Raw genomic sequence first — 57,671 nt, 5'->3', positions numbered from 1 at the left:
TCACCGCCCAGCCCGTGACCGTCACCACGTTCCTCCCGCAGATCGCCCTCGCCCACGCCTCCGTCCTGCGCATGATCGGCGTTGAACCCGGCGACCCCGCCGAGTCGCGCATCACCAACGCCCGCTCGCTGCGCCTCCTCGAATCCCTCATCGCGCTCGGGCTGGTCTACGACGCCGCCGCCGCGTCGACCGGCCCCCAGTCCCCGGCCGCGTTCCGCGCCGAGGCCTACCGCCTCCGCGCGGTGCACGAGCGCACCCGCGCCGTCGCCCGCCTCGACCTCGATGGCGACGGCCTCCCCGATCACTCCCGCTCCCTCAGCGCCGGCCGCTGGACCAGGGCCTGACTCGCGCCGCCTCCTCTTCTCCATCACGCAACGACACGAGAGCCGCATGATCATCCTCAATCCATCCAGCGTCACCTTCGCCGGCCGCACCCTCGCCGACACCGACGCGGTCCTGCTCGACCGCACCGCCACGCGCCTCGCCGAGGAATGGTCCGATTCCGGCCCCTACTGCGTCCTCGCCGATGTGCCCGAGCAGCGCGTCCAGATCCGCATCGTCCGCCGCATCCTGCGCGACGACCTCGCCCCGCCCATCCCCGGTGAGCAGGGCGCCCTCTCGCTCGTCACCTCTCCCAACGCCTCCGACGCCTCACGCCGCCGCCTCGCCGCAACCGCCGTCGTCACCGCTGTCAGCCACCAGGTCTCCGCCAAGGCCGCGACCCAGACCATCACCCTCCTCGTCCTCTCCGCCACCGGCGCGGCGGACCCCGTCTCCATCTCCGCAGCCCCCGCGCTCCCGTAGCCCGCACCTCCAGCCTCCCAAGGAACCGCCCCATGAGCAGCAGTTTCAAGGGCAAGGACCTCTTCGGATCCGGCCCCCATCGCTTCGCCACCGAGCCCATCGGCTCTCAGCTCCTCCCCACCATCCGCCTCGGCGCCGGCCCCATCCCCGGCACCACGTGGATCGGCCCCCTCGAAGAGGCCGTCGTCGTCCGCGGCCGGCTCGTCGCCCCCACCGACGCCGCCCTCCAGGAACTCATCGCCGCCATCGCCGAGGAACTCGCCGATCCCTCCAGCACCGGCAGCCTCGCCGACCACGCCGGGCACGAGTGGAAGAACATGTCCTTCGTCCTCTTCACCCCCGCCGACCGCACCGACCGCGCCCGTCTGGTCAGCCTCGCCTACACCGCCCGCTTCCTCAAGTTCCTCCTCCCTCCACCCGGCGGCAGCTAAGCCGCCCACCCGATACAGGAGCACGCCCCATGGAAGCAGAAGTCGCCTCCGCAGTTGCTCAGTTCGGCGTCGCCGGCCTCGTCGGCTGGATGTGGCTCTCCGAGCGCCGCAGCGCCGCCGCCCGCGAGCAGCAGCTCGGCGAGGCCCACCAGCGCCTCATGGAGAACCGCCAGCAACTCAGCGTCCTTATCGCCGCCCTCGACCAGAACACCCGCGCCATGACCGCCGTCGAACTCGGCCAGCGCCGCGCCGTCGAGCTGCTCGACCGCCTCCACCAGCCCCCTCCCCCGACGCCGGCCCCGCCCGCCCGCCGCGCCGCCGATGCGTGAAGTAGACTCTGCCCGTGAACGTACCCACCACCACCACCGCCTCAACCCTCGCCGCCGCCCTCGTCGCCGCCGCGGCGCTCCTCTCCGCGTGCGCCTCGGAGGGCGACGCCGCCAAGCCCGACCCCTCGGGCGCCACGGCTCCGGGCTCGTTCGCCGCCGAGCGCATGCGCCTCCTCCCGCTCACCCGCTTCTCGCGCGAGCGCGACAGCGCCGGCCAGTGGACCGACCAGCTCGTCTGCCACATCGAGTTCAAGGACCGCTTCGGCCAGGTCACCAAGGCCCTGGGCGATCTCCGGATCGAGCTGTACCGCCCCACCGGCAGCGCCACCGATCCCGACATGACCGAGACGCAGGCGCTGATCTGGAACGTCGACCTCTCCAACCCCGCCGAGAACGCGCTGATGTACGACGACCTCGTCACCCGCTCCTACATCGTCCACCTGGGCGGCCTCCCCGCGTGGCTCATCGCCTGGACCCAGGGCGAGGGACGGGAGCCCTGGATGACCATCAAGGCCACCTTCTCCATGAAGAGCGAGCACGACCAGGAGAAGCGCCTCGAAGCCGTCTACCGCGTCACGCGCTAGACGTCCCCTTCAGCGACTCCGCGATCGCGATCTCGTGCAGCCGCACGCTGGCGCGGTCCACCGCCTCCTTCGCCGCGTGGAACGCGTTGGCGTCCACCCCCCGCCAATCCCGCTCCGCCGCCTCGACCAGCCCCCGCAGCGCCGCCAGCCGCGCCTCCAGTTCCGCCCGTGCCCCCGGCTCCAGGCGCGCCCCGTGCCGCGCCAGTTGCGGCGCGATCCAGTGCAGGTCCAGCCGCGCGTTCGCGATCAGGTCCACCACGCGGTGCCGCGCCATGTCCTCCCGCGCGTTCGCCAGCGACTCCGCCTCCATCCGCTCCACCTCGTCCCGCGTCAGCCCGTGCCGCGGCACCACCTGCAGCGCCGCCCGCTTCCCCGACCGCCGCTCCACCGCCGACACGTTCAGGATCCCGTTGGCGTCCACCAGGAACTCCACCTGCACCTGCGGAATCCCCGCCGGCATCGGCGGGATCCCCGTCAGGTGGAACACCCCGAGCGACCGGCAGTCCGCCGCCATCTCCCGCTCACCCTGCAGCACGTGCAGCTTGATCGACGTCTGCCCGTCCACCGAGGTCGAGAACATCTCCGTCGCCCGCGCCGGCACCGTCGAGTTGCGCACCACCAGCTTCGCCACCGCGCCCCCCACCGTCTCGATCCCCAGCGACAGCGGCACCACGTCCAGCAGCAGCGCCGACCGGGTCGCCCCCGACAGCACCGACCCCTGCACCGCCGCTCCCAGCGCCACCACCAGGTCGGGGTCCAGCGCCGTGTACGGCTCGAGGCCGAAGAACTCCCGTACCCGCGCCCGCACCAGCGGTGTCCGCGTCGCCCCGCCCACCAGCACCACGCACGCCACCTTATCGCCCCCCGCGTCGTCGATCGCCCGGCGCGCATCCTTCATCGCCCGCCGACACGCCGAGATCGTCCGGTCCACCAGCGGCGCCACCAGCGCCTCGAACTCGGCCCGCGCGATCGTCCGCTCGTACACCCTCGCCGCGCCGTCCGCGCCCGGCCCCAGGTCGATCCGCACCGAGGCGGATTCCGCCTCCGACAGCCGGATCTTGGTCCGCTCCGCGAACTCCCGCACCGCGCGCCGCGTCGACGGATCAAGCCGCGGCATCCCCGCCGGTCCCGGGAAGAACGCCGCGGCGATCTCGCCCGTGAACAGGTCCATCAGCGCGTGGTCAAAGTCATCTCCCCCCAGGTGCGTGTCCCCCGCCGTCGCCAGCACCTGGAACGCATCCGCACCCGCCGCGTGTCCCTCCTCCTCCTTCTCCGCCGGCGTCAGCCGCAGGATCGACACATCGAATGTCCCGCCGCCCAGGTCGTACACCGCGATCGTCTGCGGCCCCGCGCCGGCGCCGACCCCGACGCCGTACGCCAGCGCCGCGGCGGTCGGCTCGTTCACGATCCGCACCACCTCCAGCCCCGCCAGGCGCCCCGCATCGCGCGTCGCCTGCCGCTGCGCATCGTCGAAGTACGCCGGCACCGTCACCACCGCCCGGCCGACCTCCACCCCCAGCGCCCGCGACACCTGCTCCCGCAGCCTCCGCAGGATCAGGGCCGACACCTCCTGCGGCGACACCACGCGGGGGGCCTCCCCGTCCGCCGCCGCGGGGATCTCGACCCTCGCCGTCTCGTGCGGCCCCTCCACCACGCGGAACGAGAGGTACTTCAGGTCCTCGCCGGCATCGGCGATCGACCGCCCCATGAGCCGTTTGACGCTCAGCACCGTCGAGAGCGGGAACTCCACCGCTCCGTCCCGCGCCTCGTGCCCGATCGTCGTCGTCCCATCGGCGTTGAACCGCACCGCGCTGGGGCATAGCGCCCGCCCCTGCTCATCCGGGATCACCCGCGGCGGCGCGCCGGCCGCGTCCGCCGCCGGCCACGCGGCGACCGCGACCAGGCTGTTGGTCGTTCCCAGGTCGATCCCGACGATCGGGGGCGTCGAAGCGGCGTCGCTCATCGACGACACGATAGTCGCCGGGGCCTCAGTCGCCCTCCTTCGGGGGGACGTAGATGAACTCGTCCTGGAACCGCTGCAGCACCGCGTTCTGGAGCATCTGGTTCAACTGGACCAGGAACGGCGTCGGGCCGCTGTGGAACTTGGTGGCAAAGACCTGGGTGGCCGACTTCGCCGTGAAGTCGTACTCACGCCCGTCGGGGCCGGGGTTGGTGATCGTGGGGGTCCGCTGCGGGTCCGGGTTGGCGTCCAGCAGGTCCGCGACGTCAACGAGTTCCTGCGACGAGATCTGGCCCGACCAGCGGGGCGTCTGGTCCGACCCCGCCCAGTAGGTCAGGACGCCGGGCTCGACGAGCTTGTAGCGGATATAGAGGTTGCTGGCGGGGTTGGTCACCTTGAGTTCCAGCACCCAGCCCCTGAGCGGCGAGTTCGCCGCGGCCGAGCCGCCGGCAGAGCCCGGCGAACTGCACCCGGCGGGGAGGCCGGCCAGGAGAGACAGTGCGACCGCCGCGCCCAGAACCATCGAGTGAGTCTTCATCGCCGTCCTTCCAGATCAGGGGGTGTCCAGCCACGCCAGCGCGCTCAGGCGGAGCGCCAGGCGTTTGAGCACAGCGCGATCCTCGGCCGAGAGCGCGGCCGGATCGAGCACGTAGGTCCTCCGCACGCCCGCGGCGGTGTACGACACGAGCACCATGGGCTTGATCGTTCCGTCCTCGGCGGGCACCGGCACGTAGGCGCCCACGCGCCCCGGATGGTCCGGCTCCAGCAGCACCGAATCCCGCACGTCCCACCAGACCCGCTCGGCCTGGGCGTGCGTGAGCTGGCGGGTCAGGGCCGGGTAGGTCGTCTCGGCCACCGCGGCGCCGGGGGTCACGCGGAGCACCCAGTCGGGCTGCAGGATGTAGCGGCCGGGCTTCACGTTCGGGTCGGGGACCGTGGGGATCGTCAGGGCGATGCTGAAATCCGGCGGGGGCTCGTCGGCCTCCCTGGCCGCGGCCAGCCGCGCCTCGGGCGTGGCGGCGCAGGCACCGACCAGCGCGGCGATCGCCGGCGCCAGCAGTCGGGCCATCGTGGTGGTGCGCGTATGGCGGGGCATCGGGCCGAGTGTACCCGATCGCGCCGGCCCGGATGGCACGCCCGCGGCGCCGGCGCGACCGATCGCCGGACCACGCGGGTATGCTTTGTCCCCATGCTGATCAGCGTCCGATGGCTCAACGAGTACCTCGACCCGGCGAACCTCACCGCCGAGGGCGCCGAGGCCGCGCTGACCAACGTCGGCTTCCCCATCGAATCCCACACCGAGCGCCCCGACGGCGACGTGGTGCTCGATGTCGAGGTGACCAGCAACCGCGGCGACTGCCTGTCGCACCTGGGGATCGCGCGGGAGATCGCCGCCGCGACGGGGCGCCGCTTCCGCAGCCCGTCGCTGGACATGCCCGCGACCGGGCCGGGGACCGCCCAGGAGTCGATCGAGATCGACAACCAGGTCCCGGACCTGTGCCGGCTGTTCACCGGGCGGGTGATCCGCGGCGTGAAGGTCGGGCCGAGCCCGGACTGGATGGTCCGGTCGCTCGAGTCCGTGGGGCTGCGGTCGATCAACAACGTCGTCGACGTGACGAACTACGTCGCGTTCGAGTTCGGGCAGCCCAGCCACGTCTTCGATCTCGGCACGCTGCGCCCCGCCGCCGCGGGCGGCCGGGCCCGCATCGTGGTCCGCGGGGCGGTGAAGGGGGAGAAACTCGCGCTGCTGGACGGGCGCACGGTCGAGCTGCGTGAGGGCGAACTGGTCGTGGCCGACGGCGCCCGCGTGGTGTCCCTGGCGGGGATCATGGGCGGGGCCGAGACGCAGGTGACACCCGCGACCACCGACGTGCTGCTCGAGGCGGCGACGTGGGACCCGGGCACGGTCCGGCGCGCCGCCCGGCGCCTGGGCCTGAGGACCGACGCCTCGCACCGCTTCGAGCGTCTTGTGGACTCGCGCACGATCGACACGCCCGCGCGGCGCGCGGCGGCGATGATCGTCCGCCTCGCCGGGGGGCGGCTGATGGGCGGGTCGGTGGAATCCGGGGCCGAACCCAGGCCGCTGCGCGAGCTTCGGCTGAGGCCCGCGCGCTGCCGCGCGATCCTGGGCATGGACATCCAGGCGGGGGAGATCGAGAAGATCCTGCGGTCGCACGAGATCGGCGTCTCCGCGGGGTGGGTCGCCGATGCGCCCGGCGTGGGCGACGAGGGGGTGATGGCGTGCATCATCCCGGCGCACCGGCCGGACCTGGAGCGCGAGATCGACCTGATCGAAGAGGTCGCCCGCACCGCGGGGCTCGACCGCATCCCGGTCAAGGAGACCGTGAGCGTCCGCGTCTCGCCGCCGCAGCGCGACGAAGCCGCGGCGCGGGAGATCGCCCGCACGCTCACGGGCCTGGGGTTCTTCGAGACGGTGACGTTCACGTTCGTGTCGCCGAAGGCGGCCGCGCCGTTCCTGCCGGCGGGGATGGAGCGGGTGGACGTGTGCGACGAGCGCCGCAAGGCCGAGCCGACGCTGCGGCCGAGCATGATCCCGAGCCTGCTCGCCTGCCGGCGCGCCAACCGCGACCACGGCGTCGATGCACCGGCGGGGGTGCGGCTGTTCGAGTTCTCGCCCGTCTTCGCTGCCGCCAAGGACATCGCCGTGGAGCGGCGGAACATCGGGCTGATCGCCGACGTGGCGCCGATCGCCGGCCAATCCGCCCACGATGCGGCGCAGCACGCGCTGCGGCTGGTGCGGGGCGCGATCGAGGCGGTGGTGCGGGCGGTGGCCGGCGATGCCGCGCCGGTGCAGATCGAGCCGGTGGCCGAGGCGCCGATGAGCGCGTACCGGCCGGGGCCGTTCGCGGGCGTCCGGCTCGGCGGGGAGATCATCGGGTGCTTCGGCCTGGTCTCGCCGGCGGTGCAGCGCGAGTACGACCTTGACCGCCCGGTGGTCGCGGCGGAACTGGGGCTCGATCCCCTGATCGCCGCGTACCCGCCGGCTTCGCGGGTGCGGGCGCTGCCGAGTTTCCCGGCGATCGAGCGGGACGTGTCGCTGATCGTCGCCGAGGAGACGACCTGGGCGCGGATCGAGTCGCTCGTGCGCAGCGCGAACCTGCCGATGATGGACGAGGACTCGGGCGGCCCGACGGGCCGGGCGGTTCAGTTCGTCGGAACCTACCGCGGGGCGCAGACCGGCCCGGGGAAGAAGTCGGTGACGCTCCGCCTTCGGTTCCGCGACCCGGCGCGGACGCTGCGGCGCGAAGAGGTCGACCCGCAGATCGCGACACTCGTGGACCTGAGCGGCCGAGAACTCGGGGCCGTGGTGCGCACGTAACGCTGTGGCGCCGGGCGCGAGCAGGGCCCGAACTGCGTTGTCACCGATTTCAGGCGGGACCGGCTCGCACCGTCGCCGGTTGGTGGACGTTCACGGGCAAAAAACTTACTGACACGGGGCACCGCTCGCGGGGTGAAGTGTACTATCTCTTTTGGCCGGTTTGGGAGACCGGCCCAGGACCTTTGTCTCCGCGTCAAGGAGGTACCGACGCATGAACAGCCCCACCAAGCCAGCCAAGACGGCCCACACGATGAACGGCGCCGGGACGAACGGGACCAATGGCTCGTCCGCGGCGGGGGTCCCGGCGTACGTCGGCATGTTCGCGAACAACCCGGCCGGCAAGGGCGAGAAGCCGATCGTCTTTGTCAACGGCCGCTACGTCCCCAAGGGCGAGGCGACGGTGTCGGTGTACGACCACGGCGTGCTGTACGGCGACGGCGTCTTCGAGGGGATCCGGGTCTACCGCGGCAAGATCTTCAAGTGCGAACAGCACATGAACCGGCTGTGGACGTGCGCAGAGGCGATCCGCCTGAAGATCCCCATTTCCCGCGAGGAGATGGTGGGGATCATGCGGGAGTGCATCAAGGCCAACGGCCTGTCGGACGCGTACATCCGCCTGCTGGTGACGCGAGGGGCGGGGACGCTGGGGCTGGACCCGCGCAAGTGCCCGGTGCCCGGGGTGATCTGCATCGCGGACCAGATCTCGCTGTACCCGCCGGACCTGTACACCTCGGGGATGAAGGTGGTGGTCGCGCAGCGGCCGCGGATCCCGATCCCGTGTCTTGATCCTCGCATCAAGAGCCTGAACTACCTGAACAACATCCTGGCCAAGTGCGAGGCGATCGATGCGGGGTGCCTCGAGGCGATCATGCTGAACGTCGAGGGGTACGTCGCGGAGTGCACGGGCGACAACATCTTCATCGTCAAGGGCGGGAAGGTGTTCACGCCGCCGAGCGAGGCGGGGATCCTGGAGGGCGTGACGCGTCGGTTCGTGATGGAGACGCTCTGCCGCGACTGCGGCGTGGCGTGCGAAGAGAAGATGATGCGGATCGAGGACGTGCTGGGCGCCGACGAGGTGTTCCTGACCGGGTCCGCCGCGGAGATGATCGCGGTGACGGAGATCGACCGGAAGGGGACGGCGCAGAAGATCTCGACGGGCGAGGGACCGGTGACGGCGAAGCTGCGCAAGCGGTTCCGGGAGATTGTGACGAGCGACCACGTGCCGGAGGATTGACCGGCCGCGGCCGGACACGGTGAAGTGACCCAGAATCCCCCGGACCGCCGGGGGATTTTTCTTGTTCAACGAAGGGCGGGGCGTGCGCGTCGGAGGACTAGCGGCGCGCTGCACAGCGCGAGCACGGCCATCGCGCCCGGGGCCGGCACCGGCCTGAGCAGCACGGCGGTCTGCCGACCGTCGATGCTCGCGGTCGCCGCGATCACGCCGTCGTCGGTGATGGCGTTCGCGGTCGTGATCTCGTAGTCGTACCCCGGCGCGAGGAACCGGCGAAGGTCGTACATCTCACCATCCTCCCACAGGAAACCGGTGAACCCGAGGGGGCTGTCGCTGGCGCCGACGATCTGCGACCGGTCGTTGATGTCGGCGGCAAACGCCCACGGGAGCGGGCCGCCGAGGGTGCCAAGATCAAGGAACTGCCCCGCGCGCCAGAGCACGGCCCGGTTGTCGTACTGTGCATCGATGATGGAACCAACCACCTCAGCGAGGTTGTTCACGGCGTTGGCCTGCCCGACGGACCCGGGCGGCGTCGGCAGTTCCGCCGCGATCTGCCCTGTCCAGAGAACGGGGCACGAGCCCCCCGTCTGCCGCATCGAGTGCCCGGCGACGTCGCCGGCGTCGCTGATCGAGAGCGCAAACGACTGCCCAAACCCGTCCGGGTTGGGAAGAACCACCGGAACACCGCCGACCCACACGGTCGCTCCGGCGGCGCTCCACCCGGCGATGTGGCCCGACTCGTTGATCGCCGCGGCCGCTCCGAACGGGCCACCGAGTGTGGGCAGGATCGAGAGGCCGCCCTCGGTCCAGACGGCGGGACGTGGCGAGCCTCCATCCGCGGTGCTCAGAGCGCCGACGATGGTTCCTCGCGAGTTCACGCCCGATGCTGAGGAGGAGCCGTAGCCGGGGAACCCTTCGAGTGCGCGCATCGTGCCGCGGCTCCAGGCAAACGCCTGCCAGGATCCGTCTGGCGTCATCGAGCGACCGACGACAGTTTCAGCGCCGGCCAGCGCCCCCGGGAGGCTCGCGGGGGTGCCCTGCGGCGCCTCGGCGAGCGAGCCGAGGACCTCGACGGTGTACCGCGGCGGCTCGGCGCGGGCCTGACTGATCGCGGAGCCGCACGCGAGCAGTACGACGGACGCAAGAAGAAGGGCGGGTGGGGCGGCCTGCTGTTCGCTGTTCATTCGACCAGAGCATCGGTCCGCTCCACGGGCCTACTCGAATTCACAACTTCAAACGAGGATGCACCATGGTGGTCCTGTATAGTCATCTTAAGAGCGGGCGATTGGTCGGCACACACTCACGCTGGAGGCATGCGATGAGGACGAATCGGATCACGCGCTTGGGCGTCGTTGTGGTGTTCGGTGTTGCCGGCGGCACGGCCACTGGAGGGCCGCCGACGTTTGAAGGGCTCGGCTTCTTGCCGGGGCAGACCTCCAGCGCGGCGAACGGTGTTTCAGGCGACGGCGCCGTGGTCGTCGGGAGTTCGCCGGCAAGCGGGGCAACGTACCCGTTCCAGTGGACCGCCGGGGGGATGTCCTCGCTGATCCCGGGCTGCCGCGGCTCGGCCATAGCCGCATCACATGACGGGAGCGCGGTGGTAGGGTACTACACGCTCGCCGGCGGGCCGTGCGCACTGCCCGGCGGCGAGGGGTTCTACAGCAACAGCACGACCGGGCAGTCGATGGCCGTCGCGATTCTCCTTGAAGGGACTTCGCCCGATGGTATCTGGTGGGTCGGCGCCGGAGTCGGAAACAGTTGCTACGTCTGCACCACGAGCACCGTTATCACGGTCCCGCCGCCGGGGGGGTTCGTCGAATCCATGAGGTCCTACGGCGTGACGTCGTCGGCCGGTCAGCCCGTGGTGGTCGGACGGATGGATTCCTTCACGAGTGGTCCGACAGCGTACATCTGGTCGAACGCGCTCGGTAATCTCTCGCTGGGTCCTACGACCTACTCGGCGTACGCCATCACGCCGGATGCCGGCGTGGTGGTCGGGGAACTGCGGCTGGGTTCCAGCGCGGGCGGCGGCGCCTTCCGATGGACGATGGCGGGAGGGGCCGTGCCGCTGGGCGGCGCTTCGGCGTGGGTGGCCCGGGCGGTCTCGGCCGATGGCGCGGTCATCGCCGGTTCGACGGGCGGCGCGATGTCGCAGGCGTACCTCTGGCGGCAGGGGCACGGCTCGTCGCCGCTGGCCATCGTCCTCACCCAGGTCTACGGAATCGATCTCACCGGGTGGACCCTGCGCGAGGCACGCGGCGTGTCGGGCGATGGCCGATCGATCGTCGGGACCGGCATCAACCCCCTGGGGCAGACGGAGGCGTTCATCGTGCGGGGCTTGTGTCCGCAACCGGCGATTACAACGCAGCCAGCCTCGAAGCTGGTGACGCCGGGTGCGACGGCATCACTCAGCGTGAGCGCGACCGCGGGCAGCGAGACCCTGACATACCAGTGGCGTCGCAACGGCGTTGACCTCACGGACGGCGGCCGAATCAGCGGGGCGCTGACGCCCACCCTGCAGATCTCCGGCGCCGAAGCAGGCGACGCCGGCGACTACACCGTCCGCATCGCGAGCAGCTGCGCAGGGACCACCAGCGCCGTGGCTGTGCTGACGGTCGGATGCCCGCCGGTGGACATCGACGAGAATGGCGTGGTCGAGCCCTCGGACATCGCGATCTTCGTGGCGTACTGGAACAGCGACCTCGCGAACGGGACGCTGCGCGCCGACTACGACCACAACGGGGTCATCGAGCCGTCCGACATCGCCGCGTTCATCTCCGACTGGTTCCGGGCCGTGCAGGCGGGGTGCTGAGCGGGCCGCCTGTACCGCCTCGCCCGCGGCGCGGTGTGTACGCTCCCTGCATGACGCTGCACACCTTGATCTCGCTTGTGGTGACGACAAGCGCTCTCTCGCTGCTCGCAGCATGCGCCGCGCCGGCGCGGGCGCCGGCGGCGGAGACCGCCACGGGGTTCATCCTCCGCCGGATCGAGATCGGGGGGCAGGGGTACGACTACGCTGTGTATGTGCCGCGCGGCTACGACGCCTCGCGGGCGTGGCCGCTGGTGGTCTTCCTCCACGGCAGCGGCGAGAGCGGAACCGACGGGCAGAAGATGATCGTGCAGGGGATCGGCAGCAACGTGCTGTGGAACGCCTCGCGCTGGCCGTGCGTGATGGTGATGCCGCAGAAGCCGGTGCAGAAGGCCCAGTGGGAGGCGTACGACGAGGTGGTGATGAGCATCGTCGATCGCACGACGCGGGAGTACACGATCGACGAGGATCGCATCGTGCTGACGGGGCTCTCGCAAGGAGGGCACGGGACGTGGACGATCGGGGCGGCGCACCCGGAGGTGTGGTCGGCGCTGGTGCCGATCTGCGGGTACCCCGAGCCGATGACCCCGGAGGCGATCGCCGCGGGGGTCAAGGGGATCCCGGTGTGGTGCTTCCACGGCGAGGCGGACGACGTGGTGCCGGCGGAGAAATCGCGGACCGTGGTGGGGGCGATTATCGCGGCGGGGGGCGAGGCGCGGCTGACGGTCTACCCGGGGGTGAACCACGGCTCGTGGGACCGGGCGTACGGGGAGGCGGAGTTACCGGGGTGGATGCTGTCGCAGAAGAAGTAGTTGACAGCCGACGCATCGCGGCCCGATCGTGGTCCTTAGTTGCGTTGCCGATCTTAGATTGAGTAGGCTGGCGTTTCGTGATGGAGGGTCGCCATGCGCACGGTTCACCAGGGCGTGCTGGTCATGATCGGCGCGGTTGTCGCCGGGTTGATCGCGGGGTGCTGCGCATCGGACTCCGAGCGGGCCGCGCCCGACGAGGTGGCCAGGCTGCGGGCCGAGTTGGCGGACTTCCGGAACGAGTCGGGATTCGCGACCACGCGGCTGGTGGGAGAGATCGAGACTCTCAAGGCGGTGGTGCGCGAGCGACCGACGTTCGATCCGGCGCCGGTCGCGAGCGCGGTGAAGGAGTTGACCGAGCGGGTGGCGCAGGGGCAGCGGGAGATGACCGAGCAGCAGCAGCGCGGGCTGCAGGGGCTCGGGGCACAGGTGGATGCGTCTCGCCGGGAACTCTCGGAGCGGATCGAGCGTGAGAGCGAGGCGATCCGGCGGCGGCTGGAGGAGAACGAGCGGGCGGTCGATCGCCGCACGGACGACGCCCGGCGCGAGATCATCGCAAGGGCCGAGCGGTTGAGCGAGGAGATCCGGGCGCGACGAGACGCCGCAGCGGCGCGCAAGGCGGAGGCTGACTGCAAGAAGGAGGAGACGAAGGGTGGCGACGATCGCATTGACCGTCTCTGGGTCGGGTTTGGACTGGGCCTGCTCCTGGTGACCGCGCTCTGGCTGCTGGTGCCCTTCGGCGATGAGTCGCCGAGCGAGGCCGTTCGCAAGCTGACAGAGCACCCCGAAGTCCGAGCGACGACTGATGCGGAACTGCTGAAGAGCCTGAGCGGCGAAGCCGGCAACTGGGCCCGCCACTATTCCACCGTGCGGATGACGGTCACGCCGTTTTTGATCGGCCTTGCCGCGAGCATCATGAGTTTCGCCTGGGACCGGCGCAACGCCGTGCTGCTGTTCACATCGCTGGGCGTGTGGCTCACGGCGGCGTTCCTGTTCCAGCGGTTCTCGATGAGGGAGTTCCGGGCCTCATCCCGGCAGAAGGTGTTCCAGAGGAAGCTGATTGGTGATGCCGAGACCAAGCCGCCCGGATTTGATTGGGCCAGAGGGGTCATGTGCGTGCTGACGTTGGCGTTCGGGTTCGCGTGGTGGGCGTGGTCGCAATCGCCGCGGCCCCTGCCCAAACCACCGCCGCCCCCGGTCGAGGTCGGGAAGAACTGACGCTGGGAGCGTTCCGCTTCGCACACCAGCCGGTAACCACCACTCCCCTGATCCGCCGCGCGCCCCGGGCCGGGCGCTACGCTCTTCGCCTCACGGATGGGGACCAGCCGAAACATCGCGTCATCGCATCGCACGCCCAGCCTCTGGATGGTCGCGACGGCGTACCTGTCGCTGTACTTCTTCTGGGGGTCGACGTACCTGGGGATCAAGTGGGCGGTGCTCGGCGGCGTGCCGGGGGAGCCAAACGTGGGGATCCCCGCGTTCTTCCTCGCGGGGGTGCGGTCGGTCATCGCGGGGGTGCTGATGTACGTGTTCCTCCGGTGGCGCGGCGAGGCGAGGCCGACGCCGCGGCAGTGGCGGTCGATGGCGGTGGTGGGCACGCTGCTGCTGCTGGGTGGCAACGGGCTGGTGACGTTCGCGGTGCAGTACATCCCGTCGGGGGTCGCCGCGGTGCTGATCGCGCTGCTGCCGATCTGGATGCTGGTGCTGGAGGGGTTCTGGGGCGGGGCGCCGCTGCGGGAGCGGGTGTCGCCGGCGCTCATCGCGGGGATCGTCATCGGGCTGGCAGGGGTGGGGCTGCTGCTGTGGCCCAAGATCCAGCCGCTGCTGGGCGCGGGCGACGGGCGGAGCCACGTGCTCGAGGCCGTCGGGGCCGGCGCCGTGCTGCTCTCGAGCTTCTGCTGGGCCAACGGGTCGCTGTATTCGCGGCGCCTGGCGGGGCGCGGCGGGCTGCCCTCGTCGCCGTTCATCGGCACGGCGATGCAGCTGATCTGCGGCGGAGCGGCGCTGCTGGTGGTTTCGGCGCTGCTGCGCGAATGGCGGCTGATGACCTTCGAGGGGATCTTCGGCAGCCCGCGCCCGATCGCGTCGCTGGCGTACCTGATCTTCGCCGGGTCGTTGATCGGCTACACCGCCTACATCTGGCTGCTGGGCGTCTCGACGCCGGGCAAGATCGCGACGTACGCGTACGTCAACCCGATCGTCGCGCTGGTCATCGGCTCGGTCGTCGGTAAGGAGGAGTTGACCGGGCGGGTGTTTCTCGCGGCGGGGCTGATCATCGCGGGGGTGGTCGTGATCGTGACGCTGCGGACGGGCCGGGCCCGGCGGCCCATCGGGGGGCCGGCCCCGAGCCTGGGGGCCGCGGAATCGCGATCGCCCGGCGGCGCGGCGGGAGCGGCGGGCGGTCAACCCCGCACGGAGTAAGGGTTCGGCGGGGCCCCCGCCCGCGTACGATCCCGGCTCATGCTCGCCCGGCCGCCGATCATCATCTGGACGTACATCTCGGTCGCGCTGTGGCGCCTGATCGTCGTGAGCGCGCTGGTGATCGTCTCGGTGCTGGCGTTCGCGGGGGCGGTGAAGTTCATGGCCGACGGCAAGCTGGGGCCGATCGACACGCTCAAGTTCATGGCCTTCGCCATGCTCCCGATGCTGGAGTACGGGCTGCCGTTCGCCGCGGGGTTCGCCGCGACGATGGCGTACCACCGGTTCGCGGTGGACAACGAGGTCGGGGCGTGCCAGGCGGGAGGAATGAGCCACCGGTCGCTGCTCGGCCCGGCGATGCTGGCGGGGCTGGGGTTGTTCGGGATCCTCCTGTACCTGTCGAATAGCCTGATCCCGCTGATGCTGCGGCAGATGCAGGAACTGGCGTACAAGGACGTGACGCGCCTGGTCGTCTCGTCGCTGCGCGCGGGGAGGCCGATCTCGCTGCAGGGGATGATGGTGACGGCGGACGTCGTGGAGTCGCTCGGCGCCGACAAGGCGACCGGGGCGTACGAGGTGCTCTGGCTCTCCGGGGTCACGGTCGTCAAGATGGACAAGTCGGGGAAGATCGAGGCCGAGGGCACGGCGAAGAACGCGTGGGTGTGGTTCATCTGGGGCGCGGGGCCGGGCGAAGGGGCCGGGCCGGAGGGGCCGTCGACTCGCCTGGTGGAGGACGACGGCTCGACGCTCGTCGTGATGCGCGCCGAGAAGCCGCACATGCACCAGCCCGGCAAGGCCGCGGCGGAGGAGGACTTCCGCACGTTCTCCCAGCGCATCCCGTCGCCGGTGCAGGACGACACCAAGTTCCTCTCGTGGAGCGAGCTGGAGGACCGGCGCGCGCGGCCGGAGTTGATGCAGCAGGTGGAGCAGAAGCGCCGGACGCTCGCCGCGACGCTGGGCGAGCGGGCGACCACGCAGCGCATGGCGGAGGCGATGGCCCGGTCCTCGCAGGTCACGCTGACCGATCCGGGCGGGCTGGGCTGGACGATCACAGCCCCCTCGATGCGATGGACCGGCAACACGTGGTGGGAGCTGGCGCCGCCGGGCGGCAGCGGCCCGGTGCGGGTGGAGCGGCACCTGCCTGGCGGGGGCGTGCAGGTGATGTCGGCCAAGCGGGCGCTATTCCACACCTACACCGATCCCAACGCGGCAGACCGCGAGATCACGCTTACGCTGCGGCTGGAGAACGTGAGCGTCTCGGGCGCCTCGACGGAGCCGGGCGCTCGGCAGACCTCCCCCACCGCCGGCGTACACCCGGAGCTCGAGTTCCAGCGGCTGGCGCTGCGGGACAGCCCGGTGCCGAACTTCCTGGCGATGCCGACGGCGGAGCTCGTGACGCTCGCATCGGAGGCGATCAAGGACGACCCCAACCCGCAGTTCGTCGACGGGCCGCGGAAGGACCTCGAGGCGCGGATCACGCGGCTCAACCGTGAGGTAACCGGCAAGCAGCAGGAACGGCTGTCGATGGCCGCGGCGTGCCTGGTGATGGTGATCACGGGATCCGTGATGGCGATGCGGCTCAAGGATTCGCTGCCGCTCGCGGTGTACCTGTGGTCGTTCCTGCCGGCGCTGGCGTGCCTGATGGGGCTGATCGCGGGTCGGCAGTTGATCTTCCAGAACCCGGCCCTGGGGGTGACGATGATGTGGAGCGGGGTCCTTGGACTGGGCGTGTTTACGCTCCTGGAGTACCGCAAGCTCGCGCTGCACTGACCGCCTCAGCGTTCCTTCTTCCACCGGGCGAGCCACCTTCTCGTGTTCAGCGACGCATCACCACATGCTGGCGGCGGCACTCCACGCGGGATCCCGCTGCGAGACTCGCTCCCCTCCCGCGGAGCGATGGTGTTCATCGTCGCGCTGCTGGCCGCGCGCCTGGTCTACCTCGGGGCGTTCTGCCCCTACGACCTGGCCGAGGACGAGGCCCACTACTGGGAATGGGCGAGGCACCTGGACTGGTCGTACTACTCCAAGGGCCCGGGGATCGCGCTGGCGATCAAGGCGGGAACGGCGATCGCGGGCAACACCGAGTTCGGCGTGCGGCTGCTGATGCCCGTCTTCGCGGCGATCACCATGTTCGCCGGCGCCGCTCTCGCCCGCGACGCCGCGAACGGCGGCACCTTCCCGCTCGACGCGGCCCGCCGCCGGCGCGCGGCGAGGGTCTCCACGTACGCCGCGGCATCGATCGCGCTGGCCCCGATGCTCCAGGTGGTCGCGCTGCTCTCGACGATCGACGGGCCGTACCTCGCCTGCTGGGCGTGCGCGGCGTGGGCCGCGTGGCGGGCCCTGGTGCGCGGCTCGTCGTCGGCGTGGGTGGCGCTGGGGGTGAGCGTCGCCGCGGGCTTCCTCTTTAAATACACGATGCTGCTGTTTGTCCCGGGCATGCTGCTGTTCGCCCTGCTCGCCCGCGCCCGGCTGCGGCCATCGCGGGCGTGGAAGCCGCTCGCGGCGGTGGCCCTGGTCCTGGCGGCGCTCGGCCTGGCGCCCGTGGCGGTGTGGAACTCGCAGCACGAGTGGGTCACCGTCCGGCACCTCCTCGGTCACCTGGGGCTCCGGGGCGGCGACGTGCCGCTGGCCAACGGCGCCGACGGGCTGGAGTGGAACCTCCTCGAGCCGATCAAGTTCCTCGCCGAGCAGGTCGGCATGATCGGGCCGGTGCTGATCCTCGCAGTGCTCGCGGCGGTCGAGGTCCTGCAGCGGCGCGCCGGGATCGCCGGGCTGGGGGAGGACTACCTCGGCAAGCTCTTCCTGGCCGCGTGCGCCCTGCCGATCCTTGCGTTCTACGTCCTCGTCGCGCTGGCCAAGGAAGCCGAGGGGAACTGGGCGCTGGGGGCGTACGCCACGCTGGTGCCGCTGGCGGGGTGGTACGCCTCCGATGCGATCGCCGTGTACCGCGCGCGGATCGCCGCGTGGCTCGCCACGCCGCCGGGCCCGGACGGGAAGCGTCCGTGGGCGGGGATCATGCGGCGCCGCCCGGAGACCGCGCCGCAGATGCTCTGGCACACCGCGGTGGTGTACGGCGTGATCACCGCCGTGCTCGGCGCCAGGATCGACCTGCTCAGCGCGGGGCTGGGGCGGGTTCTGCCGCTCGTGGGCGTGCACTCGTCGCCGATCCCGCTGCATCGCATCATGGGCGCCCGCCGCCTGGCGGAGAAGATCGAATCAGTGCGCCACGAACTCGCCGCGGCCACCGGCCTCGAGCCCTTCGTGGTCTGCCAGCACTACGGCATGGCGAGCCTCATGGCGTTCTACATGCCCGGCCACCCGACCGTCTACTGCTCCTCCGCCAAGCTCGGGGGCCGCCGCACGCAGTACGACATGTTCTCCCACACCGACCTGGATGACCCGCGCCTGCTGGGGCGTCCCGCCGTGATCCTCGGGTCGCAGGACACCGACGTCAGCGCCGCCTTCGGCTCGGTCGACTCGCTGGGGTTCCTCCCCGAGGACCCGGTCGCGGAGCGGAAGCGGCGGATCGTCCTGCTGGGCCGGGACTTCCGCGGCTTTGCGCCCCCTTCGGCCGATGCTGGGAAGCGACCATGATCCGCCGAAACCGCCGCACCATCGCCATCTGCTGGCTGCTGCTGCTCGCCGTGGCCCTCTCGTGGGACCGCGCCGGCTGGCTGCACGTGAGCCTGAACCCCAAGGACCCGGCCCAGGCCGCGCGGCTCGCCGTCCTGCAATCGCGCGACTGGTACCGCCTGCTGCGCATCGCGGGCTACTTTCCCACGTGGCTTGTCGTCGGCGCGGCCCTTGTGCTCGCCGAGCACTCCCGGCGCGAGCGCGGCCTGGCGCTCCCGGGCGCCCCCTCGCCGCTCCGGCGCGGCACGCTCGTGGTGCTGGCCGCGGGCGTGAGCGGGCTCGCGGCGGAGGCGTTCAAGTTCGTCGTCGGGCGCGTGCGGCCCGAGGACTCCGAGGGGTGGAACCGCCTCTGGGGGCTCGGCGAGCGATGGAGCCGCGGTTCGGACCTCTCGATGCCCTCCAGCCACGCGGCGGTCGCGTTCGGCGCCGCCTTCATGCTCGGACGCCTGTACCCGGGCCTGGGCTGGCTCGCCCTGCCGCTCGCGGCCGGGTGCGGGCTGACCCGCGTGCTCGCGGGGGCTCACTTTGTCTCCGATGTCGTCGCCGCGGCAATCCTCGGCTGGGCCGCCTGCGCCGCGATCTGGGCATGGGACGCCCGCAACAACTCCGGCTCCACGGCCGACCGGGCCTGACCGGCCGCCCCGGCACGCGAACAATGCCCCGCGGCGGCCCCTGGACCCACCGCTTCCCATGACGATCCTGGACCGGTACATCGCGCGGCAGTACATCATCAACACCGCGGTGTTGCTGTTCGTCCTCTTCGCGTTCGTGGTGACCATCGACGTCGCGTTCAACATCGAGCGGTTCATCGCCGCGGCCGAGGCCCTGGACCCCAACAACAAGACCTCCGGCGTCCGCCTCTCGGTGGTCACCGTCTTCCTGATCGCCGACCTGTGGTGGCCGCGCCTGCTGCAGCTGTTCAACTTCCTCATCGGCCTGGTGCTCACCGCCTCGATGGGCTTCACCCTCACCCAGCTGGTGCGGCACCGGGAACTGGTGGCCGTGCTGGCATCCGGCGTCTCGCTGTACCGCGTGGCGCGGCCGATCACGATCGTGACGGTCGCCGTGCTGCTGGTGCAGGTGATCAACCAGGAGGCGGTGATCCCACGGCTGGCGGAGAACGGCCTGCTCACACGCGACTACCGCGACGCCGGCCCCAAGGGCTTTGCGCTCTTCGAGGTGCCGATGGTCGCCGACGGGCAGGGGAACATCTTCTACGCCGTCAAGTTCGACAAGAACACCGACTCGATGCAGACCGTGCACGTCTGGCAGCGCGGGCCCGAGGGCCAGGCGGTGCGGCGCCTCTCGGCGCCCCTGGCGGTGTGGCGCCCCGCGGAGCCCGGCCCCGGCGGGGCGTGGGAGCTCCGCGGCGTCTCCGTGGTGCCGCTGCGCCCATCCAGCCCCGGCTCCCCGGCCTCGCCCGCCGCCACTCCCCCGTCACCCGCGACCCCCGGCGCCGAGCCGGCGCCGGGCAGCGTCGCCCTGGTCCAGACCGATCTTGACCCGACGCGCCTGCTGCTGCACCGCTACTCGGGCTTCTCACAGTCCCTCTCGTGGGGGCAGATCTCGCAGATGCTCGCGTCGAAGTTCATCGACGAGCCGACGCGCAACCGCCTGGAGCGCGTCCGCTGGGGCCGCCTCGCCCTGCTGGTCTCCAACGTCCTTGCGATCCTCATCAACCTCCCCTTCTTCCTGACCCGCGAGCCCAAGAACATGGTCATCCAGTCGCTCAAGTGCGCGCCCGTCGGGCTCGTCACCATGATGGGCGGCGTGCTGCTGACGTCCTGGAGCCTGCCGGGTCTGCCGCCGCAGTTCGGCGTCTTCCTCCCGGTGCTCATCCTCGCCCCGGTCGCCATCCTCCGCATCACGTCGATGGAGACCTAGCCGCCGCCCCGTCGGCGCGCACGCGCCACCGGCCCGGCCCCGCGGCGTGCTACGCTCCGGCGGCGCGCGGCCTCGGGTATGCTGCGTGTCCGTCTTCGCCGCCGCGCCACGCCCGGGACCACCCCATGACCTCAGTTGTGTTCTATTTCCAGGTGCACCAGCCCTACCGCCTCAACCGCTACACGGTCTTTGATACCTCCCACTACTACTTCGACACCGACAAGAACGGCGCGATCTGCCGCAAGGTGGCCGACAAGTGCTACCGCCCCGCCACCAGCCTCATCCTCGACCTGGTGCGGCGGCACGAGGGGCGCTTCCGCGTCTCGTACGCGATCACGGGCGTGGTGCTGGACCAGCTTGCCGAGTTCGCCCCGGACGTGCTGGACCTGTTCAAGCGGCTCGCCGATACGGGCGCGTGCGAGTTCGTCGGCGAGACGTACCACCACTCCCTGAGTTTCCTCTACTCGCGCGACGAGTTCACCGAGCAGGTGAACATGCACACCCGCAAGATCCAGGATCTCTTCGGCCAGACGCCCAGGGTCTTCCGCAATACCGAGCTCATCTACAACAACGACCTGGGCCACTTCATCGCCCACATGAAGAACCCCGACGGCACGCCGCGCTGGCTCGGCCAGATCTGCGAGGGCGCCGACCACGTCCTGGGCTACCGCTCCCCCAACTACCTCTACCGCCCGCCGCACACCGGCGATGGGCCCACCGGCCGCCCCTTCTCCCTGCTGCTCAAGAACTACCGCCTCAGCGACGACATCGCCTTTCGCTTCAGCAACCGCGGCTGGGCCGAGTGGCCCCTCACGGCCGAGCGCTTCGCCGGGTGGGTCGACAAGATCAACGGCGACGGCTACGTCTGCAACCTCTTCATGGACTACGAGACCTTCGGCGAGCACCAGTGGGCCGACACCGGCATCTTCCAGTTCCTCGACGCCCTCCCAGGCTGGATCTACGACACCAACCCCGGCCACAACGACTTCCTCACCGTCGGCGAGGCGATCGGCAAGTACGATCCCGTCGGCGAGTACGACGTCCCCCACATGATCTCCTGGGCCGACACCGAGCGCGACCTCTCCGCCTGGCTCGGCAACTCCATGCAGAGCAACGCCCTGCTGGAGACCTACAAGCTCGAACGCCCCATCAAGGCCCGCCTCGCCGCCGCCGTCAAGGCCGGCGACCAGCAGGAGATCAACGAGGCGATCTACCTCCTCGAGGATTGGCGCAAGGTCACCACCAGCGACCACTTCTACTACATGTGCACCAAGTACTGGGCCGACGGCGACGTGCACAAGTACTTCTCCCCCTACGACTCGCCGTACGACTCGTACATCAACTTCATGAACGTGCTGGACAACATCCGGTCCCGCGCCACGCCCGCGGCGGCGGTGAGCCGGCGCTAGTCACCGGCGACGTGACCCTCCTCCCGGGTCGTCCACCGCCAGACGTACAGTTGTCGCCCCCCCCGGCACGACCGGCGCCCCGCGGGCCACCCATGACCGACCCAGCCCACAACAACCCCACCGTCCCGCCCTCCGTTCCCGACCCGAAGCGCCCCTGGCCCGCCGCGCCCACGCTCGAGCAGCCCGGGGATGACATCGGCCCCTACCGCCTCCTGAGCGTCCTGGGCGAGGGCGGGTTCGGCGTCGTCTACCTCGCCGAGCGCCGCGAACCGATGGTCCAGCGCGTCGCAGTCAAGATCATCAAGCCCGGCATGGACAGCCGCGCCGTCATCGCCCGCTTCGAGCAGGAGCGGCAGGCCCTCGCGGTGATGGACCACCCCAACGTCGCCCGCGTCATCGACGCCGGCTCGACGCCCCACGGCCGGCCCTACTTCGTCATGGAGTTCGTCCAGGGCGAGCCCATCACCCACTACTGCGACCGCCACCGCCTCAACACCCGCCAGCGCCTCGAACTGTTCATCCCCGTCTGCGAAGCCGTGCAGCATGCCCACATGAAGGGCCTGATCCACCGCGACCTCAAGCCCTCCAACGTCCTGGTCGCCACCACCGACTCCCGGCCCATCCCCAAGGTCATCGACTTCGGCGTCGCCAAGGCCATCAGCCAGACCCTGACGCAGAAGACCCTCTTCACCGAGCAGGGCCAGCTCATCGGCACCCCGGAGTACATGAGCCCCGAGCAGGCCGAGATGGGTGGCATCGACGTCGACACCCGCACCGACGTCTACAGCCTCGGCGTACTCCTCTACGAACTGCTCACCGGGGCCCTCCCCTTCGACGCCGCCTCGCTCCGCTCCGCGGGCCTCGCCGAGATCCAGCGCATCATCCGCGAGGTCGACCCCCCGCGGCCCAGCACCCGCCTCAGCGGCCTGGGCGATTCCGCGGCGGAGATCGCCCGCAAACGCCACGCCGAACTCGGCGCCCTGCAGCGCGAACTCACCCGCGAACTGGAGTGGATCCCCCTCAAGGCGATGCGCAAGGAGCGCACGAAGCGCTACCGCACCCCCACCGACCTCGCCGACGATGTCCGCAACTACCTCGCCGGCCTCCCCCTCACCGCCGGCCCCGAGAAGACCACCTACATCCTCCGCAAGTTCATCCGCCGCCGGCGCGGCCTGGTCGCCGCGGTCGCCGCCGTCGCCGTCGCCCTGCTCGCGGGGATCATCGGCACCAGCACCGGCCTGGTCATCGCCCGGCGAGCGGCGGATTCCGAACGCGCCGCCCGCCGCCTCGAGGCCGCCGAGCGCGACCGCGCCGAGAAGGCCCTCGCCGCCGCTCAGCAGGCCGCCGAGGCCGAGCGCGAGGCCCGCCAGCGCGAGGCCTCCCAGCGCTCCCGCGCCGAGGCCACCTCCACCTTCCTCCACGACATGCTCTCCTCCATCGACCCGGAGAAGGCCAGCGGCCGCGACATCACCGTCCGCGAGATCATCGACGACGCCGCCAGCAAGGTCGGCCCCGCGTTCAAGGACGACCCCGTCGCCGAGGCCTCCATGCGCGAGACCCTGGGCGAAACCTACCACCAGCTCGCCCGCTACCCCGAGGCCCGCGAGCAGCTCCGCCTCGCCTACGACCTCCGCGTCGTCTCCCTCGGCCCCGACGACCGCGAGACCCTGACCTCCAAGTACAACATCGCCGCCGTCGCGATCGCGCTCCGCGACGTCGACGAGGCCCGCAGGCTCCTCACCGAGACCCTCGAAGCCCGCCGCCGGACCCTCGGCGAGGACGCCGAGGACACGCTGGTCACCCGCAGCCTTCTCGGCTTCGCCGCGCAGCTCGCCGGCGACGAGGAGGGGGCGCTCGCGATCTACCGCGAGACCGCCGCGGCTCAGAAGCAGGCCCTGGGACCCGGCGCCAAGCCGACGCTCGAGACCCTCTGCAGCATCGCGGACGTGCTCCAGGACCTTGGTCGCCTGAACGAGGCCGAGTCCGTCGCCCGCGAGGCCGCGGAGGCCGCCACCCTCGCGCAGGGACCCGACGGCTCCACCACCCTGACCGCCCGCAGCATCCTGGCCGCGATCCTCAAGGACCTCTCCCGCTACGAGGAGTCCGAAACCCTCAGCCGCGCCATCCTTGACTCCCGCCGACGCATCTACGGCCCCGACCACACCGAGACCCTCATTACCGAGAACGTCCTCGCCCTCACGCTCGAACTGGTCAAGAAGTACGACGAGGCCTCGCAGTTCGCCCGCCACGCCTCCGACGCCGCCGCCACGACGCTCGGCCCCGCCCACTCCGTCACCCTCTCCTACCTCGCCAACCTCGCCCGCATCGAGCAGCTCCGCGGCAACCTCGACGAGGCCGAGCGCATTATGCGCCAGGTGCTCGAGGTGCGCCTCCGCGACTCGGGCGAGGACGCCCAGGCCACGCTCGTCGTCATGAACAACCTCGGCCTGCTCCTGCTCGACCGCAAGAAGCCCGACGAGGCCGAGCCCATCTTCCGCCGGATGCTCGCCGGCATCGAACGCGTCCTGCCCGAGGACCACTGGATGCGCGGCCAGGCCCGCATCAACGTCGCCGAGTGCCTCTCCGACCAGGGCAAGTTCGAGGAGTCGCAGACCCTCATGCTCGCCGGCTATGCGCAGATGGAGCAGGTCCTCCCCGCCGGCCACTCGCGCCTGGAGAACTCCGCCAAGTCCATCGCCAACATGTACAAGGCATGGGGCAAGCCCGAGCAGGAAGCCACATGGCGCGCCAAGGCCGCCCCGAAGCCCGCCGACAGCGAGCCGGCCCCGAAGCCCTGACCTCGCCTCACCCCGACAACTTCGCCAGCAGCGCCTCCCGCACCGTCTTCGCGTCCGCCGCGCTCCCCGCCTGCTTCATCACCGCCCCCACCAGCCGCCCGATCGCCTGCACCTTCCCCGCCCGGACATCCGCGGCGGCCTGCGGCTGCTCCGCGATCGCCCGCTCGATCCACCGCGCCATCGCCGCGTCATCTCGCACGATCAGCATCCCACGCTCCGCCGCCACCTCCTCGGCGCTCCGCCCCGCCCCCTCCGGCGTGCACAGCAGCCCGAAGAGTTCGTCCGCCGCGTTCGCGCTCACGCTCCCCGCCTCTCGCAGCGCCACCACCCCGGCCACCTGCTCCGCGCTCGCGCCCAGGTCCGACACCAGCACCCCGCGCTCGTTGGCTCGCTTCAGCCCCGATTGCAGCACGAAGTTCGCCGCCGCCCGACCGGCCCGCGCCCGCTCCACCCCGCGACGCTCCGCCCCCGCCACCACCGCCTCGTAGAACTCGCACACCGTCCGCTCGTCCGTGATCGACGCCGCCTCCCCCGCCGACAGCCCGAACTCCCGCTGGTACCGCGCCCCCTTGTCCCGCGGCAACTCCCCCAGCCGCGCCCGCACCCGCTCCACCCACGCCGCATCCACCACCAGCGGCAGCAGGTCCGGGTCCGGGAAGTACCGGTAGTCGTGCGCATCCTCCTTCTCGCGCTGCACGAACGTCACCAATCGCGTGTCGTCCCACCCCCGCGTCGTCTTCGCCCCCGGGCCCATCACCTTTCCATCCTCCAGGAACCGCCGCGGCTGCTCCCGCTGCTCGTACTCGATCGCCCCCTTGAGCGACTTGAACGAGTTGAGGTTCTTGATCTCCACCACCGGCGTCGCTGCCTCCCACCCGTCGTCGAGCGTCAGGACGCAGTTGATGTTCGGCTCGAATCGCATGTGCCCGCGCTGCATCACCCCCTCGGTCACCCCCAGGAACCGGCACAGCCCCCGCAGCTGCTGCGCGAACGACACCACCTGCTCCGCCGTCGTGAAGTCCGGCGCGGTCACGATCTCCAGCAGCGGCGTCCCCGCGCGGTTCAGGTCCACGATCGAGAAGTCGATCGCCCCGCCCCCGGGCGCCTCGTGCAGCAACTTCCCCGCATCCTCCTCCAGGTGCGCCCGGATGATCCCCACCCCCCCCGCTCCCCCAGGCCCACTTCCTCCCGCCGACCCATCGCCATCGCCCCACTCCACGCGCCCATCCTCGCACAGCGGCCGGTCGTACTGCGAGATCTGGTAGTTCTTCGGCATGTCCGGGTAGAAGTACGACTTGCGGTCCCACCTCGTCGGCGAGTTCACGCGGCAACCCAGGGCCAGCCCCACCATCATCGCCATCTCGATCGCCGCGATGTTCAGCACCGGCAGCGACCCCGGCAGCGCCAGCGTCAGCGGATCCACCAGCGAGTTCGGCCCCGCCTCGTAGTTCGAGGCGTGCGCCACGCTGGCCACCCGCGAGAACATCTTCGTCCGCGTCGCCAGTTCGACGTGCACCTCAAGGCCGACCTTCAGCCTGCTCGACACGATCCCTGCCATGCCCGGATGGTACCAGTTCCCCGCCGGCTGCCGCCGATCCCGCCGCCACCTGTACACTTCCTGATCGAACTCGATCTTCTTACAACCTGGCCCCTCTGGGCGTGCATCGCCGCCATAGGCGCGATCGGATGCACCACGGCCCTGATCGCCCGCAATCGCTACGCAAAGACTGATCGCTCCCGTGCATGGTTCCGCAGCACCGCGTTCAACGCACTCATGGTCGCATCGGTTGGCGCGGTGAACGGCGTCCTGCTGTTCGCTAACGAGCGGCACCGCCCCACCAACCACGCCACACTGGTCGAAATCGGCCTCTGGTCGATCGCCGGCGTCCTCCTCGCGTTGGCGATCCGCCTCGGCTGGTGGGCCCTCTTCGCCGATCGCTCCCGCGGCCGCCACCGCTGCCCCAACTGCTGGTACGACATGACCGGCACCCCCGGCCTGACCTGCCCCGAGTGCGGCAAAGCAGCCAAGGCCGAGGCAGCCCTGTTCCGCACGCGTCGGCGCAAGTGGTGGACGCTCGCCGCCGCGGTTCTCCTGATCGCCGCGTTCTCATCGGCGTTCTACCCGCAGGCCCGCGGCCGCAAGTGGACCGAGTTCGCGCCCACGACCATCCTCATCGCCGCGATGCCGTGGCTCAATTCGAAATCGGACGCCATGCGCGAACTGAGAATGCGGGTGGGCAAGGAACAGGACCACCTCTGGGGGTGGCAGCGGCGCCTCCTCATCAACCGGTGTCGAGCGGGGCTCACGGCCGAAACCCTGGACATTCCGTATTGCGAGCTCTGCCTCGACCTCGCATGCGAACTGAGGAGAGAAGCGCCCGACATTCTCCCCGCCGCGAAGCAACTGCTCACGGCCTCAAGCCCCGCGTTACGGGCTAGCGCCGCATCCGTGGTCGCCGTGTTCTCAACATCACCCGCCGATGTCATCAGCACCCTGACGCCGTTGCTCCGCGACGCAGACCCAAGCGTCCAGTTGCACGCGTTGACCATGATGAGTATCACGTCTCCACCCCCCGACTTCCCACCGCCCGATGAACTCGTCTCGCTCGCACGAAGCGACACCAAGAATCGTGCTACGGCGATCAGGGCTCTCCGCGTGTTCGCCCCAACCCCCGAGAGCATCGGTGCCGTACTCCAAGCAATCGACACGGTTGACGACGGGTCCTACGTGGTATCGTCCGGGCTTTCGACCCTGGTTGTTCTCGACCGCACACACCCGAGTCTGATTCCCGCTCTGTGCCGCGAACTCCGCTCATCGAAGTTGCAAGCCAGCGCGGCCCTAGTCACTCTCACGCGAGTGGCGACAGATACGAAGATGCCGGGCATCGAAGACCGGTGTCGCATCATCTTCTGCAACGACGTCGCCACCGCCGCCGCCGAGGCGCTCTCTAGATTCGATGACGGCGCCTGGCAGTCCTGGCTCCTGTTTATCTTCGCGGCAGATTCCATCCCCGCCCCATGGAAGCGCCGCCTGCTGATGGAGTGCCTGAGCGACCCGACCTCGCGCCAGATATTCCTGGACCGCGCGGCCAAGGGCACCGTCCCCTCGCGCGGCTTCCTCCAGAGCACCGCCGAATCCCTCCCCCCCGACCACCCCGGCCGCGCCGAACTCCTCGAACTCCTGCAGAGCCGGCCCAACGAGTAGCCCCCTACCCCACCACCGGCGCCCCCTCCTTCACATCCGCCCGCATGAACAGCGGCGCCGCCCCGCTCCCCCCGCCCTGCTCTAGCCGCTCGCCGGGCTTGAGCGAGTGCTCCCCCTGCCACACCGCCAGGTCCTCCAGCGTCGCCCCCGCCGCGGGCGTGCACCCCCACCGCGTCCACAACTCCGCCATCTTCCCCGGCATCGCCGGCGCCAGGAGGATGCTCGCGATGCGCAGCGCCTCCGCGCAGTGGTACAGGATCGCCGCCAGGCGCTGCAGGTGGTCCGGGTTCTCCCGGTTCTCCTTCTCCACCTCCTTCGCCAGTTTCCACGGCGTCGTCTCGCTCAGGTACGCATCCACGCACCGCACCAGGTTCACCCCCTCCGCCACCGCCCCCGCCAGGTCGAACCGGTTCAGCAGCATCGGCACCCCGTCGTTCGACACCGCCGACTCTCCCAGCACCGCGTTCCGCGCGATCGTCGGCCAGTCGTGGTCCGCCAGCACCCGGAACTCGCCGGGGTCCGGCACAATCCCCCCGAACGACTTCGTGATCAGCGCGCTCACGCGGCTGGTGCAGTTCCCGATCCCGTTCGCCAGGTCCGCGTTGTACACCTCCACGAACTTCGCGTGCGAGAAGTCCGCATCCGTGATCCCCAGCGGCCCCTGCGTCAGCATGTACCACCGCACCGCGTCCACCGAGTACCGCTCCGCGTACGCCCGCAGCGTCGGCAGGTCGACGAAGTTCCCCAGCGTCTTCGACATCTTCCGCCCCTCCCGCACCCAGTACGAGTGGGCGTACACCATCCCCGGCAACTCACGCCCCAGCGCCATCAGCATGCACGGCCAGATCACCGCGTGGAACCACAGGATGTCCTTCGCCATCACGTGCACCGCCGGCGGCCACAGCCCCTCCCGCCCCGGCGTGTCCACCGCCGACAGGTAGTTGAACAGCGCATCGATCCACACATAGATCCGGTGCGATGGGTCGTCCGGCATCAGGATCCCCCACCGGCTCGCCTCGTCCCCCGTCACCGCCCGCGACACCGGCACATCCTGCAGCCCGGCGCGCAGGCGCCCCAGCACCTCGTTCCGGCGCGCCTCGGGCTGGATGAACGCCGGGTGCTTCGCGATGTGCTCCTCCAGCCTCGCCGCGTACGCCGACAGCCGGAAGAAGTAGTTCTTCTCCGTCCGCTTCACCAGCGGCTTGCCCGTCACCGGCGAGTTGTACCCCGCCTCCTTCGCCACCGACTCCGTGACATACTCCTCCTGCGAGGCGTCCCACCACCCCGTGTAGTCCCCCAGGTAGATGTCCCCGTGCTTCTGCAGCCGCCGCACGTACTCCAGCACCTTGTCGATGTGCCGCCGCTCCGTCGTCCGGATGAAGTCCTCGTACCCGAACCCCATGAACTCGAACGCCGCCCGGAACGCCGCCGCGTTCCGGTCCGCCCATTCGATCGGCGTCACCCCGTGCTCGTGGGCCGAACTGACGACCTTCTCCGCGTGCTCGTCCGTACCGGTAAGGAGGAACACCCCCCCCTCCCCCCTGTCCCCGTTTTCACTACCCCCTTTGCCGCCCACCCCAGACCCCCTCAACAGCCTCTGAAACCGGGCCGCCACGTCCGCCAGCAGCGTCGTATAGCAATGCCCGATATGCGGGCGGTCATTCACGTAGTAAATGGGCGTGGTGATGTAGTACGGGTGCATGTGCCGGGAGTGTACGGGTGTACCCGTCCGACCGGCTCCACCCGCGAATCAGACCCATGTGTCTGGAACCCGTCCGCCCCACAGCCCCCTACTCGGACCCCCTCCAACAGGTTGCCCAGATATGCAACCCGTTTCATGGCACGGCTCACAAACTCGAGTAGGGATATACCCTTAGACGCCGGAATAGTGCCAACCGCCCTCGCGTTGGACCCTTCGGCGAGAGGAATCTCCGCGTGCAGCGTGCGGAATTTGAACGACTCGCCATGGACCAGTTGGATGCGGTGTACCGCATGGCATTGACCCTTACGCGCAATCCGGAGCAGGCCGAGGACCTCGTCCAGGAAGCCTATCTGCGCGCCCTCCGCGGCGGGGCCTCCGACCGTTTCGAAGACCGCCGCGGCGCCGGCCACGAGGCCGAGGGCGTCCGCGCCTGGCTCTTCACCATCGTCCACCACACCTTCTACTCCAACCTCCGCCGCGCCCGCATCGCCCCCACCAGCGTCGGCGAGTTCTACGACCACGTCAGCGGCGAGACCGGCCCGGACCAGCCCCCGCCCGCCTGGGATCTGCGCTCCCTCAACTGGGAGCAGGTCGACGACCGCATCAAGGCCGCGATCGATGCGCTCAAGCCCGAGTACCGCGAGGCCCTCCTGCTCTGGGGTGTCGAGGGCCTCAAGTACCGCGAGATCGCGGACATCATGGAGGTCCCCATCGGCACCGTCATGAGCCGCCTCCACCGCGCCCGCAAACTCGTCGCGGACGCCCTTTCCGATGCCCCCGGCCTCGCCCCCACCACCGAGGGCAAGCCGGGCACGCCTCGATCCAACACCACCCTTCACGACCCCGAGGAGTCGAGGCAGTCATGAGTTCTCCCGATGAGTACGCGTCGTGCAACGGCTCTGTCGAGCCGGATCGCGATCTCTCCATCCCCGCCCTCCTCCGCGCCGCGGCGGACTCCGAACTCTCCCCCGCCGAGCGTGCCCGCCTCGAGGCCCACCTCGCCGCCGAGCCCGCCGACCGCCAGCGCATCGAGTTCGATCGCCACCTCCGCCACGCCGTCGCCCGCGTCATGACCGCCCCCACCGCGGCCGCCCCACTCGCGTTCCGCAACCGCCTCTCCGAGGCCCTCGCCGCCACGCCGCAGATCGAGGCGCAGACCCAACCGCTGTCCGATTCGCCCGCGATCGCCGGCCACATCTCCCGCGCCGACCCCGTCGACTCAATCGAAGATCGGCGTCGCCGCCTCTCCGCCAACTGGTGGTGGGCCGCGGCCGCCGTGCTCGCCGTCGCCGGCGTCTCCGCCACGATCCTCCTCACCCGCGCCCCGGCCCCCGAGCCCGAGAAGCCCCGCATCGCGATCGATGTCCCGGTCCCGACGCCCGCCGTGCCCCCCGCCGAGGCCGCGTACGACGGCGTCGTCCCGCTCAAGTACCTCGCCAACGCCCACCGCAAGTTCGACGTCACCGATCCCAAGGCCATCAGCAGCCTCCAGCGGACCGACCCGGTCGAGGTCTCCGACGATTTCCGCAAGTACCTCGGCCGCCACATCAACATCGACGACATCGAGCGGCTCGGCTTCGTCTTCCGCGGCTCCATGCCCGTCGAGGACGGCCGCGTGTACCACTACGTCTTCGGCCGCAAGGTCGAGGGCGCCGAAGACGGCGCCGAGGAACGCCTCAGCCTCTTCATCGAGAAGGAAACCGGCGCCCAGCGCTTCACCGAGGGCATCGCCTGGTCCACCCGCGCCGGCCCCGCCGACACCGACTCCCCCCACGTGCTCGCCTGGTGCACCGAAGGGATGGTCTACTTCCTGGTCACCGAGACCCCCGAAACCCAGGACCTCGCCCGCCAGGAACTCCACGGCCCCGACACTGTCGCGCCACTCTGATCGGATGGGCCGGTGAGAGTGCGGGTTCCGCCTGCCAACGAACTTCTACCTTGAACACCTACCGGAGAACCCCGATTCTCGGCTGCTGGGTTGTGGCGATCCTCACCGTCCTGCTCCTCTTCAGTCTCCTCACCCCGATTGCCATAGGCCCCACTAGAGCCCCGGGCTTTCGCCTGGGCGTCTCCGGCGGAGCACTCTGTTTCGCTTGGTGGGACTCGTTCGAACCGCTGATTCCTCAGTTGAGAAGTGAGCCCTGGGTCTTCCGCGGTCCGGGCAAGAAGTCACCGAGCGTCGTGGCCTGGCTGCCGGAGAGTCACTTCAGCGTCGGGCAGGTCATGGTCAAGGTCCCGCTCTACATGATCATCCTGATCGTTACGGCGGCGACCCTCTACGACATGGCTCTCAAGGGCCTGCGGCCAGGCCAGCATCGCGCCGGCGACGCCCAGTAACGCTCGCGCCTCCCAACCACAACCCATATTTTGCCGCCATTTGTGACACATGTGTGACGGGCTTCTCCCGCCGCCCGAGATACACTTTCATTGTACGTCCGCCGGGGTGGCCCCTGCGCCAGCCCCGACCAGGTCCGAGGCCCTCAACCCCCCCTTGGGAGGTGGATGATGAGGAACATGAACCGTACTCCGCTCCTCTCCGTTTCCGCGATCCTCCTCGCCGCCGGCCTCGCCGCGACACCCGCCAGCGCCCAGAACGCCCTCGGCAACGGCCAGCGCCTTGACAACAACCTCCAGCGCGGCTCCGGCGGTGTCAATACCAGGGTCCGCGATTTCCAGGCCGAACTCCGCTACCAAAACGCCGTCGTCAACCGCACCGTCGCCGGCGGCAAGGAGTTCCGCGGCGACTCCGTTCTCCCCGCCGACCAGGAGTTCGCCCAGTCCCTCCCCGTCAACAACATCTACCCCTACCTCCGCGATTCCTCCACCTCCGCCCTCTCTGCCCAGGGCATCCGCACCACCGACGCCATCTCCTACCAGCGCTCCCTCGCCACCGGTCAGGGCGTCAGCACCTCCCTCGCCGGCGGCTACTCCGTCGCCCGCGAAGGTGTCGTCCCCCAGGGCGAGTACGCGGCCGCCTCCGCCCGCTCCACCGCCCAGTACCTCGCCGCCCAGTCCATCGCCCCCACCATGCTCACCACTCGACAGGCCGATGACGGCTCGTCCACCGGCTACGCCGCCAGCCCCCTCCTTGGTGTCAAGGTCTACAGCCTCGCCTCCGACCTCAACCAGGGCGCCCGCGAGGCCGGCGCCCTCGCCACCCCCGACCAGCGCATCCGCGTCCAGCGCGACCCCATGGCCCGCGGCGGCCTCGAGGTCTCGCTCCGCGGCAACATGCTCCCCAACGCCCAGTCCTACACGCAGGACAACACCCAGATCGCCACCGAGACGGGCACGAACACCAACGACTACCTCAGCACCCAGATCAACACCATGGTGATCACCAACTACACCATGCCCACCAATCAGCCCGAGGTCGGCGACAAGGAGATCCCCGAAACCCCCGCCGCCGCACCCCCGGATGTCACCCAGCCCGGCGACTCGTCAGGCGACAAGTCCGCCGACGCCATCAACGCCTGGCGCCAGGAACTCACCGAACTCAAGAGCAAACTCCGCGACGCCCCGATCGCCGACACCTCAGCCCCCCGCCAGCGCGAGCGGCTCATCACCTCCGGCATGCGCGTCAATGAACGCACCGGCGAGATCATCGACCCCACCGCCGATGCTGCCGCCGCCAAGGCCCGCAAGGACGCCGAGGACCGCCTCATCGGCATCGGGGCCCACGCGATCAACGCCGACACCGTCGAGAAGATCAAGAGCGCCAAGCTCACCATCAAGACCTTCGATCCCTCGGGCATCCAGTCCAACCTCGCCTATTCCGAGTTCATGGTCGGCGGTCAGCGGGCCCTCGGCGAAGGCCGCTACTTCGACGCCGAGGACCAGTTCGCCCGCGCCCTGGGCACCATCCCCGGCGACACCCTCGCCCAGATCGGCCGCCTCCACTCCCAGATCGGCGCCGGCCTCTACCTCTCCGCCGCGGCCAACCTCCGCAACCTCCTTCTCAACAACCCCGAACTCGTCGGCGTCCGCTACGAGGCCAAGCTCCTCCCGGCCAAGGCCCGCTGGGACGAGATCGAGCGCCAGCTCCGCAACCAGCTCAACTCCTCCGACGAGGAATCCCGCAAGGCCGCCGCGGCCCTCCTCGCCTACATGGGCTACCAGTTCCGCGACACCGCCGCCGTCCGCGAGGGCCTCGCCACCATCGAGCGCACCATCAAGGACAAGGACTCCGCCCAGGCCGCGTACCTGAACCTCATCCGCGAAGTCTGGACCGCCCCACCCTCCAACGACGAATAGCCCCCGGCATCGGGGCGCCGCTACGCTCCCCGACGCGTGCTCCTCTCCGCCCAGAACATCTCGAAGACCCACGGCCTGCGCCGGCTGTTCCACGGCGTCTCGCTCAGTATCCTCGAGGGCGAGCGCGTCGGGTTCATCGGCCCCAACGGGGCCGGCAAGAGCACGCTGCTCAAGATCCTCGCCGGCGATGAGACGCCCGACGAGGGGACCGTCACCACCGCCAAGGGCCGGCGTGCGGTCTACGTCCCGCAGCTCGACCTGTTCCCCGCCGGACTCGCGGCCCGCGACGTGGTCGTGCAGGCGGCGCTCCGCGCCGGCGGCCCCCGCGTCCACGACCTGCACGAGGCCGAACTGCAGGCCGACCTCATCCTCTCTCGCATCGGCTTCGATGATGGCCACGCGGCGACCCCCGCCGCGGACCTCTCGGGCGGGTGGCGCAAGCGTCTCTCCATCGCCCGCGCCCTGGCCGACGGCGGCGGCGAGCCCGACCTGCTCCTGCTCGACGAGCCGACCAACCACCTCGACGTGGAGGGGATCCGCTGGCTCGAGGAGTTGCTCAAGCGGCCCCCCTCCTCCGACTCGACCTTCGCGTCGGTCATCGTCACGCACGACCGCGCGTTCCTCGAGAGCGTGGCCAGCCGCGTCGTGGAACTCAGCAGCGCCTACCCGCAGGGCCTGTTCAGCGCCGACGGCAACTACACCGAGTTCCTCCGCCGCAAGGAGGAGTTTCTTGCCGGACAGGCCCGCGCCGAGCAGGCGCTCGCCAACCAGGTCCGCAAGGATCTCGCATGGCTCGCCCGCGGCCCACAGGCCCGCCGCACCAAGTCCAAGAGCCGCATCTTCGCCAGCCTCGACCGCATCGACGAGCTGGCCGACCTCAAGACCCGCAACACCGCCGCGTCGGGATCGGGGGCCCGCGTCGACTTCACGGCCACCGGCCGCAAGACCCGCAGACTCCTGGTCGCCCGGTCCATCTCCAAGTCGCTCGGCGGCCGGTCGCTGTTCAGCGGCGTCGATCTGAGCCTCGGCGCCGGCGACTGCCTCGGCCTCCTGGGGCCCAACGGCAGCGGCAAGACGACGCTCATCCGCGTGCTGACCGGCGACCTGGCGCCCGACACCGGCAGCATCGACCTCGCCGAGCCGCGGCCGCGCATCGTCGTCTTCAGCCAGCACCGGCAGGACTTCCCGAAGGACATACCGCTGGCCGAGGCCCTCTGCCCCGTCAGCGACCAGGTCCGGTTCCGCGGCCAGGCGATGCACATCACCTCGTGGTCCCGCCGGTTCCTGTTCCGCGACGAGCAACTGGCGCAGGCCGTGGGCGCGCTGAGCGGCGGGGAGCTCGCCCGCGTGCACATCGCCCGCATCATGCTCGAGCCCGCCGATGTCCTGGTGCTCGACGAGCCGACCAACGACCTGGACATCCCGACGCTGGAGGTGCTCGAGGAGGCGCTCGAAGATTTCCCCGGTGCGCTGCTGCTGGTGACCCACGATCGGGCGATGCTCAACCGGCTCTGCACGGACCTGTTCGCGCTGGACGGTCGCGGCGGGGCGCGAGCGTTTGCGAGCGTTGACCAGGCGCTCGCGGCGTCGGCCCCGGCCGAGGCCAAGCCCGTGCGCCCCCGGCCCGCGCCGGCCGAGGCCAAGCCCGTGCGCCCCCGGCCCGCGCCGGCCCAGGCCGCGCCGGCGCCGACGGCCGCCCGCAAGAAGCTCGGCTACAACGAGCAGCGGGAGTACGACTCGATCGAGGAGCGCATTGTGGAGGCCGAGCAGCAGGCCGCCGCGGCGGAGGCCCGGCTTGCCGATCCGACGGTCACGGCCGACCACGCCAAAATGGCCCGCGCGTGCGCCGAACTGGACGCCGCGCAGGCCGCCGTCGCCGCGCTCTACGCCCGGTGGGAAGAGCTCGAATCGAAGGTCAAGTGATGCCGGAGGTGATGTCAGTGGTTCCGGTCGTGGCGCTTGATGTGTGTGGCCAGGCCGATCGCGCCCAGGGCACGAATGGTCAGGTAGGTCACATCGAGTTCCCACCAGCGGTGGCCGTGGGCGGCTGACTGCTGGTCGGCGTGGTGGTTGTTGTGCCACCCCTCGCCATTGGAGATGAGGGCGACGAACCAGTTGTTGCGGCTGTTCTCGCCGGTCTCGTGGGACTTGTAGCCCCAGAGGTGGCTGAGGGAGTTGACGCTCCAGGTGATGTGCCAGACCAGCACGGTCCTGACGACCACGCCCCAGAGAACAAGGCTGAGCGCGAACTGAGCGGCCCGGGCCCAGTCGCGCTCCAGGAGCAGCCCGGCACCGAGGCCGACCAGGCCGAAGACCGCCGCGTGGGCCACGTAGACCCAGAACCAGCGGAGGCGCCGCTCCAACCCCAGGTAGAAGGGCTGCCGGAGCAGGTCGCCGGCGTAGCGATGGTACATCTGGAACGAGTCGCTCTCGCGGTTCTCGATCACCAGCCAGCCGACGTGTCCCCAGAGGAAGGTGACCAGCGGGCTGTGGGGATCGGGCTGTTCGTCGGAGTGCTGGTGGTGCTTGCGGTGGATGGCCACCCAACGGCCGGGCGCCTCCTGGAGGCAGCAGACGCCGAGGATCGCGACGGTGTGCTCGAGCCACTTGGAACAGCGAAAACTGCGGTGGGTCAGCAGGCGGTGGTAGCCGAGGTTGATGCCGAGGGTTCCGAAGACATAGAGCCCCGCGACGCACGCGGCGACGCCGGTCCAGGAGAAGAACCACGGGACGAAGGCGAGAAGGGCGAGCAGGTGCAGGGCCACGATGCTCAGGGCGTAGGTCCACCGGATGCGGATTCCGGCCACTGCCGCCGGGAGACCCAGGCGCCCAAGATCGGCCGCCGCGGCGTCCGCTTCGGGGGCCGGGCCGAACGAAGCCGCAATGGAGGCATGACCGGTGGGGTTCCGCTCCAGATCGATCGTCGGGGCGCGTGTCGTGGCAGAAACTCCTTATCCGGAAGCGAGCGGACCGCCGACAACAGCCTAGGCCCGGCACGGCGCGTGCTGGCCGCGATTGTACGAGTTTCATCGCCCGGATAGCCCCCTTACCATTCACAAGTGACCCCCCCATCTCCCCATCGCAGTGATCCAGCCGCGTCGGCCTCGGTGATCCGTCGAGCGCACGCGAAGATCAACCTCGCGCTGTCGGTCGGTCCGGCACAGCCGCCCAAGGGCTTCCATCCGATTGTGTCGTGGATGGCCGCGCTGGACCTGCACGACACGCTCACGCTGGAGCGCCTGGCAGAGGGGGCGAAGAGCACGTACACAATCGCGTGGGACGCGGAGGCGCCGCGACAGACCCCGATCGACTGGCCGATCGACAAGGACCTCGCGGTGCGGGCGCACCGGCTGCTGGAGGCGCACACCAAGCGGGACTTGCCGCTGAGCCTGTCGATGGTGAAGCGGATCCCGGTGGGGGGCGGGCTCGGGGGCGGCTCGGCGGACGCGGCGGCGATGTTCCTGGCGGTCAACACGTTGTTTGGCCTTGGGCTGGACGGCCCGGCGCTGACGGAACTGAGCCGGTCGCTGGGGTCGGACATCGCGTATTTCATTGATCCGCGCGAATCGGCGTGGGATGCGCGCGGGGACGCGCCTCGTCCCGCGCTGGTGACGGGGCTTGGGGAGACGATCGAGCGGCTGGGCGAACTGGCGGGGGACGTGCTGCTGCTGTTCCCGCCGTTTCCATCGCCCACGGCACCGGTGTACGGCGCGTTCGACAAGATGGTGGCGGCGCCGGCGCTGCGCGAGGCGGAGATCCGCGAGTTCGTTTCGACGGCGCAGCGGAGCGGGCGGATCCCGGACGAACGGCTGTTCAACGACCTCGCGGAGCCCGCGGCGAGCGTGCTGGCGGAACTGGGGCGGTACCGGCTGGAGGCGGACCGGGACCTGCGGATCCGGATGCACGTGACCGGGACGGGGAGCACGCTGTTCATCCTGCTGGGCGATCGGACGCAGCGGGATCGGGCGAGGATGATGGCGCAGCTGGGCGAGCGGTTCCCGGATCTGGTGATGTTCCCGGCGCGGTTCGTGTAGGGGCTCGCGGGGTGCGTATGCGGCGGTGCGCGGGTATGCTGCGCGCTCATCCAAGGAAGTGAGCATGCCCAAGGAACGGCCCATCGTCGGCGTTGATCTCGGCGGCACGAACATGCAGATCGGCGTCGTCGACGCGTCGGACTCGATCATCGGCGCGAGCCGAAAGAGGACGCAGGCGGACCAGGGGATGCACAAGGTCCTGGACCGGCTCATCAACGGGATCGAGGAGGCGTGCGAGCAGGCGGGTGTCGAGATCGGCGACCTGGCGGGCGTGGGGATCGGGGCGCCGAGCCCGGTGGACCCCGAGTCGGGCGTGGTGCTCAACGCGGTGAACCTGGGGTGGAAGGACGTGCCGCTCGCGGACATCCTGAAGGACCGGCTCAAGACGACGATCGTGGTGGACAACGACGTGAACGTGGCGGTGTATGGGGAGTGGAAACTGGGCGCGGGGAAGGGGGCCTCGGACATGCTGGGGGTGTGGATCGGGACAGGCGTGGGCGGCGGGCTGGTGCTGAACAACCGGCTGTATTCGGGCGGGTTTCTGACGGCGGGTGAGATCGGGCATACGACGCTGTTTCCCGGGGCGCCGTTCGGGGCAAGAAATCTCGAGAACTTCTGCTCGCGGACGAACATCGCGAAGCGGCTGGAGATGCTGATCCGGTCGAATAACGCCTCGGCGCTGTCGGAGTTGACGGACGGGAAACTGGACAAGATCAAATCGAAGTTGATCGCGCGGGCGTACGCCGAGGGCGACGACCTGACGCGGCTGGTGGTGGAGGACGCGGCGGACCTGATCGGGCTGGCGGCGGCGAACGCGGTGACGCTGCTGTCGCTGCCGCGGGTGATCCTGGGCGGCGGGTTTACGGAGGCGCTCGGGGAGCCGTTCGTGAAGAAGGTTCGGCATGCGACGCGGCAGTACGCGTTCCCGGATCGGTGCAAGCAGGTGGATGTGGTGGCGAGCACGCTGGAGGACAACGCGGGGCTGCTGGGCGCCGCGCTGCTGGCGCGGGAGCGGATGGAAGGGGATGGGAAGGATTGAACGCGACGGGATGTGGGGCCGGGTTGAAAGGGAGAGGCGAAGAGGGGGCGAGGGTTGACGCAGGGCTCGGGCTGGGAACCGGGATGTCACTTGGTGTGTCGCGCGGGAGGGGTTGCGGCGCCTCGCGGTATCGGCGCGGACCTGGGGTGAAGTTGGCGAGGCGAAGGAGGAGTGCGGCGGCGCGGCGGGCGGTTTCGCGGGAGCGGCGGCGGAGTTCCAGGCCGCGCTGGTCGCCGGGGCGGACGGGGAAGTGGGCTTCGTCGGCGTTGTGCTCGTCGATGGAGCGGCCCAGGGCGATGGTGGCCGCGGGGAGGAAGTTGGAGGCGACGATGCGGGTGCGGCGGGCGATGGTGGACTCGATGTGGTCCAGGCGCTCCGCGATCTCGGGCTCGGCGAACCAGAGGATGAGGGCTTCGACCGTGGTGTGGTGGAGGTCGGCGACGTCGCGGAGGGTGAGGGTGGGGTCGGTGACGGAATCGAGGATCTTGGCCGCGAGGTCGGGGGAGGGGTTGAAGGAGGGGAGGTTGAGCATGATCCGTGCAGGATACGGGTTTTTGACGGTATGTCAATAGGGTTTTGATAGGATTTTCAAATGATGCTCAAGTTGAGTACGTGCAATGAGTTATGGGTGACGATGGGATGGACGGCGAGACTCCATGCAGGAAGGGGCGACGAAGTAGACTTGGACTCGGCTGCTGTCGAGTGCGTAGACCCGTGACCCCTTTCTTGAGAGCGGCGATCAGCCGCGTTGAGCGATGAACTGCACCGAAATGGCCAAGGTGGTGCGAGGGATCGCGAGACCGCTTGGATACAGGGGTCGTGGGGGACTGTTCTGGCGCACCGGCGACGAACTGACTCGTCTCATTCATCTGCAACGAAGCCGATGGGGCGCCGGCGTGTACGTGAACTGCGGTGTCGTTCCGAGTCGTTTTGTCATCAAGAGGACGCCTCCGGGGTCCGGGTATTGGGGAGTTGAGTTCCGGCCTACGTCCTGGCATGGTCCGCACTTCGACCTGTTCTGCAGGTGCGAGGCGGATCATGAGGACCGGATGTCGGCTCGCACGATGACACGGGGCCTGCGGTGGCTCGTGGGATGGATGGATGAGACCTACTCCGACGAGGACCGGGTTCGGGCGCTAGTGCTCAACAGGTCCACGATCCAACATGCTCATTCGACCATCGCGATGAAGGACTGGGCGCGGGGCCGACTGCGGGCACCTGCTCACTACTTTGATGGCGCCTCGCACTTCTGACAAGATGGCCGATGGACGGCCGCGGGTACATCGAGGATGTGCACGCATGGTGGGGAGCGCTTTCACAGCGCCCTAGACGGCACCGGATGGCGGCGAGTGCGCGTTGCCACGGGCCCGCTGATTCTCCCGTGGTTAGCGCGGAAGACGTGTGGTGATGCGCGATGCTGATGTCGGGAGGCGGGGAGGTCCCGCCTCCCGACACCCTCCACCCCCTCAGTACTGAGCCGGACTATTGGTCATCCGGAGTGGGCTTGCCGGAATGTCCGCACTCGGGGCAGGTCAGTTGATCGGCGAGTCCGCGAAGGTCGTAGGCGCACTGCGTGCATCGGCCGGGGCCCGGTCTTCGGATACGCGCCGGCCACACCAACACGGCGGCCCCCAACGATCTCCAGTTCGCGCTGCCAGTTGGGGATGGGGGTCATTGAACTCCCGGAGAATAACCGGGTTGCGGCGGGGGAATAGCCCTTGCACCCCGCGGAAACATGCGGCGACTCAGTTGTGAGCCGGGGGTGGTTCCCCGGTGGGGTTGTCTGTATGCGCACCATGTTCGCGGCATGCCTTTTCTATCGCTTCGTCGGTGGCATAGACCGAGATGCGGAGCGAGATGCCCGCATCGCCGAGCGACTTTACGATGCGGCTGGGTACGTCGTACTCCGTGCCGCAGTTGCTGCGGTTTGTCCAATAGACGCCGATGTCCGCCGTTCGCGCGGTCAGGCAGTGCCATGCGGCGCGGGCTTCGGGAGAGAGCCCAGCGACAGCCGCGAGCAGCGTATCGAAGAGGTGGGGGATCGACTTCGGCCCGGGCACGGAGAACTTCGCACTGTCCAGTTCGATCCTGCGGCTCGGCGCGAACTGCGTCGGGCCCTTGCCCCGGTAGAGCTCGGTGACGGTGTTGTCTTTCGACAGTTCATATCGGATTGGTCGGAGGGCAAGGCCATCCAGGAACACCCTCGGATCGAATGAGCCGGTGAGGTTGAGTGTGAGCCCGGCGATTTCGCCATCATCAATCTGCGTCGGGCCCATGTCTGGATCTCACTGGATACGTGTGACGCGCTGCCTCGAGGGAGGGATGAAGGCCACTGTATGTTTCAGCAGCGGCCGTGCGAGGCCGCGGCATGAGGCGGCGCGGTTGGGGAGGACTTTGGGGCGTGTGCTCCCCGGGCACGTGATCAGAGGTCCGGCTTCGCCACGGATGGGTCGATCTCGAGGGACTGCTTGTCCTCATCGAACGACATCCAGCAGGTCATGTTCTCGGGAGGGAGGAGCGAGGCCCACTCGATGGCATCGCGGGATGACACCGGCCGGGGAAGGAGAAGGACGAACGTCCAAGTCCAGCTCTGCATCGGGCCGTTGCAGATGGTGGCCCGTCCGCTGATCCGCGGCGAGGGGGCGTCCAGCGTGTACTGCTCGGGGTCGATGCCGTCGCACCAGAAGTATTGGTATCGCCGCTCCGGGAGGCCCTGAAACTCGCGGCACAGGCGGAACTCGAGATGCACCCAGAACTGGGACTCGGTCATGTTTGGTCTGGTCGTCGCGGGGTTGCTCCTGGTCCTATGGCTGCGTGGATTGCTCGTGGGTGACGGCGCGGTGCTCTCAATCGAGACCCGCACCGCCTCCGGGTTCAGCCTCCCGCGCCGTTCCTTGGCTCGACGCGCATCATGGTCGCCTGCATCAAAGCCACGCACTGATCGGGCTTCGCCGCTGCGTGCGCGACGACTTCCGCGGTTGCGACGCCGACGGTTCGGCCGACTCGAACGACGCGTCCCCGCGCGACGAACCGCTCGCCCACCGCCGGGGCGAGAAGGTTGATCTTGAACTCGACGCTGAGAACGGCCGAGCCTTCGGCCATCCGGGTCAGGCACGCGTAGCCGCAGGCGGAATCGGCGATGGTTGCGATGGCTCCGGCGTGCGCGAAGCCGTGCTGCTGCTGGATCGTCTCGGCCCATGGCAACTCGATGTCCACCTCGCCGTCAGCGACGCGAAGCAGTCTCGCACCGAGTGTGGAGAGGAGCTGCTGGCGCCGGAATGACTCGGCGATGCGATCGTGAAGGGGCGAACTGGGCATGGATGGAGCGTATCGCGGCGTCGGGCCGCGCGCGACCGCGGGGAATCAGCCGCGTTTCACGGGCAACTGGGCGTGGAGTTCGAAGTGCTCCATGCCGTGGGCGAAGGGGCGGCCGATCCAGGCTTCGAAGCAGGGGTGGTCGTCGGGGACGTAGCCGCTCGTGGGGAGCCAGGAGCCGTAGAGCCATTGGAGGGCGCGGAGTTCGAGGTCGATCGTGCCGCGGATCTCGACCTGGGCGACGACCATGGGCGGGAAGCGGAAGCGGCCGATCTCGCCGCCGAACGCGGCGGATCCGGCGGCTCGGCGCGTGCTCGCCGCGCGTCCGGGCCGATCAAGGGTGGAGGCGGGGATCTCGACCGCCGCGTGGTAGCGGCAGTACTTGAGGGGGACGATCTCGGGGTTCTCCCACTGGTAGCCGAGCCACTGGCCGTCGGCGAGGGCGTGTCGCTCGGCCCAGGCGAGGAGGCGGTGGACGGCTTTGACGGGCGCCTCGCTCTCATAGGGATTGTGGACGCGGATGTACGCGACGGTGCGGGCGGGGAGGTCGCGGATCTTCACCGTGAAGCCGTCGGGGTTGTCGCCCGCGGCGGCGGACGGAGCGGGGAGCGGGCCCAGGTGCGGGCGCGAGGGGGAACCTGGGATGGTCTTTTCGAGTTCGGCGCTGTGCGCCTCGCGCCAGGCCTTGATGTCGAACCTGCTCGGGGGGGCTCCGTAGCGCTGCGTGAAGCACCGGGTGAAATCGGATGAGGAGGAGAAGCCGCAGGCGAGGGCGATCGTGGTCAGCGACGGCCTGCGGCCGTGGGCCATCATGTGCAGGGCGCGTTCGAGCCGGAGTCGCTTCACGAACTCGGCGAGCGTCTGGCCGACCATGGCCTGGAAGACGCGGTGGAAGTGGAAGGGAGAGAGGCCGGCGGCCTGAGAGACGTCGTTGAGGCGCAGGCGGCGCGGCTCGGCGAGGTGCGTCACGACGTGGTCGATGGCGAGGTTGATCCGCTCGACGTAGCGGGTGGGCGGTGCGGCGTGGGATTTTGATTGAGTCCGCAAGATCTGGCAAGACCTCCGCGATCGAGCCTGTAGGATGCCCGGGTCCCCCACCCCCCACCCCCCACCCCCCAGCCCCCCTCCCCACTCAGCCCAGCCCTGCTCACCTTTGCGTTCCTGCTTGGAACTGGAGAGACCAATGACTCGGCTCATCGTAGGCGTTTTTGTCGGTTTTCTTGGCGGACTCGCGGCGTCGCCGTTCGGGGCGCTCACCCAGCCGGCGTCGACGCCGGCGGCGCCCGCCGCCACCCACGCACCCGGAGACCATCCCATGCAGCTTGGCAACTTCTCGGTCAGTCTTGCCGTCAAGGACATCGCCGCGTCTCGTGCGTTCTACGAGAAGATGGGGTTCCGAGTCCGCGGGGGGGACCAGGCGAAGAACTGGCTGATCCTGCAGAACGAGACGAGCACGATCGGGATTTTCCAGGGGATGTTCAAGGGGAACATCCTGACGTTCAACCCCGGGTGGGACCGGGCGTGCAACACGCTGGCGGAGTTCGACGATGTGCGAGAGATCCAGCGGACGCTCAAGAAGCAAGGCCTGGCGCTGACGACCGAGGCGGACGAATCGACGACGGGGCCCGCGAGCCTGATGCTGCAGGACCCGGATGGGAACACGATCCTGATCGACCAGCACGTGCCGGCACCGGGTAAGAAGTGACACGGGCGGCGAGCGGGGCGCTGCCGTGTAGGCAAGATACATTGCGATGGGTAGCGAGGGCGATACGGTCAAGCGAGAGGCGATCGGAGTGACGCGGGAACTCAGCACCCGTTGGTGACGCCGCTGAACCACGCGTTGATGAACACCGCGATGTCGGCGGGGGCGACCGTGCCGTTGCCATCGAAGTCGCCGGCGAGCGTGCCGCCCTGCAGGCTACCGACCCAGGCACTGATGAAGGTCGCGATGTCGGCCGGGGTGAACTGCGCGTCGCAGTTGGTGTCGGCGGGGCAGAGGACGCAGGTGATCGCGACGATGGAGGCCTCATCGTCCGCCGTGTAGATCTCCGGCTCGGAGCCGGGCAGAGGAGACAAACGGACGGTAATCGTGTCGCCCGGGTCGAGGGGGGACGGAAGGGTGTACTCGAGGCCGCCTCCGATGAGGAAGGGCCAGCACATGCACCAGGACGGAATAAACGGGTTTGGTGTGCAGAAGCCGTGGCCGCCGAAGCAACGGCCGGTGCATGGATTGCCGCCGCAGGACTCGCTCCCACCCCCCCCGCCACCACCTCCACCACCGCCGGCGAGGAGGAGCGTCTCGGCGGCGGCGCCGACCACGAGGCCGTTGACCTCGACCGTGATCATGGTGCCAAGGTCAAGTGGGTCGGGGGTGGTATTGACCACCGAGGGGATGACCGTGATGGTCGAGGTGAGGCCGTCGGGAGTGCGGGCGTACGCGATGTCCTCAGCGCGGATCTGGCGGTGGTAGCCGGGGTCCTGGGCCAGGGCGTTGGCCACAGCGAGGAACGCGGCGGCAAATCCGGCCAGCAGGTAAGACCGGCGGGCGAACGGCGTGGCTGCGGGGCACAAAGGCATGGTGCGGCCTCACGGGGTGTAGGTTCGCCAGGATACTGGTGGACGGGCGCGGGAGCAATGGACCTGGAGCGGGGTGGGCGGAACCGGTCGGGCCGCCCGGGCCCGTGATGGGCGGTACGCTGGGGGCATGGCGCGTGCGGCTGGAAAAGCGGAACGGGCGGCGCTCTCGGCGCAGACGCGGGTGGCGATCCTGCATGGACCGGAGCGGTTCCTGCAGGAGTTGTACACGGATCAGCTCAGAGAGGCCCTGATCAAGGTGCACGGGGCGGGGGATGCGGTGCAGGTGGTGCGGTTTGACGGCGGGGCGCTGGGGGCGGCGTCCGGGGGGACGGGGGGCGTGGCGGACATCCTGGATGAGTGCCGGTCGTACGGGCTGATGGCCTCGTACAAGCTCGTCGTTGTCGACAACGCGGACGACCTCGTGAAGAGCACGGATGATGAGGAGGGAGCGGAGGCGCCCAAGGCGGTGAAGGGCGGGCGCGGGGCGCGGGTGAAGACGGCGCGGGAGATCCTGGAGTCGTACACGGAGGAGCCGAGCGACTCGGCGACGCTGGTGCTGCGCGCGGACACGTGGCGGCCGGGGCGGCTGGACAAGGCGGTGGCGGCGCTGGGGGCGCGCGGGGCGGTGATGAAGTGCGAGCCGCCGTCGGAGGCGGATGCGGCCCGGTGGGCGCGGGCGCGGTGCTCGGCGAGGCACGGGGGGACGCTGACGGAGGCGGGGGCGGCGCAGTTGGTGCAGCTGGTGGGGCCGGAACTGGGCCGGATCGATTCGGAGTTGGGGAAGTTGGCGCTGGCCAACCCGGGGGAGCCGATCGGGCCGGAGCTGGTGAAGGAGTTCGTGGGGATGTCGCGGGAGGAGAAGTTCTTCGCGATCCAGGCCTCACTGCTTTCGGGGGATGCGCGGGAGGCGTTGACGCACCTGAGGGAGTTGGTCGATGTATCGCGGCAGGACCCGGTGCCGCTGGGGTGGGCGTTCACGGACCTGGCGAGGAAGGTGCACGGGCTCAGCCGCGGGATGGCGCAGGGGGAGAGCCCGCAGTCGCTGATGAGGACGCTGAAGATCTGGGGGAGGCCGGACGAGGTGGACCGGCTGGTGCGGGCGTCGAAGCGGCTGTCGCCGGACCGGGCGGCGGGGCTGCTGCAGGCGGCGATCAATACAGATGTGGCGCTTAAGAGCAGTTTGGGGGACCCGGTGAGGAACCTGGAGACGCTGGCGCTGCGATTTACAAGCGCGCTGGGGTGATGCGCCGATGAGACGGGGCTGGTGGCGGGGCGGGCAGGGGGGGCGTGGCGGGGGCAGTGCGCAGGAAGTGCGCTGTCGGTCGGGCAGCAGGAGGCTCAGTCATGGAGCGTTCGCAGCGTTCTGCAACCGCGTTGGTGGCGGTGGTCGCGGCGGGGCTGATCGGGTCGGGGGGGGCGCTGGTGCTGGTGTCGTGCAGCGGGACCAGCCGCGATGACGGCGGGGCGGTGGCGACAATGGGCAAGAAGGCGGTGACGGAGCGTGGCGCGGCGGATACGTCGCTGCTGTCGAACGCCTCGACGGACCTGCAGGCGATGTTTGATGAAGCGGGGCGGGCGCGGACGCTGGGGACCGAGCCGGCGGCGGGGCGCGGAGCGGTTGTGGGGCTGAGGCCAGAGCCGACGGTGGCGGCAACAGCGCCAGCAGCGGAGCGGGCGGTTGAGTCAGCGTCTGGGGAACCGAACGTCGTCGAGGAGCCGGCGCCGAGGCCGGTCGCGGAACCGGCCCAGGTCGAGGTGCAGGCGGGGGAGCGGATGGGGGCGCTGGTGGAGGATCTGGCGAAGGTCATCCGGGAGCAGGCGGGTGGCGCGGGAAGCGGGTACCAGGTGGGGCTGAAGCTGGCGATGCTGGCGGCGCTGGGGAGCGACGAGGATGCGGCGCGGTTCGCGAGCGCGACGGCGGATTTGCCGGCGGCGGAGGCGCGGTCGCTGGAGGCGCTGCGGCAGAGCCTGAGGGCGATGGCGCGGGAGTCGGCCTCCGCCGCGGACCCCGAGGCGACGGCGCGGATCGTGGAGGACCTGTCGCAGCGGCTGGCGGCGGAGGCAGGGGTGCTGTCGGTGCCGGCGCTGGCGCTGTGCGAGCGGGTGGAGGGATTCGGGCGGTACGTGCCGTTTGCGCGCAACACGTTCACGGCGGGGCGGTCGCAGGAGATGATCGTGTACGTGGAGGTGGCGGGGTTCTCTCAGCGGGCGTGGAGCGGGAGCGACCACCCGGCGACGGCGCGACCGGCGGAGGGGCAGGAGGCGGAGCAGTACGTGACGGAGTTGGGGCAGGAGGTGGCGGTGTACGCGGCGACGGACGGGTACCAGGCGCTGTACCGGCCGGAGCAGGTTGTGAAGGACGTGGCGCGGCGGGTGAGGCGGGATTTCTTCCTGGTTCAGCGGATTACGCTGCCACCGACGCTGGCGATCGGGACGTACAACCTGAAGGTGACGATGCGTGACAAGGTGACGGGGGCGACGGCGGAGAAGATCGTGCCGATCCAGATCGTTGAAGACTCGAGGCGCGCGCAGGCGAGGTAGCGGGGTGTCTGGGGTGGTCACCGCGGGGTAACCGGTTCACGGGTGCCGTTCTGGCAGGGGCTGGCCGAGGGATGACGGGCGCGCGCGGGTTGTGAGGGTATTGGGACCCAGGACCGGGGCTGGCGAGCGGGAAACGCGTGTTCATCTCCGGAATTGGGCGATGGCACGATGCGTGCTGACGATAAAGAGGCTCGGTGATGTGAGAACGCGAGAGCGGCGGAGAACACCGCTGGGTCTGGGGCGTAAGCGTCACACGAGGCGTGAGGTTTTAGGACTGCCGGGCTGCCGCGCATTCCTAGAGTTGACAGAGGTCGGCAAAGCCCGGAGGGAGACTCCGGGACACCACGGTCCCGCACCGGAGCGGGTGGGCCCAGAGGGGCGAGGCGTTCCGGTGCCAAAGGCCGCCGCCAGGGATGCGACGGCGAGGAGTGACGTCGATGTTCGAACGATTCACCGATCGCGCGCGGAAGGTGATGGCGCTCGCCAACCAGGAAGCGCAGCGGTTCAACCACGAGTACATCGGGACCGAGCACATCCTTCTGGGGCTGGTGAAGGAGGGCTCCGGGGTCGGCGCGAACGTTCTGAAGAACTTGGACGTGGACCTGCGGAAGGTGCGCCTGGAGGTCGAGAAGCTGGTGAAGGCCGGCCCGGACATGGTGACGATGGGGAAGCTGCCCCAGACGCCGCGGGCGAAAAAGGTGATCGAGTACGCGATCGAGGAGGCCCGGAACCTCAACCACAACTACGTCGGGACGGAGCACCTGCTGCTGGGGCTGCTGCGTGAGCACGACGGGGTGGCGGCGCAGGTGCTGATGAACCTGGGGCTGAAGCTGGAGGAGGTGCGCGAGGAGGTGCTGAACCTGCTGGGCGCCGGGACCGAGAGCGAGGAGGCGACCGGCGGCGGCGGCGCGGCGTCGTCGGGGCCGGGCGAGGCGGCGGCGTCGGGCGGCGGGTCGTCGTCGGGCGAGGCGCGGTCGAAGGGCAAGAGCAAGACTCCGGCGCTGGACTCGTTCGGGCGTGACCTGACGGAGCTGGCGCGGGAGACGCAGCTGGACCCGGTGATCGGCCGGGAGACGGAGATCGAGCGGCTGGTGCAGGTGCTGTGCCGGCGGACGAAGAACAACCCGGTGCTGCTGGGCGAGGCCGGGGTGGGGAAGACGGCGATCGTCGAGGGTCTGGCGCAGCGGATCATCTCGGGCGAGGTTCCGGACATCCTGCACGACCGGCGGCTGGTGGTGCTGGACCTGGCGATGATGGTCGCGGGGACGAAGTACCGCGGGCAGTTCGAGGAGCGGATCAAGGCGGTGATGAACGAGGTGCGGCGGGCCGGGAACGTGATCCTGTTCATCGACGAGCTGCACACGCTGGTGGGCGCGGGCGGCGCGGAGGGCGCGATCGACGCGTCGAACGTGCTCAAGCCGGCGCTGGCCCGCGGCGAGATCCAGTGCATCGGCGCGACGACTTTCGATGAGTACCGCAAGTACATCGAGAAGGACGCGGCGCTGGCGCGGCGGTTCCAGTCGATCCCGGTGGATCCGCCGACGAACGAGCAGACGGTGGAGATCATCAAGGGCCTGCGGGACCGGTACGAGCAGCACCACCGCGTGCAGATCACCGACGAGGCGATCAAGGTGGCGGTGGAGCTTTCGGGGCGGTACATCTCGGGGCGGGTGCAGCCGGACAAGTCGATCGACGTGATCGACGAGGCGGGTGCGCGGGTGCGGATCAAGAGCATGACCAAGCCGCCGAACCTGGCGGACCTCGAGGGCGACATCGAGCGGCTGAGCGTGGAGAAGGACGAGGCCGTGAAGGCCGCGGACTACGAGCGCGCTGCGGAGCTGCGTGACAAGGCGGAGCAGCTGCGCCGCGACAAGGAGCGGCTGCAGAAGGAGTGGCGGGACAAGACGAAGGAGATCTCGGGGATCGTCGACGACAACGTCATCGCCGAGGTCGTGAGCAAGATGACGGGCGTCCCGCTGCAGCGGCTGGAGAAGGAAGAGGCCCAGCGGCTGCTGGACCTGGAGAAGGAGCTGCACCGGCGCGTGGTGTCGCAGGAGGAGGCGATCAAGGCCATCTCCAAGAGCATCCGGCGTGCGCGTGCGGGCCTGAAGGACCCGAAGCGGCCGATGGGTTCGTTCCTGTTCCTGGGCCCGTCGGGCGTGGGCAAGACGCTGGTGTGCAAGGCGCTGGCGGAGTTCATGTTCGGCGACGAGGACGCGATGATCGTGCTGGACATGTCGGAGTACATGGAGAAGCACAACGTGAGCCGGCTGGTGGGCGCTCCCCCCGGGTACGTCGGGTACGAAGAGGGCGGCCAGCTGACGGAGCGCGTGCGGCGGCGGCCGTACTCGGTGGTGCTGCTCGACGAGGTCGAGAAGGCGCACCCGGACGTGTTCAACATGCTGCTGCAGATCATGGAAGAGGGCCGGCTGACGGACTCGTTCGGCCGCAACGTCGACTTCCGCAACACGGTGATGATCATGACCTCGAACATCGGGGCGGATCTGATCAAGGGCGGCGGCGGCTTCGGCTTCCAGAAGCGGGCGGACGGCGTGGACTTCGACAACATCAAGACGATCCTGATGAAGGAGATCGAGCGGTTCTTCCGGCCCGAGTTCATCAACCGGCTTGACGACGTGATCGTGTTCCGGCCGCTGAACAAGGAGAACCTGACGAACATCATCGAGCTGGAGGTCGGCAAGGTGATGAAGCGTCTGACGGCCCAGGGCGTGGTGCTGGAGCTGGATCAGAAGGCGAAGGACTTCCTGATCGACAAGGGGTACAACCCGGACTTCGGCGCCAGGCCGCTGCGGCGGGCGATCGGGACGTACCTGGAGGACCCGCTGTCGGAGATGCTGCTGCAGGGCGACTTCAAGCCGCCGTGCAAGGTAAAGGTGACGAAGAAGGACGACGAGCCGGATGCGAACGGCAAGAAGCCCGAGGAGCACCTGTTCTTCAGCTTCGAGGAATCGCCCACGGAGACCCCGCCGAAGAAGGACAAGGGTGACCGGCCGGTGACGGCGAGCGCGTAGGCATCGCGCAAACGCACGATTGATCCACAGGGCCCCGGAGTGATCCGGGGCCTTTTTCGTTGGTGGCCCCGCTCGGCGGCGCTCCGAGCGATGCGGTTCCCGCGAACCGGTTACGATCGCGGCTGATGGCCGAAGCACCGCTCCAACAGGCCTACCGGCAGTTCGATGCCGGGCGATTCGAGCAGGCCTGCGCGGGGGCGCTGCGCGTGCTGCAGCGATCGCCGGGGGATCCCGGCGCGAACTCGCTGATGTCGGCGTCGCTGGCGATGCAGGGGAAGCTGGTGCAGGCGGAGTTCTACGCGAAGCGGGCGGCGGAGGCGGCGCCGGAGGTGGCGGAGGCGGCGTTCGCGTGGGCGGACCTGCTCTTCCGGCTGGGGCGGTACGACGATGCGGCGGGCGCGGTGGAGCGGGTGCTGGCCCGGTCGCCGGAGCATCCTGACGCGCTCGCCAAGCTCGCCTCGGCGCACGCGGGGGCCAAGCGACTGGGCCGGGCGCTGGGGATCGCCGAGCGCGGGCTCAAGGCGCACCCGGCGAGCGAGGTGCTGGCGATCGAGGCGGGGCGGCTGGCGCTGCTGCTGGGGGACACCGCGCGGGCCGTGGAGATCGCCGGGGCGGGGTGCGCGGCGAACCCGGGATCGCTGCGGCTGGCGCGGTTCCGGGCGTTCGCCGCGAACTACGAGCCGACGGTGGAGCCGGCGGATGCGTTCGATCTGCACCGCGCGGCGGGGGCGCTGCTTGAATCACGGCTGCCGGAGCAGCCGCCGGGCGCGTGGGACCTGGACGCGGAGCGGCCGCTGCGGATCGGGCTTCTCTCGGCGGACCTGAACAACCACGTGGTGGCGCGGTTCCTCGGGCCGCTGCTGCGGAACCTGGACGGGGGGTCGTTCAGCGTGCGGATGTACATGACGTCCTCGCGGACGGATGGGATGTCGCAGCGGCTTGCGTCGATGGGTGCCGGGTTTGTCGTGCTCGCCGGCGTGGGGACCGCCGAGCAGGCGGCGGCGATCCGCGGCGACCGGATCGACATCCTGATTGAACTCGGTGGGTACACGGGGGAGCCGGCACTGGATCCCATGGCGCAGCGGTGCGCGCCGCTGCAGGGGACGTACCTCGGATACCCGGCGACGACCGGGTGCACGCGGGTGGACTTCCGGCTGGTTGATTCGCTGACGGACCCGCCGGGGGAAGCCGAGCGGTTCGCGACGGAGCGGCTGATGCGGCTGGACCCGTGCTTCCTGTGCTACGAGCCGCAGGAGGGGGACGCGGGGGCGGCACGTGCCGGGCGGGCGGAGGGGGGGATCCGGTTCGGATCGTTCAACGCGCTGCAGAAGATCAACCCCCCGCTGCTGCGGCTGTGGTCGCGGGTGCTGGAGGCGATGCCGGGATCGACACTGGTCATCAAGAACATGGCGCTGGTGCAGGCCGAGGTGCGCGAGGTGCTGCGCGGGCGGCTCGCGGCCGCGGGGCTGGGGGTGGATCGGGTGCGGATTGTCGCGCCGCACGATCGAGCGGCGGACCACCTTGCGGCGTACGCGGAGATCGACATCGCGCTCGACACGTTCCCCTACTGCGGCACGACGACGACGTGCGAGGCGCTGTGGATGGGGGTGCCGGTGGTGAGCAAGGTGGGCGGCGTGCACGCCTCGCGCGTGGGGCTGTCGTTGCTGTCGGCGGTGGGCCTGTCGGATCTGGCGGCGGGGAGTGACGATGAGTTTGTGCAGACAGCCGCGGGGCTGGCGGGAGACCGGGATCGTCTCGCGGCGCTTCGCGGCGGGCTGCGGGAGACGATGCGGGGGAGCGTGCTGTGCGACGGCGCGGGGTTTGCGGCGAGGTTCGGGGCGGTGATGCGCGGGCTGTGGCGTGAGCGGTGCGCGGCTGGGCTTGGCAGCGGTTGACGGGCGTGGGTTGACAGGCGTGGTAGGGTCGATCAGGCCGATAGACAGACCGTTCGTTCTCAATTCGAAGGGTTGTATGGGGCGGGTCTTCAGGAAGGGGGCGGCCTTGGGTATGGAACGATCGGGTGGATCGCGGAGCATGGCGCTGGCGGTGGCGGCCGCGTGGAGCGTGGTTGGAGCCGGCGCGGCGTGGGCACAGCCGCTGGCGGTGACGTACCGCAACAGCGTGGGCCTGCCGTCGTCGGCGGTGGATCAGCACGGGCAGGCGTTCACCATCACGGGGCTGAGCGGGCTCACGCATGTGGCGGGGGCGCGGTGGGCGGCGGTGATGGACAACTCGAACAAGGTGGTGATGCTCGACCTCGTGCTCGCGGCGGACGGCGCGGTGGTGTCGGCGTCGGTGGCGGGCGCGGTCTCGCTGGCGGAGACGATGGACTTCGAGGACATCGCGTACACAGGGGCGCTGCGGTACAGCGTGCTGCTGTGCGAGGAGGGGGGGCCGTCGGTCCGCGAGTATCGGCTCGTGGATGGATCGCTGGCGGGGGTGATCGCGGCGCCGGCGGTGTTCGCCAGCCGGCGCACGAACTTCGGATTTGAATCGGTGTCGATGAGGAGCGGCGGGGGCGAGGTGTGGGTGTGCAACGAGGAGGCGCTGACGGTGGACGGCGCTCTCTCCACGCAGGCGGCGGGGACGACGGTGCGACTGGTGCGGTACACCAGCGCCGGCGCGGGGCTGCTGCCGTCGGTCGCTTCGTCGCAGTTCGCGTGCGCGGTGCAGCCACTACACGGCGCACCGACGAGCGGGTCGAGGAGCGGCGTCAGCGCGCTGGTGGTGCTGCCATCGGGGGTGGTGCTGTCGCTCGAGCGGTCGCTGGCCGCGCCGTTCATCATCCCGACGTTCCAGAGCCGCATCTACGAGTTGGCGATGCAGGGGGCGAGCGACATCGCGGCGCCGCCGACGGATGCGGGCCTGATCGGGCAGGCGTACACGCCGGTAGGGAAGAGGCTGCTGTATTCGGGAAGCCACCTCAACATGGAGGGGTTGGCGCTCGGGCCGCCGTTGCCGGGCGGGGGATGGTCGCTGGTGGGGATCGTGGACGACGGGGATCCGCTGAGTACGAACCGGGTGGTGGCGTTCCGGCTGACGGGCGATGCGGGGTCGCTGCACTGCGCGGCGGACATCGATCGATCGGGCGTGGCGGATCCGACGGACATTGCGCTGTTCATCTCGGTGTGGCTGGGGAGCCTGGGGACCGGGACTGTGGCGGGAGACTTTGACGGAAATGGGACGGTGGACCCGGCGGATGTCGCGGGGTTTATCTACGATTGGCTTGCGGCGGTTGCTTCCGCGTGCTCTTAGGGCCGAGCCCACTTGACGTGGCCCACGGGGCGTTTAGTCTGTCGTACGGAGGTACAGGTCATGCTCGCCCGCAGGCTCGGAGCGGCCGCGATCACGTGGGTCGCCGCGGCGATAGCCGGTGCGCAATCCGTGAATATCGACTTTGACGCCGGGGCGGGGCCCGGCGCCGGGTCGCCGACGTTTGGCGGCGCGGCGGGACAGGCTGGGGTGTGGAACACGGTGGCGGCCGCGGGTGCGGGGCCGTTCGCGTTGGTGACGGTGTCGGGGGCGGCGGGGCCTTCGCTGTCGAGAGCGGGGAACCCGCCGGCGGCGTTCGCGTTCGACAACGGGAACACGACGGGGCAGTTCGGGATGCTGCTGGACGACGTAACGGACCTTGGCACGGCGGGGGCGGTGGATCTGACGATCTCGAACCTGGTGCCGGGGCGGTACCGGGTGTACACGTACTCGATCCAGCCGGACTCATCGATCGCTCGGACGAACGTGACGGTGGGCGGCTCGACGAGCCCGAATCCGCAGACGGTGGGCGGGGCGATGCCGGTGAACTCGTTCGTGGCGGGGGTGACGCACGCGGAGCACGACGTGGTGACATCGACGGGCGCCATCTTCATCACGGCGGCGCCGAGCGTGGGATTCTGCGGGGTGAACGGAGTGCAGGCGGCGCTGGTGCATCCGCGCCGGGTTTACGTAAGACCCGCGGCGGTCGGAACGGCGGACGGCTCATCGTGGCTGAACGCGGTAACGTCGCTGGAGACGGCGCTGGCGATGGCCCGCGATTCGGGCGGGGTGGTGCAGGAGATCTGGGTGGCGCGCGCGGTCTACACGCCGACGAACGCCTCGATTCCCGGCGATGCGCGGTCGGTGGTGTTCACGCTCCCCTCGGGGTGCGCGGTGTACGGCGGGTTCCTGGGGAACGAGAGTTCGCTGGCGCAGCGGAATGTCGCGGCGAACCCGACCGTGCTGAGCGGTGAACTGGGGGACGTCGAAGAGCCGGGGGACAACGCGTACCACGTGGTGGTCTCGGGGGCTACAGGATCGCGGCTCGACGGGTTCACGATCACCGGTGCGTACAACAACCTCAACGAGTTGGGCGGCGGGATCCGGATGACGGGGGGGTCGCTGACGATCGCGAACTGCGTGATCCGGAACAACGAGGTCGAAGCGGCGGCGCTGGCGGGGGTGGGCGGCGGGCTGTTGGCGGAGGCGGGGTCGCTGACGGTGATCACGTCGACGTTCCTGGAGAACTCGGCGCGGTTCGGCGGGGCGATCAGCAACACGGCGGCGACGTGCCTGCTGGAGAACCTGTGGCTGCTGGGGAACCGGGCGACGCTGGCGGGGGGAGCGGTGCACAACCTGGGGAACGCGACGGCGGTGAACGTCGCGTTTTCGGGCAACACAGCGGGCGGGGCGCCGTCGCTGCAGGGCGGCGCGGCGTGCGCCAACTCGGCGTTCCTGGACCTGATCAACTGCACGCTCTCGGGCAACGGCGGCAATCCGAACGCGGCGGTGCTGGCGACGAACCCCTTCGGGACGACGGGCGCGCGGATTGCGGTGACGAACAGCATCGTGTGGGGGAACCCGACGGCGGCGATCTTCGGCGTGGCCAACGTGTCGTCGTCGGACATCCAGGGGGGCTACGCGGGGGGCGGCAACTTCAACGCGAACCCGCGGTTCGTCGACGCCGACGGGGCCGACAACATCGTGGGAACGCTGGACGACAACCTGCAGCTCCGCGGCGCTTCGCCGTGCATCGACCGGGCGAACAACGCGGCGATCCCGCTGGACACGGCGGACCTGGACAACGACGGGAACACCTTCGAGCGCGTACCGCTGGACCTGGCGATGCGCAACCGGACGCGCGATGATCCGGGGATGCCGGATATCTCGATCGGCGGGCCGCTGGCGGATGTCGGGGCGTTCGAGTTCCAGGGGACGTCGTGCAGAGCCGACCGGGACGGCAACGGGGTGATCGAGCCGGTGGACATCGCCGTCTTCGTCAACGCCTGGTTCTTTGGCATCACGACGGGATCAACGGACTCGGACTTCGAGCGTGATGGGGACGTGGACCCGGCGGACATCGCGGCGTTCATCCAGGCGTGGTTCGGCGCGATCGCGAACGGGTGCCCGGCGTCCTGAACACGGTCCTACCACGGGTATTCTGGGACGTTCTGCGACGGCACGAGCCCAAACCATGTCCGACCGGATGTGTTGAGGGTTCGTTTATTTGTGCGAACGGAGCGCGAAGAGTGGCGCTCGGTGGCTAGACGTGCGTACATTGTGCGACTGTCCGCCGGCCGCGCGGTCGATGCACCCCGCACGGGCCGTTCCGCCCGCACGCCCACGAGAGAGAACCCATGACGCTTCGCTTTTCCGCCCGCACGCTTCTGGGCGCGTTTGCCGCCGGTGCCTGTCTCAGCGTTGCCGCTCCAGCGGTCGCTCAGCTCCGTGTCGCCACGTGGAACATCTCGAACTACGGCGGCGGGCGCAACGCCGATCTGACCACAGCGATCTTTGCCGAGTTCAACGGTCGGTCGATGACGCCGGATGTGATCATCGCGCTGGAGTTCCTGAACCAGTCGGCGGTGAACTCGTTCCTGAGCATCCTGAACGCGGCGAGCGGTCCGGGGACGTGGGCGGCGGCGCCGTTCATCGACGGACCGGACACCGACGGGGCGTTCTTCTACCGGGTATCCAAGGTGGGCTACCTGGGGACGACGATTGTCGGCTACGGATCAACGAGCACGAGCAACCAGCCGCGGAACACGTACCGGTACGACCTCAGGCCGATCGGGTACACCTCGAACGCGGCGTCGATCGGGTGCTACGCCGTGCACATGAAGGCGCAGGGCGGGACGAACTCGGAGGGGCGACGGCTGATTGAGTCGCAACGCATCCGCGACAACGCCGAGGGGCAGAACGCGGTGAACCTGTCGGGGCAGACGATGGCGGGGACAGGTCTGCCCGTTGGGTACAGCTTCCTGGTGGCCGGCGACCTGAACGTGCAGTCGGCGACGGAATCGTTCTACGCGGAGCTCATCGGCTCGCAGGTCAACAACACCGGTCGGTTCTTCGATCCGATCAAGACGCCGGCGTCGTGGAACAACAACTCGGCATACCGCTTCGTGCACACGCAGGATCCGGCCGGCGCGGGCGGGATGGATGATCGGCACGACCAGATCCTGCTCTCGGCGTCGCTGATCAACGGTTCGGGGCTGGACTACATCGGCAATCCGAACATCGCGTACAGCACGACGACGTGGAATGACCCGAACCACTCCTACAGGGCGTGGGGAAATGATGGAACGTCGTTCGACTCAACGCTGACGACAACCGGGAACGCGATGGTGGGCCCGGCGATCGCGCAGGCCCTGATCAACGTGTGCGCGGGGGCCGGGCACCTGCCCGTGTTCCTGGATCTGCGGGTGCCGGCGAAGGCGGCATCGGTCGCGGCGATCGAGTTCGGCGAGGTGGCGCTCAACGCCCCGGCTTCCGCGGATCTCCCGGTGTTCAACGCCGGTGATGTCGCGTTGTGGACCGCGGGGGGGATCTCGGATCTGCACTACTCGTTCGACGCCTCGAGCGGTTTCGGCGCACCGGCAGGCGTGTTCATCGACGCGGCGGGCGGCGGTTCCAACCTGCACTCGATCGTGATGGACACGTCCGCCCCTGGCCCCAAGAGCGGAACGCTCGCGATCATCTCCGATGATCCCGACCAGCCGGTGCGGATCGTGCTGCTCTCGGGCACGGTGACATCACAGCCGCCCTCGTGCTCGGCCGACTGGGACCACGACGGCTCGATCACCCCGAGCGACATCGCCGGCTTCGTGAACGACTGGCTCGCCTCGATCACCGGCCAGACACTGGTGGCCGATTTTGACCAGGATCAGGCCATCACGCCGAGCGACCTGGCGCTGTTCATCAACACATGGCTAAACCAGCTTGGCGGCGGGTGCTAAGGCAGGCAAGAGCGGGCATCCCGATCCGATCACCGTCCCAACAGATCTGTCATAGGACGGTGTTTTCCGAGCGGATCACCGGCTTCTGCCGGGTAACGGCTTGACGTTTGCTCGTGGGCGTGTCTGATCTAACACCCACCGCTTGCGTGTGAACGCGTGCTGCGCCCTTGTGCGTCGCGGCAGGGAGTGCGCGGTGAGGTGCCGATTCTTGGAGTAGGGAATGTTGTCACGCTTGTCCTACCGCGCCACGCTGTTGCTATTCGCCTTCGCGGTCTCCCCCGCGAACGCCCAGCCGGTTCCCTTTGATCACCTGCCGATCGAC

At 69.6% G+C, this 57,671-nt stretch carries 47 protein-coding genes (1 of these 47 running past the window's edge); 35 read left to right on the top strand and 12 right to left on the bottom strand.

What is annotated here, in order from left to right; all coding sequences use genetic code 11:
- The 5 genes in view from KF745_14840 to KF745_14820 are tightly spaced (at most 46 nt apart) and all read left to right on the top strand, a layout consistent with a single transcriptional unit that may run on beyond the window.
- On the top strand, positions 1-344 hold the 3' portion of the coding sequence (locus tag KF745_14840) for a hypothetical protein (protein ID MBX3359694.1). It extends 274 nt beyond the left edge of the window; the window shows 344 of its 618 coding nt (coding positions 275-618); its start codon lies beyond the left edge, outside the window; its stop codon occupies positions 342-344.
- A gap of 46 nt (positions 345-390) precedes the next feature.
- Positions 391-804 (top strand): hypothetical protein, encoded by a 414-nt coding sequence (locus tag KF745_14835; GenBank protein ID MBX3359693.1) that lies wholly within the window; start codon positions 391-393, stop codon positions 802-804.
- A gap of 32 nt (positions 805-836) precedes the next feature.
- Positions 837-1,235, top strand: coding sequence for a hypothetical protein (locus KF745_14830; protein ID MBX3359692.1), 399 nt, complete (start codon positions 837-839; stop codon positions 1,233-1,235).
- A 29-nt stretch (positions 1,236-1,264) separates the two neighbouring features.
- Positions 1,265-1,564 (top strand): hypothetical protein, encoded by a 300-nt coding sequence (locus tag KF745_14825; protein ID MBX3359691.1) that lies wholly within the window; start codon positions 1,265-1,267, stop codon positions 1,562-1,564.
- A 14-nt stretch (positions 1,565-1,578) separates the two neighbouring features.
- The gene (locus KF745_14820; GenBank protein MBX3359690.1) at positions 1,579-2,148 is read left to right on the top strand and encodes a hypothetical protein; all 570 of its coding nucleotides are present in this window, start codon (positions 1,579-1,581) and stop codon (positions 2,146-2,148) included.
- Here the strand turns inward: KF745_14820 and KF745_14815 are convergent.
- From KF745_14815 to KF745_14805, 3 genes are read right to left on the bottom strand one after another with little or no spacing between them, the layout of a single operon-like run.
- A complete protein-coding gene (locus tag KF745_14815; protein ID MBX3359689.1) occupies positions 2,138-4,111 on the bottom strand; it encodes an Hsp70 family protein in 1,974 nt (657 codons plus the stop codon). The two genes, KF745_14820 and KF745_14815, sit on opposite strands and share 11 nt — an antisense overlap.
- A 25-nt stretch (positions 4,112-4,136) precedes the next feature.
- Positions 4,137-4,646: a hypothetical protein gene (locus KF745_14810; GenBank protein MBX3359688.1), complete on the bottom strand. Its 510-nt coding sequence runs from the start codon at positions 4,644-4,646 to the stop codon at positions 4,137-4,139.
- 15 nt (positions 4,647-4,661) lie between these two features.
- Positions 4,662-5,204: a hypothetical protein gene (locus tag KF745_14805; GenBank protein ID MBX3359687.1), complete on the bottom strand. Its 543-nt coding sequence runs from the start codon at positions 5,202-5,204 to the stop codon at positions 4,662-4,664.
- Between the two features lie 93 nt (positions 5,205-5,297).
- Between KF745_14805 and pheT the strand changes: the two genes are divergently transcribed.
- A complete protein-coding gene (gene pheT / locus KF745_14800; protein MBX3359686.1) occupies positions 5,298-7,448 on the top strand; it encodes a phenylalanine--tRNA ligase subunit beta in 2,151 nt (716 codons plus the stop codon).
- 316 nt (positions 7,449-7,764) lie between these two features.
- Complete coding sequence (gene ilvE, locus KF745_14795; protein MBX3359685.1) at positions 7,765-8,682, top strand: branched-chain-amino-acid transaminase; 918 nt, start codon at positions 7,765-7,767, stop codon at positions 8,680-8,682.
- A gap of 65 nt (positions 8,683-8,747) precedes the next feature.
- Here the strand turns inward: ilvE and KF745_14790 are convergent, their stop codons facing one another.
- Positions 8,748-9,863 (bottom strand): hypothetical protein, encoded by a 1,116-nt coding sequence (locus KF745_14790; GenBank protein ID MBX3359684.1) that lies wholly within the window; start codon positions 9,861-9,863, stop codon positions 8,748-8,750.
- Between the two features lie 134 nt (positions 9,864-9,997).
- Here KF745_14790 and KF745_14785 point away from each other — a divergent pair, with 134 nt between their 5' ends.
- The 10 genes from KF745_14785 to KF745_14740 all read left to right on the top strand — a co-directional run bounded on the left by KF745_14785 (position 9,998) and on the right by KF745_14740 (position 24,439).
- Positions 9,998-11,491: an immunoglobulin domain-containing protein gene (locus KF745_14785; GenBank protein MBX3359683.1), complete on the top strand. Its 1,494-nt coding sequence runs from the start codon at positions 9,998-10,000 to the stop codon at positions 11,489-11,491.
- A 50-nt stretch (positions 11,492-11,541) separates the two neighbouring features.
- Positions 11,542-12,300, top strand: coding sequence for a dienelactone hydrolase family protein (locus KF745_14780; GenBank protein MBX3359682.1), 759 nt, complete (start codon positions 11,542-11,544; stop codon positions 12,298-12,300).
- A 93-nt stretch (positions 12,301-12,393) separates the two neighbouring features.
- Entirely contained in the window at positions 12,394-13,515 is a 1,122-nt protein-coding gene (locus KF745_14775) for a hypothetical protein (protein ID MBX3359681.1), read from the top strand.
- A 96-nt stretch (positions 13,516-13,611) separates the two neighbouring features.
- On the top strand, positions 13,612-14,718 hold the full coding sequence (locus tag KF745_14770; protein MBX3359680.1) for an EamA family transporter: 1,107 nt from the start codon (positions 13,612-13,614) through the stop codon (positions 14,716-14,718).
- Positions 14,719-14,757: 39 nt separating this feature from the next.
- A complete protein-coding gene (locus KF745_14765) occupies positions 14,758-16,485 on the top strand; it encodes an LptF/LptG family permease (protein MBX3359679.1) in 1,728 nt (575 codons plus the stop codon).
- Between the two features lie 126 nt (positions 16,486-16,611).
- Complete coding sequence (locus KF745_14760) at positions 16,612-18,309, top strand: glycosyltransferase family 39 protein (GenBank protein ID MBX3359678.1); 1,698 nt, start codon at positions 16,612-16,614, stop codon at positions 18,307-18,309.
- Complete coding sequence (locus tag KF745_14755; protein ID MBX3359677.1) at positions 18,306-18,980, top strand: phosphatase PAP2 family protein; 675 nt, start codon at positions 18,306-18,308, stop codon at positions 18,978-18,980. The genes KF745_14760 and KF745_14755 overlap by 4 nt, the downstream gene beginning before the upstream one ends.
- Positions 18,981-19,038: 58 nt before the next feature.
- Positions 19,039-20,232, top strand: coding sequence for an LptF/LptG family permease (locus KF745_14750; protein ID MBX3359676.1), 1,194 nt, complete (start codon positions 19,039-19,041; stop codon positions 20,230-20,232).
- 125 nt (positions 20,233-20,357) lie between these two features.
- On the top strand, positions 20,358-21,641 hold the full coding sequence (locus KF745_14745) for a glycoside hydrolase family 57 protein (protein MBX3359675.1): 1,284 nt from the start codon (positions 20,358-20,360) through the stop codon (positions 21,639-21,641).
- 92 nt (positions 21,642-21,733) lie between these two features.
- A complete protein-coding gene (locus tag KF745_14740; GenBank protein ID MBX3359674.1) occupies positions 21,734-24,439 on the top strand; it encodes a serine/threonine protein kinase in 2,706 nt (901 codons plus the stop codon).
- Positions 24,440-24,446: 7 nt separating this feature from the next.
- On the opposite strand, the gene gatB is transcribed toward KF745_14740, so the two are convergent.
- Complete coding sequence (gene gatB, locus KF745_14735; GenBank protein MBX3359673.1) at positions 24,447-25,997, bottom strand: Asp-tRNA(Asn)/Glu-tRNA(Gln) amidotransferase subunit GatB; 1,551 nt, start codon at positions 25,995-25,997, stop codon at positions 24,447-24,449.
- Positions 25,998-26,003: 6 nt separating this feature from the next.
- Here gatB and KF745_14730 point away from each other — a divergent pair, with 6 nt between their 5' ends.
- Positions 26,004-27,644 (top strand): hypothetical protein, encoded by a 1,641-nt coding sequence (locus tag KF745_14730; GenBank protein ID MBX3359672.1) that lies wholly within the window; start codon positions 26,004-26,006, stop codon positions 27,642-27,644.
- Positions 27,645-27,648: 4 nt separating this feature from the next.
- Here the strand turns inward: KF745_14730 and metG are convergent, their stop codons facing one another.
- Positions 27,649-29,346 carry a methionine--tRNA ligase gene (gene metG, locus KF745_14725; protein MBX3359671.1) on the bottom strand — a complete coding sequence of 566 codons (1,698 nt, stop codon included), beginning with the start codon at positions 29,344-29,346 and terminating at the stop codon, positions 27,649-27,651.
- A gap of 233 nt (positions 29,347-29,579) precedes the next feature.
- Between metG and KF745_14720 the strand changes: the two genes are divergently transcribed.
- The 5 genes from KF745_14720 (at position 29,580) to KF745_14700 (ending at position 35,523) form a co-directional block, all read left to right on the top strand.
- On the top strand, positions 29,580-30,212 hold the full coding sequence (locus tag KF745_14720; GenBank protein MBX3359670.1) for a sigma-70 family RNA polymerase sigma factor: 633 nt from the start codon (positions 29,580-29,582) through the stop codon (positions 30,210-30,212).
- The gene (locus KF745_14715) at positions 30,209-31,234 is read left to right on the top strand and encodes a zf-HC2 domain-containing protein (protein MBX3359669.1); all 1,026 of its coding nucleotides are present in this window, start codon (positions 30,209-30,211) and stop codon (positions 31,232-31,234) included. The genes KF745_14720 and KF745_14715 overlap by 4 nt, the downstream gene beginning before the upstream one ends.
- Positions 31,235-31,326: 92 nt before the next feature.
- Complete coding sequence (locus KF745_14710; GenBank protein MBX3359668.1) at positions 31,327-31,683, top strand: hypothetical protein; 357 nt, start codon at positions 31,327-31,329, stop codon at positions 31,681-31,683.
- A gap of 177 nt (positions 31,684-31,860) precedes the next feature.
- Complete coding sequence (locus KF745_14705) at positions 31,861-33,600, top strand: hypothetical protein (protein MBX3359667.1); 1,740 nt, start codon at positions 31,861-31,863, stop codon at positions 33,598-33,600.
- A gap of 36 nt (positions 33,601-33,636) precedes the next feature.
- On the top strand, positions 33,637-35,523 hold the full coding sequence (locus tag KF745_14700) for an ABC-F family ATP-binding cassette domain-containing protein (protein ID MBX3359666.1): 1,887 nt from the start codon (positions 33,637-33,639) through the stop codon (positions 35,521-35,523).
- A gap of 14 nt (positions 35,524-35,537) precedes the next feature.
- Here the strand turns inward: KF745_14700 and KF745_14695 are convergent, their stop codons facing one another.
- Complete coding sequence (locus KF745_14695; protein MBX3359665.1) at positions 35,538-36,407, bottom strand: fatty acid desaturase; 870 nt, start codon at positions 36,405-36,407, stop codon at positions 35,538-35,540.
- Between the two features lie 252 nt (positions 36,408-36,659).
- On the opposite strand from KF745_14695, the gene KF745_14690 reads away from it, so the two are divergent.
- The 4 genes from KF745_14690 (at position 36,660) to KF745_14675 (ending at position 39,926) form a co-directional block, all read left to right on the top strand.
- Positions 36,660-37,634: a hypothetical protein gene (locus tag KF745_14690; protein MBX3359664.1), complete on the top strand. Its 975-nt coding sequence runs from the start codon at positions 36,660-36,662 to the stop codon at positions 37,632-37,634.
- Positions 37,635-37,698: 64 nt separating this feature from the next.
- Complete coding sequence (locus tag KF745_14685; protein MBX3359663.1) at positions 37,699-38,673, top strand: ROK family protein; 975 nt, start codon at positions 37,699-37,701, stop codon at positions 38,671-38,673.
- Positions 38,674-38,785: 112 nt separating this feature from the next.
- Positions 38,786-39,253, top strand: coding sequence for a hypothetical protein (locus KF745_14680; GenBank protein MBX3359662.1), 468 nt, complete (start codon positions 38,786-38,788; stop codon positions 39,251-39,253).
- A 175-nt stretch (positions 39,254-39,428) separates the two neighbouring features.
- Positions 39,429-39,926 (top strand): DUF4304 domain-containing protein, encoded by a 498-nt coding sequence (locus KF745_14675; GenBank protein ID MBX3359661.1) that lies wholly within the window; start codon positions 39,429-39,431, stop codon positions 39,924-39,926.
- 492 nt (positions 39,927-40,418) lie between these two features.
- Here KF745_14675 and KF745_14670 read toward each other — a convergent pair whose 3' ends face one another.
- The 4 genes from KF745_14670 to KF745_14655 form a co-directional block, all read right to left on the bottom strand.
- Positions 40,419-40,949 carry a hypothetical protein gene (locus KF745_14670; protein MBX3359660.1) on the bottom strand — a complete coding sequence of 177 codons (531 nt, stop codon included), beginning with the start codon at positions 40,947-40,949 and terminating at the stop codon, positions 40,419-40,421.
- Positions 40,950-41,095: 146 nt separating this feature from the next.
- Positions 41,096-41,443, bottom strand: coding sequence for a hypothetical protein (locus tag KF745_14665; GenBank protein ID MBX3359659.1), 348 nt, complete (start codon positions 41,441-41,443; stop codon positions 41,096-41,098).
- Between the two features lie 104 nt (positions 41,444-41,547).
- A complete protein-coding gene (locus KF745_14660) occupies positions 41,548-41,991 on the bottom strand; it encodes a PaaI family thioesterase (protein MBX3359658.1) in 444 nt (147 codons plus the stop codon).
- A gap of 45 nt (positions 41,992-42,036) precedes the next feature.
- Positions 42,037-43,035 (bottom strand): helix-turn-helix domain-containing protein, encoded by a 999-nt coding sequence (locus KF745_14655; protein MBX3359657.1) that lies wholly within the window; start codon positions 43,033-43,035, stop codon positions 42,037-42,039.
- 136 nt (positions 43,036-43,171) lie between these two features.
- Here KF745_14655 and KF745_14650 point away from each other — a divergent pair, with 136 nt between their 5' ends.
- Positions 43,172-43,693 carry a VOC family protein gene (locus tag KF745_14650; protein ID MBX3359656.1) on the top strand — a complete coding sequence of 174 codons (522 nt, stop codon included), beginning with the start codon at positions 43,172-43,174 and terminating at the stop codon, positions 43,691-43,693.
- Between the two features lie 101 nt (positions 43,694-43,794).
- Here the strand turns inward: KF745_14650 and KF745_14645 are convergent, their stop codons facing one another.
- Positions 43,795-44,565 carry a hypothetical protein gene (locus KF745_14645; protein ID MBX3359655.1) on the bottom strand — a complete coding sequence of 257 codons (771 nt, stop codon included), beginning with the start codon at positions 44,563-44,565 and terminating at the stop codon, positions 43,795-43,797.
- Between the two features lie 127 nt (positions 44,566-44,692).
- Between KF745_14645 and holA the strand changes: the two genes are divergently transcribed.
- The 7 genes from holA to KF745_14610 all read left to right on the top strand — a co-directional run bounded on the left by holA (position 44,693) and on the right by KF745_14610 (position 57,349).
- On the top strand, positions 44,693-45,808 hold the full coding sequence (holA, locus tag KF745_14640) for a DNA polymerase III subunit delta (protein MBX3359654.1): 1,116 nt from the start codon (positions 44,693-44,695) through the stop codon (positions 45,806-45,808).
- A gap of 101 nt (positions 45,809-45,909) precedes the next feature.
- The gene (locus KF745_14635) at positions 45,910-47,106 is read left to right on the top strand and encodes a hypothetical protein (protein ID MBX3359653.1); all 1,197 of its coding nucleotides are present in this window, start codon (positions 45,910-45,912) and stop codon (positions 47,104-47,106) included.
- 437 nt (positions 47,107-47,543) lie between these two features.
- Positions 47,544-50,138: an ATP-dependent Clp protease ATP-binding subunit gene (locus KF745_14630; protein ID MBX3359652.1), complete on the top strand. Its 2,595-nt coding sequence runs from the start codon at positions 47,544-47,546 to the stop codon at positions 50,136-50,138.
- 125 nt (positions 50,139-50,263) lie between these two features.
- Positions 50,264-52,033 carry a tetratricopeptide repeat protein gene (locus KF745_14625; GenBank protein MBX3359651.1) on the top strand — a complete coding sequence of 590 codons (1,770 nt, stop codon included), beginning with the start codon at positions 50,264-50,266 and terminating at the stop codon, positions 52,031-52,033.
- A gap of 139 nt (positions 52,034-52,172) precedes the next feature.
- Positions 52,173-53,393, top strand: coding sequence for an esterase-like activity of phytase family protein (locus tag KF745_14620; GenBank protein ID MBX3359650.1), 1,221 nt, complete (start codon positions 52,173-52,175; stop codon positions 53,391-53,393).
- Positions 53,394-53,453: 60 nt separating this feature from the next.
- Positions 53,454-55,529 (top strand): hypothetical protein, encoded by a 2,076-nt coding sequence (locus tag KF745_14615; GenBank protein ID MBX3359649.1) that lies wholly within the window; start codon positions 53,454-53,456, stop codon positions 55,527-55,529.
- A 218-nt stretch (positions 55,530-55,747) separates the two neighbouring features.
- Complete coding sequence (locus tag KF745_14610; protein MBX3359648.1) at positions 55,748-57,349, top strand: hypothetical protein; 1,602 nt, start codon at positions 55,748-55,750, stop codon at positions 57,347-57,349.
- Positions 57,350-57,671: the final 322 nt, after the last annotated feature.

The sequence above is a fragment of the Phycisphaeraceae bacterium genome (assembly GCA_019636655.1).
Lineage (GTDB): Bacteria > Planctomycetota > Phycisphaerae > Phycisphaerales > UBA1924 > JAHBXB01.
This window is presented reverse-complemented; position numbering and strand designations above follow the sequence as displayed.

Excerpts from the sequence above, each read along its gene's own strand:
- KF745_14835 (MBX3359693.1), top strand. The coding sequence starts at position 391 with ATGATCATCCTCAATCCATCCAGCGTCACCTTCGCCGGCCGCACCCTC.
- KF745_14830 (MBX3359692.1), top strand. The coding sequence starts at position 837 with ATGAGCAGCAGTTTCAAGGGCAAGGACCTCTTCGGATCCGGCCCCCAT.
- KF745_14825 (MBX3359691.1), top strand. The coding sequence starts at position 1,265 with ATGGAAGCAGAAGTCGCCTCCGCAGTTGCTCAGTTCGGCGTCGCCGGC.
- KF745_14815 (MBX3359689.1), bottom strand. The coding sequence starts at position 4,111 with ATGAGCGACGCCGCTTCGACGCCCCCGATCGTCGGGATCGACCTGGGA.
- KF745_14810 (MBX3359688.1), bottom strand. The coding sequence starts at position 4,646 with ATGAAGACTCACTCGATGGTTCTGGGCGCGGCGGTCGCACTGTCTCTC.
- KF745_14805 (MBX3359687.1), bottom strand. The coding sequence starts at position 5,204 with ATGCCCCGCCATACGCGCACCACCACGATGGCCCGACTGCTGGCGCCG.
- pheT (MBX3359686.1), top strand. The coding sequence starts at position 5,298 with ATGCTGATCAGCGTCCGATGGCTCAACGAGTACCTCGACCCGGCGAAC.
- ilvE (MBX3359685.1), top strand. The coding sequence starts at position 7,765 with ATGTTCGCGAACAACCCGGCCGGCAAGGGCGAGAAGCCGATCGTCTTT.
- KF745_14790 (MBX3359684.1), bottom strand. The coding sequence starts at position 9,863 with ATGAACAGCGAACAGCAGGCCGCCCCACCCGCCCTTCTTCTTGCGTCC.
- KF745_14785 (MBX3359683.1), top strand. The coding sequence starts at position 9,998 with ATGAGGACGAATCGGATCACGCGCTTGGGCGTCGTTGTGGTGTTCGGT.
- KF745_14780 (MBX3359682.1), top strand. The coding sequence starts at position 11,542 with ATGACGCTGCACACCTTGATCTCGCTTGTGGTGACGACAAGCGCTCTC.
- KF745_14775 (MBX3359681.1), top strand. The coding sequence starts at position 12,394 with ATGCGCACGGTTCACCAGGGCGTGCTGGTCATGATCGGCGCGGTTGTC.
- KF745_14770 (MBX3359680.1), top strand. The coding sequence starts at position 13,612 with ATGGGGACCAGCCGAAACATCGCGTCATCGCATCGCACGCCCAGCCTC.
- KF745_14765 (MBX3359679.1), top strand. The coding sequence starts at position 14,758 with ATGCTCGCCCGGCCGCCGATCATCATCTGGACGTACATCTCGGTCGCG.
- KF745_14760 (MBX3359678.1), top strand. The coding sequence starts at position 16,612 with ATGGTGTTCATCGTCGCGCTGCTGGCCGCGCGCCTGGTCTACCTCGGG.
- KF745_14755 (MBX3359677.1), top strand. The coding sequence starts at position 18,306 with ATGATCCGCCGAAACCGCCGCACCATCGCCATCTGCTGGCTGCTGCTG.
- KF745_14750 (MBX3359676.1), top strand. The coding sequence starts at position 19,039 with ATGACGATCCTGGACCGGTACATCGCGCGGCAGTACATCATCAACACC.
- KF745_14745 (MBX3359675.1), top strand. The coding sequence starts at position 20,358 with ATGACCTCAGTTGTGTTCTATTTCCAGGTGCACCAGCCCTACCGCCTC.
- KF745_14740 (MBX3359674.1), top strand. The coding sequence starts at position 21,734 with ATGACCGACCCAGCCCACAACAACCCCACCGTCCCGCCCTCCGTTCCC.
- gatB (MBX3359673.1), bottom strand. The coding sequence starts at position 25,997 with ATGGCAGGGATCGTGTCGAGCAGGCTGAAGGTCGGCCTTGAGGTGCAC.
- KF745_14730 (MBX3359672.1), top strand. The coding sequence starts at position 26,004 with ATGGTACCAGTTCCCCGCCGGCTGCCGCCGATCCCGCCGCCACCTGTA.
- metG (MBX3359671.1), bottom strand. The coding sequence starts at position 29,346 with ATGCACCCGTACTACATCACCACGCCCATTTACTACGTGAATGACCGC.
- KF745_14715 (MBX3359669.1), top strand. The coding sequence starts at position 30,209 with ATGAGTTCTCCCGATGAGTACGCGTCGTGCAACGGCTCTGTCGAGCCG.
- KF745_14705 (MBX3359667.1), top strand. The coding sequence starts at position 31,861 with ATGAACCGTACTCCGCTCCTCTCCGTTTCCGCGATCCTCCTCGCCGCC.
- KF745_14685 (MBX3359663.1), top strand. The coding sequence starts at position 37,699 with ATGCCCAAGGAACGGCCCATCGTCGGCGTTGATCTCGGCGGCACGAAC.
- KF745_14675 (MBX3359661.1), top strand. The coding sequence starts at position 39,429 with ATGAACTGCACCGAAATGGCCAAGGTGGTGCGAGGGATCGCGAGACCG.
- KF745_14670 (MBX3359660.1), bottom strand. The coding sequence starts at position 40,949 with ATGGGCCCGACGCAGATTGATGATGGCGAAATCGCCGGGCTCACACTC.
- KF745_14665 (MBX3359659.1), bottom strand. The coding sequence starts at position 41,443 with ATGACCGAGTCCCAGTTCTGGGTGCATCTCGAGTTCCGCCTGTGCCGC.
- KF745_14660 (MBX3359658.1), bottom strand. The coding sequence starts at position 41,991 with ATGCCCAGTTCGCCCCTTCACGATCGCATCGCCGAGTCATTCCGGCGC.
- KF745_14650 (MBX3359656.1), top strand. The coding sequence starts at position 43,172 with ATGACTCGGCTCATCGTAGGCGTTTTTGTCGGTTTTCTTGGCGGACTC.
- KF745_14645 (MBX3359655.1), bottom strand. The coding sequence starts at position 44,565 with ATGCCTTTGTGCCCCGCAGCCACGCCGTTCGCCCGCCGGTCTTACCTG.
- holA (MBX3359654.1), top strand. The coding sequence starts at position 44,693 with ATGGCGCGTGCGGCTGGAAAAGCGGAACGGGCGGCGCTCTCGGCGCAG.
- KF745_14635 (MBX3359653.1), top strand. The coding sequence starts at position 45,910 with ATGGAGCGTTCGCAGCGTTCTGCAACCGCGTTGGTGGCGGTGGTCGCG.
- KF745_14630 (MBX3359652.1), top strand. The coding sequence starts at position 47,544 with ATGTTCGAACGATTCACCGATCGCGCGCGGAAGGTGATGGCGCTCGCC.
- KF745_14625 (MBX3359651.1), top strand. The coding sequence starts at position 50,264 with ATGGCCGAAGCACCGCTCCAACAGGCCTACCGGCAGTTCGATGCCGGG.
- KF745_14620 (MBX3359650.1), top strand. The coding sequence starts at position 52,173 with ATGGCGCTGGCGGTGGCGGCCGCGTGGAGCGTGGTTGGAGCCGGCGCG.
- KF745_14615 (MBX3359649.1), top strand. The coding sequence starts at position 53,454 with ATGCTCGCCCGCAGGCTCGGAGCGGCCGCGATCACGTGGGTCGCCGCG.
- KF745_14610 (MBX3359648.1), top strand. The coding sequence starts at position 55,748 with ATGACGCTTCGCTTTTCCGCCCGCACGCTTCTGGGCGCGTTTGCCGCC.